The organism is Legionella birminghamensis, assembly GCF_900452515.1.
Lineage (GTDB): Bacteria > Pseudomonadota > Gammaproteobacteria > Legionellales > Legionellaceae > Legionella_C > Legionella_C birminghamensis.
The window spans coordinates 2,825,896-2,883,566 of record NZ_UGNW01000001.1 but is presented as its reverse complement, the minus strand read 5'-3'; the positions used below and the strand labels follow the sequence as shown (position 1 = coordinate 2,883,566).

The following is a 57,671-nucleotide window of genomic DNA, read 5'->3' as shown; positions in this document are numbered from 1 at the left end:
GGCAAGCAGCTGGAAACTAATAAGCAGGACTTAGATGCTGTATTAAAGCAGCTTGATGCGCTGCTGCTATCCATTCCTAACCTGCCTCATGAATCAGTGCCGCTAGGTGAAGATGAAACCCAGAATAAGGAAGTCAGGCGTTGGGGAGAAATTCCGCAGTTTGATTTTGCCGTAAAATCACATGATGAATTGGGTGAGGCAAAAGGCTTGCTCGATTTTGCACTTGCTGGAAAAATTACCGGCAGCCGCTTTGTTGTGATGAAACAGAATCTGGCTCGTATGCATCGCGCCTTGATTCAGTTCATGCTGGATATCCATACGCTTGAACACGGATACAATGAGATCTATGTTCCCTACATTGTCAATGCAGACAGTTTACTGGGAACCGGTCAGCTGCCAAAATTTGAAAATGATTTGTTTAAATTAACCGGCGAGCAAAACTATTATCTCACCTCCACTGCGGAAATTCCCGTTACCAATACTGTGAGAGATTGCATTATTCCCGCTCAGGACTTACCGATTCAGCATGCCTGCCATTCGCCTTGTTTCCGCAGTGAAGCAGGTTCTTACGGTAAAGATACCAAGGGCATGATTAGGCAACATCAGTTTGAGAAAGTTGAACTGGTGTGGATTACCAGGCCGGAAACTTCTTATGAGACTCTGGAAAAGCTGACAAGTCATGCAGAGGTCATTCTGCAGCGCCTCGGCTTAGCCTACCGCGTGGTAAGCTTATGTACGGGGGATTTGGGAGCAGGTTCTGCCAAAACTTACGATTTGGAGGTGTGGCTGCCGAGTCAGAACACTTATCGGGAAATTTCTTCCTGCTCCAACATGGAAGCATTTCAGGCCAGACGAATGAAGGCCCGTTATCGTCATCCCGAGACTCAGGATATCCACTTGGTACATACCCTGAATGGTTCGGGGCTGGCAGTAGGCCGTACTTTGGTAGCTATTATGGAGAATTATCAGGACAAAGAAGGGAATATCCACGTGCCTGAGGCTTTGCAGCCGTATATGGGAGGGTTAAAGCTTATTTAACCCTCTACGGTTCATTAAGACTGCAGTTAACTGCAGTCTTAATTTAGACTGATAAAGGATTCGGCTCTTTCAGCTTCTACCTCCATCGCATCACTCTCCTCTGTCGAGCTGGATTTATTCAACTGGCAAATGAACGATTTCTCTGCTAATCCCTTGTAATTTGTCGTTACTCTGCTGCCATTTACAGGCTGTCTGGCCTCATCTTCAACCACCTCTTTTTCGATGGTTTGTTGAAGTCTGCGGGTATATCTAATCTTAACAGCACCATCCACTTCGGTATTAAAATCATATTTGATTGGATGTACCCCTTCGTTGCCGCCCACATAGCTTCGAATTTCGAATTGATTCATAATAGCCATGAGAAGCTCTGGTGCAACTTTGTGTGTGAAAATTTTTCCTCGGCAGCGGCGCTGTTTTGCACCAAATGTTAAATCTGCTTGTAATTCTGCATGTTTATCCTTATTTGCTTCCGGATTAAATTCACGCGCATGCGGACCCCATTCCTTTTCATCAGTGGTAGCTATCCAGGTGGTATAATGAAGGTGGTCACCCGCCTTGACTTTAAACCTTTCACCTTCATATTCGATAGTAAAGCTTTCTTCGGCTTCACCAGGCTGGGCAAAAATAATAGTATACAGGCGCTCAACTTCTTTCATGTAAGTGAGCAAATCGGAATACGCTACGCCATCTGCAAAATACTTTTTAAAAGTTCCTTGCTGGCCAAACTCCACAAGACAATGCTCAATAAGCCGTCTGATGTTATCGCCGCCCGCAAATAGTAGTGCAATAATGATTTGTTTCTTTATCTCTGTACTGGTATCCCTGACATATTCAGGAGTCAAATAAGCAGGCTTGTTATCTTCCAGAATCTTGTCAATATACTCATCGAGATGCGCTGCGGCAATTTGACGAAGCTTTTCCATATTGCTGTAAGGATCCATAATGTGTTTAAAGGCCTGATGCGACACTTCTTCAATTGCCCTGGCTAATCTGCCAATCCAGGCTTCATCATTCCATTCTGTGTTAGGGTAGAAAGATTTGAGAAGAATCTTTAAAGAAAAGACCAGAAAATCAATCTCTATTGGCTCATTACTGGCAGAGCGCTCTTCAATCTGTTTAATTAAAGCATTTGTTTCATTGGTAATCACTTCGAGCGTATTCGTTTGAAATTCATGATGAATTGCATTGGGATTATTAAGGGAAGCAAATGACAAACTATGCATCTGGTTGAGAAAAGCGTTATGAATCTCTTCATTCGCGGTCAGTACCCCCATTCCAATGGCTTCAAGAATCGAGGAGAAAGCGCGGCCACGCTTAATTTTAGGTTTATCCGGGTGCTGGGTATACCATGTTTGATTAGATTGTGAGCAGGGAATTTGTTCAATTGCCAGCAGGATAGGCGCATTGCCTATCGCTACCACCTCTTGAACAATTTGGGGTGGGTAAAGTTTTGGAGAAATGACCGGTACCTTAAGCACTTTCGTTTTGTTGGGTGGCAGCGCGCGGTATAGATCATTTAAAAGGTGGTGAAAGGCATTGGGATCTTTTCTGGCATTGTACTTCCAGGCCAATATCGCTGTGTTCGCAATCGCACGACCATATACACGCAATTTTTTAATTGCTTTTCCTGTAACAAGGCTAAATCCACTTCTTGAATGCTTCTCTTTTTTTTCGGTATTCTTTTTCTCTATCCTTACTTCTTTCACCATATTCACTGCTCCAAAATTAACAATTTTTTTACTTTATCAAACCGCATGAAATCGATATTATCTGAGTCTAAAACCAGATACTCTGAAAAGCGGCACAAAAAACAGCCCAATCATTGTATAATATTTAATATAAATAATCAAAAAATAGTCAACAAAATACCATATTTCCCTTAAGGACAAGCTGATCATGAGCTACGAAAAAATGGATCATAGTATTATTCCTCCCCGTCTTGACAACCGCCATTATCCAGTGGGTACAGTCCTGGGTGAATTTTTTTATATTGGCGACAAGCCCGGTGGTGTAGAACCTGGATTTTTAGGGGTTAAAATTAATCCCGCATTTCAGCGGCGGTTAAGTGCTGCTATGCCAGGCGTTTTTAAAGAAAATATGTCGATAGAAGAGGTAAGGGGCACGCTTAAAAGTCTGGTTGATGCGCCCTTCAGTGATCGATATAGGGAACTGCAAAAATTTAGCGCCCAGATTGAGAAGGAAGGTAAAACTGGAACCTTGATGGTGCCGGGATCAGAAAAAATAGATTTATGGCTAATCAAACAGGATTATAACGATACGCCCAGCGGCAAAGTGTCTCCACCCAAAGATCGTTTGGAAAAAACCAATGCGATTAAATCATTGCCTTCTTTTGTAAAATCACCTGCTACCGTGGTTTACGAGAAGATCAGGCTCTCCGACCCTGAGGTGGAGAATACCAATGCGGTCCTGGAATATTTTGCCAATTCCGTGGCCAAGGCATATGGCATGAAGGTACAGGAACAGGAGCTTGCATTTGGCCGTTATGCGAATGGTAAACCCAAGATAATGACCGCCTGTAAATGGGAGCCTGGACTTAAAGTCTTTGAAGGCAAGTTACGGGGAAGCGTGAAGAAAGATTTGTATCAGGGCCATTTGGTGCAATTTGAAAACGGTGAGGCAAAAACAATTAATAACCGTTTTATTGCTGACGATGGCATCAAAGATCTAGGTGAATCTTTAGCACTGGTTATTTCACAGGGTGATCGTGATGTGCTGGGGTCGCAGGGACAAAATAAGGGTCAGTTGAACGACCAATTTTTTGGATTTGACTTTGGGCATGCCTATAGAGAAAAAAACCCGATTCTTGACAGTTTAAGAAATGATTTTACCTTTGTTCAACCGGAAGACAGCAACAAGAAATTTAAAAATATCTCGGTGTTTTATGATGCTTTGATGAGTGAAAAAATGATGGGGATGCTCTATCTTTATCGAATGGATCCTGATGCAGCGGGTAAAGTTTTCAGTACTCAGGAACGCAGTACGATTGAAAAAATGATTGAGGTGTATTCAGCTCACAGCCCCGCTTTCGCAGAGCGCATTAATCGAATTCAGCCGATCGATACTGTGTGCGATAAAGTGAAGTCCGAACTTTCAGCAAGAACCAATCAAAACATGCTCTTTGATCAGTATGTTCACGAGGTCGATGAGGCCTATCAACGGGCAACCCATGCCCATCAGACAATGTTTAAAATTTTTAGACAGAAAATGATGCTAGGCCCTCAGGAAATTGATGCGCTGGACAACTTAAATAAACTGAGCAATCCGACTTCAATTTTATCTGGCGACGGCAAGGTGGTTTTAGCGCATTTGCGCATAATGCCGACAGACAAGCCGGCGATTGTCTGGCAGGTCAGCCATCAGGATGGCAACCTGGTGTTCCAATGCGAGCCCCCAGCGCGCAGGGAAGAAGCCTATCATCTATTTCAAAATTATGTTGCCAATTTACGGGATAAAACAGGCGCTGATAGCTTTAAGATAACGCCAGAAGGGATTAAAGTACCCGCTGAGATGTTGCCGCAGTTTTCCAAATTGCTGGATGAGTCTGCTATTCTTACCCATAAAAAACAGGTAGCGCCCGCACACCATCCCAAAGCCGCTTATATGCCGAGGGAGGCGAGCAATTATTTTTCATCCAGCATCAACGTGCTCATAGAATCGGGAGAGGATGTAGCTAAATCCCCAGACTCCCTACAGAATTCCCGGGAATCAATTCCAGATGAATTTGAAGAGGATCTTCTGGAAGACAGTATAGATCTCAACAATAACAACTATTCCAGTAACAATAACAATAATAATCTTGCTGATGATATTTTCTCGTTTACAAGCTCAAGTTCCAGTTCTGCCCACAACATGTCTCATGAGGTCGATCATACGGATTGGCATCATCCAAGCTTTCTGCAAGGCACACACCAATTGCAACCCCATCCTCAGGAGTTGGAGCACGAAGTTTCCTCGAAATTCAAAAAGCAGATTCAAAAAATGGTGGGGGTGGAAAAAAAACCAATTGCCTTATCTGACCTGGAGGAACATGAGGACGAAAGTGAAGGAGAAAGTGAAACTGGTTCTGCTAAAATCAATCATTAATAAGGATATATATTTTAACAGGACTTTCTCCAGTAGATTACAATTAGAATAATGAGGAGATTTTTTCTCTTGTTATTCGATTGAATCAGGGAGAAAACCATGAGAAAGTCAGGATGGCTTTTAAGTCTTTTTTTAAGTGGAGTTGCTTGTCAAGTGCAGGCAACTGTCATTGTTTCCTATAATGAAATCTGGCATTGCCATGCACATGATACCGAGAAACGATATATCGCTTTTGCTAAAAGCGAATGGACTGCCTTAAAGAACGCCAAAACCCTTTGTAAAAGTGAAAGTAAACAACCCAAGACCTGCAGTATTTCGAGAGAGGATTGCGATGCATTGGTAAATGGCATATCCGTTCGTCCCTTATGGCAGTGTACCGCAATGGATAATTTAGCGCATGTCTGGAAAAGCGGCATTTATCGTGTTGCAGATAATGCAATTAATGCGGCGAAAATGAGATGCTATTCACATAGCGCTGTTCCGTCTACCTGCCATGTGAACCATCTAACCTGTAAAAATTTTAATCCATATTAATTTATATTTGGACGAATATTAAAGTCCGGTTTAAGATGAATGTCTCTGGAAAATAAGGAATGAATATGGACTTTCAAATGGATGGCAAAGTGGCTCTGGTTACTGGATCCACTGGCGGTATTGGACTTGCAATTGCAGAAGTACTTGCTGCGGAAGGAGCCTCAGTAATTATCAATGGTCGTTCCCTGCAGCGCGTGCACCAGGCAATGGATCACATCCGTTCCCTGCATCCTGCGGCCAAACTGGTTGCCGGACCTGCTGATCTGAGTACCAAAGAAGGTGTAAACAGCCTGATTCAGGCCATGCCTTCAGTTGATATACTGATTAATAATGTAGGAATTTACGAAATTAAATCCTTTATGGATATTTCGGATGAAGAATGGTTCCATCTGTTCGATGTTAATGTAATGAGCGGGGTACGCTTAAGCCGTCATTATTTACCCCTGATGCTGCAGAAAAATGAAGGGCGTATTATTTTTATCTCCAGCGAGTCAGGTTTACAGATCCCCCCTGAAATGATTCATTATGGAATGACCAAAACGGCACAACTCGCCATTGCACGTGGAATGGCCGAACTCACCGCTGGAACCAATGTCACCGTTAACAGCGTTCTCCCCGGTCCGACACAGAGTGAGGGGGTGAATGATTTTATTAAGAAAATCGGGCAGGAAAGATCACTGACAGCCCAGCAAATCGAACAGGAATTTTTCAATACTATGAGACCCTCATCGCTGCTCAAACGCTTTGCCAGCACCAAGGAAGTCGCATACATGGTCGCTTTCCTCTGCAGTCCGCTGGCTTCAGCGACCAATGGCTCATCGGTGCATGTAGACGGCGGTATTGTGCGTTCCATTGCCTAACCAGGGTACCTTAGAGATCCTCCCAAAATTAATCATCTTAACAGGGGCTTACGTACCGCGCTTTATGCGCGGTAACCATGAATAGGATGGTGGATTGTAATACTTTTTATTCATCAGAAACATTGCATGGATACAGCGCATAAAGAGCGGTTCGTAGCGTTTTTTATATGAGTCATATACTTATCCTCATATTTTGTGAGGATCGCTCAGGCTTCGACCGCGGGGCCCATGGTGCGCCGGACGGCTCTAATGGTAGAGCCATACAGGCAACCGGGTATTTCATTGACTGGTGATTACTGTTAAAAAGTAAGAAGGATAAAATCTAAATAGTACCATTCAGGTAAGAATTTTGATTTGTGCCCTCCCAGGCATTCCATTTAGGTCTATATCTTAATTAAAGGCTCTGTATTAAAACTGAAAAGAGGGCATGGGCGTGGCTATTATTGAGAAGGATAATTGCGGCTGTGGCTTTATTGCCAGCATCAATGGTAAAGCCTCTCATCGCATTATTAAATTGTCGCTGACTGCTTTACAGCGTCTGACCCATCGAGGGGCAGCTGGTGAAGATGGTCTGTCAGCTGATGGCTGCGGTGTAATGATTCAATTGCCTGAACTTTTCTTTCGAAAATATGCAAAAGAGCAGGGATGGCATCTGAACCCGCGCTTCGCCGTTGGAATGTGCTTTCTCAATCCAGCGTATCAGCAGGCTCAGAAAGAAAAGCTGGATGAGGCTTTGAATGCCCAGGGATTTTCCGTTGCAGGCTGGCGGGATCTGCCTGTTGATAGCCATTTTTGCGGAGCACATGCGCTTGGAAATTTACCTCATATTGCTCAGGTGTTAGTCAATATCGATGGTGCTTTGGAGCATAGCAAAGCAGAGGCGAAGCTTATGCTGGCCCGCCATCAGGTTTCAACAGGATTGAATGATGATCCTTTTTTTTATATTTGTTCCCTGTCAGCAAAGGTTCTTGTCTACAAGGCCTTGGTATTACCCCAATATTTACCTGCCTTTTATAAAGATTTGCGCAATACAAACCTGAAATCCGCATTTAGCCTGTTTCATCAACGATTCTCAACGAATACCTTACCCTCCTGGCGTCTTACCCAGCCTTTTCGTTTCCTGGCGCACAATGGTGAGATTAATACGATTCAAGGCAATCGACATGCTGTTTTAGCCCGTAGCAGGCTTTTATTGAATGAACAGCATCCCTGCCTTGATGATATCAGGCCTATTGTGGAGCCTGAGGCTTCTGATTCAGCCAGTCTGGATAATATGCTGGAGTTTCTTGTCCGCGGCGGCATGAGCGCCTTCCAGGCTATTCGTCTTCTTATTCAGCCCGCCTGGCAGAATCATAAAATGTTTGATGCTGCGCAGCAGGCTTTTTTTAACTATTGTGCTTTGCAAATGGAACCCTGGGATGGGCCAGCCAGTGTCGTGTTTACGGATGGTCAGATCGTTTGCTGTGCACTGGATCGCAATGGCTTTCGTCCGGCTCGTTATTTGCAAAGCAGGGATGGCCTGGTGCTTGTCTGCTCTGAAGCGGGTGTCATTGATCTTGCCGAAGAAAATATTCTTTGCAAGGGCAGGATTGGACCTGGTGAGCTTCTTGCTGTTGATATCCAGGCGCAGCAAGTAATGACCTCCGACTTTATTGATTCAATGCTTACGGCAAGTAGTCCTTATGCGGCGTGGTTGCAAGACTACACTTACCGCCCTCCGCTCAGGCTGCATCAGGCTTTAAGTGCCGAGAGTCTGGATAACAGCCAGGCTATCTTCTATCGAAAGTTATACGATATCAGCTATGAAGAGCTGCATGATGTGCTAAAAGTGATGGCAGAGACAGGAAAAGAGGCCACTGCCTCCATGGGAGATGATACACCCATAGCGCTTTTATCCACCCAGAACCGCCCATTATTCGATTATTTCAGGCAGCAGTTTGCCCAGGTTACTAACCCTGCCATGGACTCACTGCGTGAGTCGGTCATTATGTCAACTGAAATCACTTTGGGCCGGCAGCGAAATATTTTCGAAAGGAGTCCCGCGCATGCACAGCGTATTATTTTGCGATCCCCGGTGCTTTCTTCAGCGGAGTGGGAGCATCTTGCGGTTCTCGGCCCCTCAGGCTATCCCTGTGCAAATCTGGAGCTATCTTATACGCCGCAGGAAACCTTGGCAGATGCTATTGAGCGTCTCTGTTCGGAAGCATTACAGGCCGTTAATGAGGGCTTTGTCTTTTTGCGTTTGAGCGATATCGCAATTAATCCCCAGGATATCCCACTGCATCCGCTGCTTGCTGTTGGGGCTATTCATCAAAGCCTGGTTGAAACAGGAAAACGCTATGACTGCAATTTGCTGGTCGCTTCGGGTTGGGTAAGGGATCCGCATCATTTTGCTGCCTTGCTGGCCTACGGCGCTGCTGCCGTCTATCCTTATCTGGCTTATTCGTTAATCCATGATTTCCAAATAGAAAATGGGCTTGCCAATTACGTCAAAGCCATTGAAGGCGGCCTTTTGAAAATAAGCGCCAAAATGGGGATCGCCACGCTCGCCAGTTATTGTGGAACTCAATTGTTCGAAATCATTGGTTTGAGCCGGCAGGTTCTTAATCGTTGTTTTAGCCAAAGCGCTTCAAAACTGGAGGTTTTAGAGTTCGCTGATTTGGATAATCAGACCCGGGCATATTTTGATAATGCCCATAATCCCTACAGTCATCCGCGGCATGGAGGATTGTTAAAATATTTGCCCGATAATGAGTATCATGAATTCAATCCCGATGTGGTCATGGCTTTGCTTGAAGCCGCAAAACAAGGGGATCATCAACTGTATCAGCGTTTTTCAGAACTGATTCAGCAGCGGCCCTTCACTGCCTTGAGGGATCTGCTGCTTCTAAAACCTGCAGAAATAAGACTGCCGCTAGTGAATATAGAGCCTGCAGTGAGCATATTTCCCCGTTTTGAAACAGCGGCCATGTCCTTAGGTGCTCTGTCCCCTGAGGCGCATGAAGCCCTGGCAGTTGCCATGAACACCTTGGGGGGGCGATCCAATTCAGGCGAAGGGGGAGAGGCTGAGTATCGCCATAAAACAATCAAGCGTTCCAAGATAAAGCAAATCGCTTCTGGGCGGTTTGGGGTGACTGCTGATTTTCTCGTCAATGCCGATGTGATTCAGATTAAAATAGCCCAGGGGGCTAAACCGGGCGAAGGCGGGCAACTGCCAGGCAGCAAAGTTAATGAAACGATCGCCAGATTACGTTATTGCGGTGAAGGAGTGACATTAATTTCACCGCCGCCTCATCATGATATTTACTCGATTGAAGATTTGGCACAATTGATTTTTGATCTAAAACAGGTAAATCCAGAGGCCTTAATTGCGGTCAAGCTGGTTTCAGGCCCGGGTGTAGGCACTATTGCCGCCGGGGTAGTCAAGGCTTATGCCGATATTATAACTATTTCGGGTTACGATGGCGGTACCGGAGCGAGTCCGACTTCATCCATTAAATATACCGGCTCGCCCTGGGAGCTTGGTTTGCATGAAACGCATCAGCTGTTATTGGAAAATAATCTGCGGCATCGCGTTATTCTGCAAGTCGACGGCGGCTTGAAAACCGGAATGGATGTTGTGAAGGCTGCTCTTTTGGGAGCCGAAAGTTTTGGCTTTGGCACAGCGCCAATGGTTGCCCTGGGATGCAAATATTTAAGAATTTGCCATCTCAATAATTGTGCTACCGGGATAGCGACTCAGGATGATTTTCTAAGGGAAAATCATTATCAGGGAAGCCCTCAACGGGTTATCCACTATTTCAAATGGCTCGCTGAGGAAGTCAGGGAGATCCTCGCTGACCTGGGTTTTTCCAGCCTGCAGGAGATTATTGGCCGCAGAGATTTACTACAGAAAATAGCAAGCGATGATCCGTTTACCAGGCGCATCGATCTGTCTTTCATGCTTGATAAAACAGAATCGGATTCATCCTGGCAATGGCGGGATTTGCCAAAAACGAACAAACCCAGGGACAAGGCAAAACTGGCGCAAGGCATTCAGGAAGCTGTCGAACCGCTGCTTTCGATGTCTCAACCAGTACGCCTTCATTTCCCTATTCGTAATGACGATCGCTCAATCGGCGCGAGACTGGCAGGATATGTTGCAAAACAGTTTGGATTTAAAAAGCTGGCCGATGAAACCATTCAAATAGCATTTACCGGTAGTGCCGGACAAAGCTTTGGCGCCTGGACCTGCCAGGGAATTTCCCTTTGTCTGACTGGAGAGGCAAATGATTATGTCGCAAAAGGCATTAGCGGCGGAAAAATTGTCATCAAACCGCCAGCAGAGGCAAGCTACCCTTCTAATGAAATGACTATCGCTGGTAATACCTGCCTGTACGGTGCAACTGGAGGCTGCTGCTATATGGCCGGACAGGTAGGAGAACGTTTTGCGGTACGTAATTCAGGGGCGATTGCCGTCATTGAAGGTGCCGGTGCGCACTGCTGTGAATACATGACTGCTGGCGTTGTTCTTGTTTTGGGTGAAACGGGTATTAATTTCGGTGCCGGTATGACCGGCGGCCTGGCTTTTGTTCTGGATTTGAATGACAGCTTTTCGAAACAGTGCAATAGTGAGTTTATCGAATGGCATCGTTTGACAGATGCGGATAAAAGCGGATTTACTGATTTTCTTGAACAATTATTGGAAAATCATACCAGGGAAACCGGTAGTCGTTGGGGGCAACAGATTAAAGACTCTTTTGATGAGTATTTACCGCTGTTCTGGCTGGTTAAACCGAAGTCAACAGGTTGGGATACCTTGCTAATGTATGAAAGAAAGTAAACCTGTAGAATTCAAATTTTTAATCGATAAACGGCAGGAACCTGAAAAGCTGAGTCCTGAGGAGCGCATTCGTCACTCAGCATCTGTTTATTTATCCTATAGTCTGGAACAGGCTCAGAATCAGGCGGGACGCTGCCTTGATTGCGGCAACCCCTATTGTGCATGGCAATGTCCGGTACATAATCATATTCCGGAATGGCTGAAGCTTGTTGCTGAAGGGAGGCTGGATGAGGCAGCAGAACTGGCGCATCAAACCAACCCCTTCCCTGAGGTCTGTGGCCGTATTTGTCCTCAGGAGCGCCTCTGCGAAGGTGCTTGTACTCTGAATGATGGTTTGGGCGCAGTCACTATTGGCGCAATCGAGCAGTTTCTTGCCGACCGGGCATTAGCCAATGGCTGGAAGCCTGACATGAGCGGTGTTGTGCCCAATGGACAACGTGTTGCTATTATTGGCGCAGGCCCGGCAGGTCTGGCCTGTGCCTATGTTTTAGCTAAAAATGGCACGAAAGTCTCTGTTTTTGACAAGTATCCTGAAATTGGCGGTTTGCTCACCTTTGGTATTCCCGAGTTTAAATTAGAAAAAAAAATAGTGAAGCGGCGTCGTCAGATTTTAGAAGCGATGGGGGTTTGTTTTTACCTGAAAACAGAGGTCGGTTTTGATGTAAGTCCCAATGATTTACTGAATGAATACGATGCTGTATTCCTTGGCCTAGGTGCGGATAAAGGAAAAAAAGCAGGGATTTCGGGAGAGGAATTGCAGAACGTTTATCAGGCTTTAAATTTTCTGGTTTGCAATATCTATAATTTCCTTGATTTACCCGGCTATTCGCCACTGAAACTGGAAGGGCAACAAGTGGTGGTATTGGGAGCGGGCGACACGGCAATGGACTGCAACCGCAGCGCCTTGCGCCTTGGCGCTGCTTCCGTCAATTGCATTTATCGGCAGGGCATGCTGGATATGCCCGGAGCAAAAAAAGAAATCAAGAATGCGATTGAGGAAGGGGTGCATTTTATTTGCCATAAGCAGGCAGTTGAGCTTATTGGTGAAAAAAAAGTTGCTGCGGTTAAATTAACCAATACAGTAAAAAATGAGCGGGGCATTTTAGAGTTTCAACCAGGCAGTGAGTATCTTATGCCGGCGGATACAGTGATTATTGCTTATGGTTTTGATGCAAATCCGCCGCAATGGCTTCATCATCTCGATGTTGATTTAACAGAAAAGGGCCTTATTGATACTTCAGACAAAAAACACTACCCCTTTCAGACCTCCAATCCAAAAGTTTTTGCCGGCGGTGATATGGTTTTAGGCGCTGACTTGGTAGTAAGGGCTATTGCCCAGGGCAGTGCAGCGGCGAAAAGCATTTTGCGGTTTATGCAGGACGAAAAATAATGCGATGATGAATCTTTGCGAGTGTGCGGATCTGACTCTTCGGGGCGACAACCATCCGAATCTCTGCGGCTAAAGACCCATAGATATCTACACACATGTTGTACCCGCTCCGAATCCCCGCGGCAGCGACCGCGGGGCCCATACGAAGCCTATTTAGAATATCGGTTTTGCTAATTTAAGGATAATGTTTGAAAAACTTGTTCCAAACTGCTTTTAATTGCTTTTTTCGGCAACACTGCATTCATCGGAAGAGCATGTTCGGCTACCAGATATGGGCCCCGCGGTCGAAGCCGCGGGGATTCGGTGGTCGAAGTCGCGGGGATTCGGTGGTCGAAGCCGCGGGGATTCGGTGGTCGAAGCCGCGGGGATTCGGATGGCCAAAACGCGGGGATTCGAATAGTACAAAGTTGATAATCTTAGGCTAAAAATCTGACATTATCCGATTTCTATGTTAAGGTATTAGATCCCCCATAACAGATTAAGGAAAATCTCTATGAAGAAGTTTATTTTCTCACTCAGCCTATCCTTGCTACCCGTTTGTAATGCTGCTTTTGCCAATATCGATAATCAGGTCAGCACTGATGGGTTAGTTGTTGATAACCCATTCGGTGCTAACGTTATCATTTTTGATCCCAGTATGCAGCCCAGTGACATCAATAACAAAATTTTACAAATTTATAACCAGCAGAATAATCCGGCCAATAATTACTCTGTAGATTTTTCTGATAACCGTTATGCTTTTATATTTATGCCTGGAAAATACGGCAGTGCCTCTTCGCCTGTTGATGTAAGAGTCGGTGTATACACATCCGTGATCGGGGCAGGTCAGAAACCGGATGATGTGGTTATAACCGGTGCTGTTCGTACCCAGGATAGACCAAACCTGGGTGGAGTAACCACCGTTTTTTGGCGTTCGATGGAAAATCTGGCAATTCTGCCCACCCTGGGTTCTCTCACCGATGCCTCTATTCCTAAAAACCAGAACGTATGGGCTGTTTCACAGGCATCGCCTGCAAGGCGTATCCATGTGATGGGGGATTTACGCCTGAATGATGTGAGTTGGTCAAGCGGTGGTTTACTTGCTGATTCCCGGGTAGATGGAACCATTTATTCTGGCACACAGCAGCAATACCTGACTCGAAATACACAGTTTAAAGCCTGGAATGGCAGTAACTGGAATATGGTCTTTGTAGGAGTTACTCCAGGCAGTCAGATCCCTGGTGGTAACTGGCCGAATCCGCCCTACAGCGTCATAGCCAAGACACCTTTAATTAAAGAAAAACCCTATTTGGTATTTGACAAAGTAAGCAATCAATTTGCTCTTAATGTCAGAACGCGGCGCAAAAATGTCTCGGGTACGGATTGGCATATTGCAGGAAAAAATCTGCCGATTTCCTCTTTCTACATGGTAAAACCTGGTGACAGTGCCGCATCAATCAATGCTGCTTTGCGGCAGGGAAGCAATCTGTTTATAACACCTGGCGTTTATCACTTAACCGATACCATCAATATCACCAGAGCGAATACCATTGTATACGGTATGGGTTATCCAACCTTTGTTTCGGATACCGGTAAACCCATTATGGATGTCAGTGATGTTGAGGGTGTGCAACTTGCCGGTTTTATGATTGATGGGGGGCCGGTATCTGCACCCACTTTATTGCAGGTTGGCTCGTCTACCAACAACAAGACGCATATCGATCCTGTTTTCATCGATGATGTTTACTGCCGTGTGGGTGGTCCAAATAACTATAAGAGCAGGGCTGCCAGCTGCATGACTATTAACAGTAATGATGTGGTGATTGATAATACCTGGCTATGGAGGGCAGACCATGGGTCGAATGTGGGCTGGACTGACAATGTCGGCGATTATGGCATTATCATCAATGGGAATAATGTCAAAACCTATAATCTGATGTCCGAACATTTCGAAAAATACAATGTCCTTTGGAATGGAAACGGCGGAATTATGTATGAATTCCAATCCGAACCTGCTTATGATGTACCCAGTCAGCAAGCATGGATGGATGGGAATATTAATGGTTATGCCGTGTATAAAGTCGGAAATAATGTGACCAGTCATACAGCAATTGGCTTGGGTGTTTACACTAATTTTCGGAATGCCATCTGGATGGATAGCGCAATTTTAGCGCCGAAGCTGCCTGGTGTAAGCATATCGCATATCATTGGTTTTTGGCTGGGTGCGAATGGCAACTCAGGATATAGACATTCAGTGAATAATGATGGCTGTGGCGTCAATCAGGGCAGCAGGCTCTGCCAATATTCTGAGTGGAAATAGAGGCTCATCCTGAAGGGTTTGGCTCAATCCGTTCGGCCTGAGGAGCCGCTTTAGCGGCGTCTCGAAGGCTTCGCTTGGTGCCAAGCCTTCGAGACGGAGCGTTGCTCCTCTTCAGGCCGAACGGTGCTCTCATTTCATTCTTAAACGAATTTAAAAGTTAAATCCTCTTCTTCATCTGGTTTTTGATTCGTTACTTTTCCAGAGAAAAAACCAATCCCCGCGCCGACAACTGCGGCTATGAGCCCAATACCAATGAATTCAGGCTGGGCTAATATTATTCCAGCGATAATTAATCCGACACCGGCTGTTGCCATTAAGCCGCCAAATACCTGTAGATAAAATGAATAATTAGTACGTGCGGGAGCTGTCGGTGACGCATGGCTATAGGTATAAGCTTGGTCATGGAAACTATGAGCAGCTGAGGCTGGATTCGGACTGTAAGTGTCTGGGCGAGAGTATGACCTGGCTTGCTGTCTTGTTGGGTGGGAGCTTGTATTTTTAGTTTTCCGGGCCTTAGATATCCTGTCGGCAAGAGAGGAGTTATTGGCTGCCAGCCGCTGCAAGGAATCTTCAGTACTAAATAAAAGGGCGATTTTTTCGGGGGCATGGCGAACCATATCAGAGGCTATAGAGTAGTGCGCTTTTTCCAGGGCAATAAATTGATCCGCCTTGGTGAATAATCCAATAATTCTATCGGGTGCTTTTTTGAATAGATCAGAAGCAAGGGATGAATGTGCCACCTCCAATGCCATAAATTGTTCAAAAGTTGTAAAAAGGGAAGCAATTTTAGCAGGATTATGTCTAAACAAATCATAAGCAAGAGATGAATGGGCTGTTTCTAAAGCCATGAATTGGTCGAAACTAGTAAAAAAGGAAGCAATTTTGGCGGGCGCTTTCCTAAATAAATCATAGGATCGGGATGAGTTTGCTGTTTCTAAAGCCATGAATTGTTCATAGCTCGTAAAAAAATCGGCAACTCTGGCTGTCTGCTTGTTAAGCAGATCAGCCGCAAGCGATGAATGAGCTTTCTCCAAGGCCATAAATTGGTGAAAGTTTTGAAAAAAAGAAGCAACCTTCGGAAAGTTATGGTGAAATAAATCAGAGGCCAATGAAATTGATGCCTCTTCCAGAGCCATAAAATCATTGTAGCTGTTAAATAACACTTCTATTTTAGCAGGTGCAACCTTGAACAACTGACTGGCAAAACCACTACTAATCTTAACCAGCTTCATGAATGCGGACAATGTATTGTATAAATCGGCAATTTGATTACCTGCAGCGTTTACCAGGTAATAAATGGGTTCATAAATTTCTCTTATTATCTCGGTGGATAGGTTATGCGAGGGTAGCATCGCGTAATACATTGCTGCCAGTCGTTCCACTTCGTCTCGGGAGGTAAATAGCCTCGTAAGATCCATCTCTTTGGATTGTAGCCACAGGAGTGCCTTCTTAGGGTTGGATTGATAAAGTGAAATAAACTCGTCTGCGGTTAATATTGCCATTTTGGTTACCGTTTTGCCAAACGAGCAAAGGTAGCAAATTAGCTAAAATATATCAACAAGAGATGGGCTTTAGCCCACCTCTTCAAATTTAATTATTGGAAGCAGGTTTCGAAGTCAAGCCGTCTGTCTTTTTACCGCAGCATTTAATACCGTCAGTCGTGACACAGGAGCATTGGCCTTTGGGTATGCCCGCACAGGAAGACTGGCAACCATTGGCAGCTTGACCTTGTGTACTTAGAGTCTGGCCGGCAAAAGAAACAGGGCTGATAAAAAATAGGCTGCTTAAAAGAATGGAACCAAAAAGTTTAATATTCATTAGTAACTCTCCTTGTTATAAAAATAAATCATTCATGAAAAGTTTAGACAGTTAAATGGAAAATGCAAACCGATTTCCAAGGAAAGAACTATACTGATAATTAACAAAATACCCTTGTTAACCGAGATAGATCATGGTCATAAAAATAATCATTGGGTTTCTTATTATTGTGTTTGGATTAATTGGTTTGCGAAAGCTGACCTGGCCCACTAATCCATATCCCCAACAACAGGCAGCTTCAGATACCATCCCTCAATTTAATACGGTGGATGTGGATTTCGTTCATCAATTTAATAATGAGAAGTCCTTGCCTTTTATGGGCGCGGCCATTTTTAATCTCGAAGGCAATGACGAGCAATATCTATTTGTGGGAGGGGGGTATAATCAAGAGGATAAATTGTTCAAATTTTCAAGTGGGCAATTTATTGATGTTTCTGCCAAGGCCGGCCTGCAAAAACCGGCGAATGACACTACGTATGGGGTGGTTGCAGTGGATGCTAACCGCGATGGCTTACCCGATTTATTTGTCGCTCGCGACAGTGGCATATACTATTACGAAAATCAGCAAGGCAAATTTAAAATCAGCAAGCTGGATATTCCGCTTGATCACCGCTACTCGCCCATCTCCATTGCCACTGCTGATTTACAGAAAAAAGGCCTGGTTGATTTATATGTCGCGGCTTACATTAAGCCGGCGTTTGTTGAGGGGCAAACCATTTTTAACAAGAAAGATTATGGTGCTAAAAGCCTTTTACTAAAGAATAATGGCGACAACACGTTCACAGATGTTACTGATAGTGCCGGGTTAAATTATATCCATAACACTTTCCAGGGCGTCTTTGTGGATTTGGACGGGGATAATGAACTGGACCTGGTTGTTGCCCATGATACAGGCCAGGTGCGGACTTATAAAAATCTGGGCAATATGCGCTTTCAATATATGCCGAACCCCACCTCCGGTTTGTATTCCTATCCCATGGGGATTGCAGTAGGGGATTATAATAATGATGGGCTGCCTGATCTTTTTTTCAGTAACATCGGCCCTTCCTATTGGTGGAACATCGGTTCTACTCCCCCCGGCTTTATAGTCCGAGGCGATTTAAGAAAAGACCAGACCTTGCTGCGCGATAATATATTCCTGGCAAACAAGGGTAATTTCCAGTTTGAGGATGTAGCCAAACAGACTATGACCGCGGACTATGAATTCGGCTGGGGTGTAATATTTCAGGATTTTACCAATGATGGAACCCAGGATTTGGTTATAGCGCAAAATTATATTGGTTATCCCTTACATAAACTGTTCCGTCTGCCTGGGCGGCTTCTGAAAGAGTTACCCGATCAAACCTACGCTAGCATTGAAAAACAAGCCCATGCCGAAGATCCTTATTATGCTATATCTCCGTTGAGTACAGACTTTACCGGAAATGGCTATCCTGATCTGGTTTACACCAATCTCAATGGACCGCTTAAAGTATTTCTGAATACAAAAGGAGGGGGCAACAACTATGTAAAAGTCCAGCTTCCTTACGCACCTGAAGCCTTGGGAGCAGTAATCAAATTAAAATTTAAAAATGGGAAAGTGTTGACCCGATTTTTCGTACCTACCCAGGGCTTATGTGCTTATCAGGGAAATCAGATTACATTGGGCCTGGGTAAGGAAACTGAAGTTGATCAGTTGAGTATTCACTATATGAATGGAACCGATAAAGTAATCGATAATCCTGTCATCAATAGCATTGTGCGCCCTTAATTTCTAAGCCGAAAGGCTAACCAGGTTGAGAGGGCAAAAAAGAGAGTATAGGTTACATTCATGGCGATCGGCATAATGTATTTGCCGATTGCAGGAGTGATAAAATAAATTAAAAAAATACTCACCAAAATGAAAAAAGGATTAAAAACCCACATCCACAGAGGGTAATTGGTTGTGCCTGTCCAAACGAGATAAATGAATCCGGCCGACATAATTAAAGTGGTAATGCGTATAATTTGCAGCAGGGATTCGCTATAAAGTTGATAGGAAGCAATTAATTCCCCATTCGCTGGCGTCTGATTTTGAACAATTGCGGCGATCATTGCCCGGGATCCAATCCATACAATACCCATGATAAAGCCATAGCCCGCAATCAGGGCAACAATAGCAGGTAGTTTTCCGCCTGCCGGGGCCAGCATTTGATAAAGATGCCAAAAACCAACCAGATAAAAAGGAGCGGCTAACACCGCTATAAAATGCCCCCATAACAGGCGCTTGGGGGAAATATCATGAAAAAAATGATAAGGGATTTTTGAGCCGTAGCCCGCAGGAGTATAGTGGAGCAGAAATTCGCCGGTTCCTACTAATATGGCAGCTGCTAATCCGATTAAGCCAGTTACAATTATTTTGTCTATGCTCATAGTAGTGGTTCCTTATGTGGAAACAATAAATGACAGGTAATAGGTATACTATGAAATCAGGCGCTGTAGAACAGCCAAATGATGATTGGTTAAAAAATATTTATGAGCGTTCCCGCAAAGAAACAAAGATGCTTCCCAATCTTTTTAAAGTAATGGCTAATGCCCCAGAGCTTTTACAATCGTATCTTGATACCTATAAGTTATTCAGCCAGCATTCTGGGTTCACGCCAGAAGAGCAACAGATCATCTTTCTGGTAATCAGTTATGAAAATGGTTGTAACTATTGCCTGGCTGCGCACAGCACAGTCGCTAATTTTTCTGCCGGACTTTCATATGAAGTCACTGATGCTATCTGCAATGATACCGCTATACCCGTTTCCAAGTATCAACTTCTTGCCGATTTCACGCGGGAGATGTTGTGGAGCCGGGGCAGGCCTTCGGAGTCAAAAACAACTGAATTTCTCTCTGCCGGTTACACAGAAAAGCAAATACTGGATATTATTCTGGCTATATCATTAAAAACGCTTTCAAATTACACAAATCATTTATATAACACTCCCATAGACAGTGTATTCAAAGCCCAGCAATCCAGAATAGGAAAATTGGCGGCACGGGTGTTTCAGAGCTTTAACCGGAACAAATAGAGCGCTGCAAGCTATTCAGGATAGAATTTTTATTTTATTTCCCAATACATTGAGAAATTCTCTCTGTGTAATATAATCCCTTCTGGAAGCAGGGCCTCGCAGGTTCAGTTAATGTCAGTTTGCCCATTCAAGTGGTACGGAATTTCTGCAGCTATGGAATTTGCACAAGTTTTAAAAGTCGTATTGGCCATGCAGTACTTTAACAATCAGAAGAAATGGAATTATGAATAATCAATCTAAGCTCAAAGTAAAAAAAGGTAAAATCCCTTTGGTCGCCTATTCTTTTTGGCTTTTTATTGCCTTAAGCACTTTAACCCCCCTGATTGGCGCTTATAGTCTTTTTAAATACAATACTGCAATGTATGAGCAAACCGAAGAAGCAAGCAATGCGTTTATGTCTATTGCGCAACAATACGATAATATTTCAGCTTTAATCGGTGTTAGTTTCCTGTTATCCGCTGTTATTTATTCCTTCTGGATTTTCAGAGTTAGCAGCAATTCGCGCTGTTTAAATCCGGATGTTAAAACTAAATTTACTCCCGTATGGAGTGTCCTTAGTTATTTCATACCCTTCCTTAGCTTGTACTGGCCTTACAAATCAATGAAAGAGCTATGGCATCTGAATGTTAAAACCCCTGATAAAGGCATTATATTGGGCTGGTGGATAAGCTTCCTCTTCTTAAACTCTTCCACTATTGCAAGTTCAAAATTAGACGATCCCAGTGTGATCGGTTATCAATGGTATGTCGGACTAATTACGGTTTCAAATATTTTCGGAATCGTCTCAGCATTCCTGGCTCTCAAAATAATCAAACAAATTAATGAAGCCCAATCTTCTGGGTTGAGGTTGTCGCCAGCAATGCCGTGCCCCAACTAATTTGTTAAGGCGAGCTGCATTCGGTTTGATTGTCAGCTCGCCCTTATGAAAAAAAGAGATCATTACAGAAATAAACATACCCGTAGCAGTTTCATTATCCAGTGTCCGAACTCCCGCCTAACTAAAAATTGTATTTATTGGTAAAATTTAATCCTATATTTTTGATGTGTTGTTTGGAGTTAAAATGTTAAAACAATTTAAATTGACTGGAACGGAGATTATTTTATCAAACCACGATGATACCGTATTGCCTACAGCACAAAGGGATGAGAATTCTCAAAATGATAAACTGATTATCAGAGTTGAAGCCGGATGCTCGATTCTTCCTATTAATCAAAAGTTATCGGATTATCAAGAAAAAACAGAGGCATTGAAGTTAATTGATACCGTTTTATTCCAGGATTCAAATTTTAATGGACTGAAAAATAGTCCGGATGAAATAAATAATTTGCTTGAGATACTAAAAAAATTACCTAAACAAACCAGACGAATCAGTTTTTGTTTTTCCAATCTAGGAGAGTTGGGATTTGATAATGTGTTCCGCATTGCAGAGACTGTCGCCCAAACATTAGGGGAAGGCATTAAAGAGTTGGATCTTAGGGCTTGCAAGTTTAATTATCTGCATAATGAGCAACGAAAAAAAATTGAAGATTTGTTTCCAGAAGGTGTTTTAAAACTTACGAAATGGCAAGTGGTTGTTGATAGTCATAGCCCTGATGATGAAAATGAAAACGAAGAAAATTTTTGTAGAATTTATCAGTATGACCATAAGGAGATAGGGCTTGGAAAAACGATAGTTTCTAGTACAACAAAAGATAACTTGTTAATGGTAAGTTATACAAGCTTGGGCTCGAATGAAGGTGATTTAATTATACATCCTCGTCATAAGATGACCAACCAGGAGGTGGAACAGCGGCTGGGTTATAGAAGATCTTGCTCTATGTCGGGTTTTCCGAATCAGCGTTGGGATATTACACTGGACACTAGAAATGAGGGTGATTTAGATTATTTTATCACTATACTCGATGATAATGAACCACTAGAAGAGTTAAGCAATGAAATCTATGATTTCCTTGAGCTAAAACCTTCACCAGAAGACGTTTTCAGTTCATTTGAAAGGGGGGAAACGAAAGCAGCAATCGAACAATTAAAGGTGGCACAAAGAAAGGGACGTTATTTTTTTATTTTGCAAATTGCTGATTATTATTTTGAACAGCTCATCACTTCTGAGAGTGAGACCAGTCCCTCTGGTGATGAGCTTTATGAAATTTATAATCTTATCCCTATGGATAGTCCCTATTATCACGCAGCGCAAATGAGAAAGCTGGAAATATTGGACACACAAGGCAATAGCCGTGAACTGTCTAAAGAAAGATTTACAGTGGCGCTCGGTTATAAACCACAAGCAGTGGTTGACCAGACGAGGGTCGATATGGTTTTTCATGAACTCTCAGGCAAAGATGGAGCCCCTGACATTACTAATATTCCCTCCGTTTCAGCCTTATTGTCCCTGGCTGAGGAAATGAATCAGCTAAGGCAGGAGCTTACAGCGTTACGTGCTTATAAAGCAGAAAACGAAGCGCGTAAGCGAAAGGCAGGAACACAAGAGCGAAGTGAGACCTGCATAGGTACCACAGGAATATTTGGCCCGAGGCCTGGCAAGCGAGGGAAAACTGAATTGAATGCAATAGTATCTCCCGACAACCGCTGTGGATGATATAGTTCGATTGCAAGACAATGAAGCTTAGGCCTTTGAAGAGAAGGATCCATTGCACTATCAATGCTTTGGTATGGTTTCTCCAGCACTTTTTGACAGCTCATTGTCTTGATTTGCTTCTATCACAGGTTTTTCAGCAGGATAAAAACCGGGATAATTTGCAGCACTCCGCAACATTCCATTTTTTATACCCACAAATTTTGCAAATCTGAACAAGGATTCCGGACTAAAATCCTTGGCCTCCTTTGGATTTGTAATATCGGGAAAATCATCAATTGCAATTTCAAAATCCTTGAGCAGTTTTTCAAGCGAACTCTGCCCATAAATAATGGAATAGACTTTAAGCTCCAATAATTGTTCCAACTGTGGCTTTAAATAGCTAAATGCCTGATGGTAACGGTGAATTGATTTTTCAGCATTCTGCATGTTACCAATCAATAAAATGAACTCGTCGTTTGCTTTTTCGTCGATTAACTCATCAGCAGTATTGAGAATGTCATTGAGCAAAATCTGCTTGATTTTTAGTATAATTGACACATTATCTACGTATATGAATTTAACCAATGGTGATAAACCTTGTAATCGCTCACAGAATTTATTTGCTGTGCCGCCAAAACAAATTTCTTTATCTTCATCCGATAAATTATCAGTACCGATTTCATCCAGATTATAACCTCGCTGAATTTCATAAAGAGCGGAAACAAAAGCAACCCAGTAGTCAATCTTTTCATCCTGGGAAATGCTATGAAAAATCAGGCATATAAATTGCTCGATACTAATCATCTGAAGCGTTTCAGCTTCCTCTTCCATAAAAGGCAATAGTGTTGATATTGCCATCTCCTTACCTAGTTCTGTTTCCTTAGCTATTTGTAAAGCGACCTTTTTCTTTTTAGGATCCAGAACAATTTCTGCAGGCAGCGAACTTAAGCGCCACAAACAATCAATCGCCGCACGTTTTTGTTCAGGGTCAAGCGTTTCAGCAGGGCGATTTTCAAGCAAAATAATGATGTCCTGAATACTTTTCAGTGGGACGGGATTTCTTTTATAGTTTAAATCCAATAACCAGGCCGTTAGGTCTGTTGTTGCATGAACGCTGGCAGTATGAGTGCTCTGGGCTCGATTAAGTTGAATATTATTCAATTGAACGGGTTCCACTTCATCCAGAAAGAGCAGATGCTGGTTGACATAATTTCGGATAGTACTTTGTTTTTCTTCAATTGTTCCATCATTGCGGCAAATAGCCATAAAAGAATCGATATTTTCCTGGGTCATCTCTCCAGGCGGAATCGGATTCCAGACGTCTATCATGGGGCTTGAAAACAAAATCTGATCGAATTGTTTTAGCAACTCAAAATTAGCTTTCAGCAATCCTGATGCTCTTAGATGAAATAAGCCATGGCTCAGGCTGTTAGGTTGTGGTAAATGGAGTAGCCAATTGAATACTTTTTCGTCCAATAACTCCTCTTCATGGAGTATTGATATCATATAAGCCAAGGATTTGGCAGGATGATAATCAACGATTCCAGCAAAATAGGTAGCACCATTTTCAGTGTTTAATAAATCGTCGACATAGCTTATTGTGATATCTAAACTCTCCAGGTCTGGGTGATTCTTCAATTTATCCAATTGGTTATTAATAAGATTGCTTAATTGCGAATTATGTTCAATGAATTCATTTAATAGCATGATGATAATTTTTCAGTCATTCAGGATATTTATAGTATAGCTATTTAACTGAATTTCTCTGGTAGAGAGAATGCTTATAAATTAAATGGATTAAATGTGGATTTATTAATTTTCTTTACGTCTCGATGGTGTCACTATAGAGACCCCCATGTCGTCCCATGGTTAATAATTCAGTAATGTAAAACTGCTACAATGGTCGAAGTTAATGATGAAAAAGCAACTAAAATGGCCGACCATACTCGTCAAAAATCCATTAAATTCCTTCGTAGCCAATCCAATGTAATAAGGAATTTAAATAGATATCTAGAAAGCCAGAATCTACCGGTTCGCATGCCTCCTGATGGAATCTGCCGCGGACTAGCTGCCGTTCGTTGTAAATATATTATCGAAAATCGTGAAAGTGAGTATTTTTCCATACTGGATAAAATCGCTCAATTAAATAAACTTGATGGCGAATCAATTAATGCAGTAAATCATTTTGTAGTTGAAACGCTTATCGCTTTTAACCCCCATCTTTTTGATTCGAGGAAAGAGCAGAAAGATTCCCTTGCTAACCTGTCAATCAATGGAGAGCCGTTAAAATCTTCGCTAAAAATGAGCATGATCACCTCGGATGCGATGTGGGCTTCAGTACTCAGAGACATTAATCTGCAGATGCAAGAGGGGATGTTATTGTCCTTGACTAATCATGCATTTAGCGTTTCGCGTCTGGAAAATGGCCAATACCGTCTGGCCGATCCCAATGACCCTGCTGGATTTATGGATTATCCAGATGAGGATTCTCTGATAACAGCTATTCATGAAATTGCAAATAAATGTGATTGGACAGGTGATTTGGGCCTTGATCTCGAAATTGTAAGGCACCCGCAGGCACAAATTCGAATACCTCCACTGCCCTCGCTGAATGAACTGTTTGCCCGCTATATGGAAATCGATGCAGCCTGCCGTCGGAGGGATAAGGGGCTTGAAAAAGATGAACAATTTTCTCAGTTCAATTTTGCATGTCGGGGTAATAGTATCGAAGCGGTCAAATTTCTCTGTCAGACAGCCAATCTCACACCCACTGAATTACTGAAGGGGTTAACCTATGCTGTGCTCAGTAATCATCAGGAGGCTGTTGACTACCTGCTGGCCAGTAATAATGAGGAATTTCTAAAGTTAATTGAATTACCCGAAGTCAGTAGCCATTTATTTGATTTTACCCTGGCCCGTGGAAAATACAGAAGTTTTGAGAGTTTAATCCAGCATGAGACAATCAAGAGCAGATATTATGAGAGCATATTAGCCGAGACGAATGCTTCGCAGTTTATTAATCAGGCGGCACATGGAGGAAGTCCTGAAATTCTCAGAACATTATTAAATGACTATCAACAAAAATCCGGAATGACCAGCGAGCAGATTGCCGAGAGTATTCTGGTCAGGCGCAGGGGTAAAGATGCGATTGAAGCAGCAATAGGCGAAAAGGGAAACTGTGGAATAAGTAATACTCAAACAGTGTCTCTGCTTCTGGAGCAATTAATTAAGGCCAATAAGCTGCCCAGCGACGAAGTTCTTCTTGACTACATATTAAGGGCAGTGCAAACCAATCAACCCCACTTGGTGGCTGTGTTTACAGAGACCATTTCAAAGAAACTTCCCAAAGAAAGGCAGGAGCTACTATTTAAATCCATCTATCTTGGTGTGGAAACAGCCAGGCATACCGATTATTCAGTTTTGAAAACGCTGGAAAAAGCAGGAACCAATTTCTCAATGGGGGTTCGCGCGGTAATGAAAGAAAAATCAGGCCAGCGCCAGGGAATATTGCTCAGCATCGGTTTACAACTGACTAAATTCAGTGATTGGTTAGAGGGAATTACTAAAACAAATAATATCAGTTATTGCAAGGAGCGTCTTAAAGAATTAAAACGAGTTATTGTCAAATCTGGTGTATGCCCATTAGGCGGCCACTCTGTTTGACTGCTCATTAACTTGCACTCCGTTTACAAATTTCACATTATTAACAACTAATGTTAATAGGTTAAACCCTCTAATTTTAATCCATCGTTTTTGAGCCACTTCCATGAGCTTAAAGACCATTGCCAGGGTGGTGTCTCTGGAGCCACAGTTTCTGGACTTATTAGTCCTCAGACGCACTGTAGCGAAGGCAGATTCAATGGGATTGGTTGTCCGTATGTGAATCCAGTGTTCGGCCGGAAAATCGTAGAAGGCCAACAGTTCCTCTTTGTCCTTGGCCAGGCACTCCATCGCTTTTGGGTACTTAGCGCTGTAAAGCTCCACCGTATTATCAAACGCCTTATAGGCCTCTTCTTTGGTCGATGCCATCCAAATCTCATGCAAAGCGGCCTTTACCTTTGGCTGCATCGATTTGGGTAGCTTGTTTAATACATTCGCTGTTTTGTGCACCCAGCACCGCTGTTGCCGTGTTTCAGGGTAAATGGCTCCAAGGGCACTCCAGAATCCCAATGCCCCATCCCCCACGGCTAACTTCGGAGCCGTTGGAAGGCCTCGTTGGCGCAGGTCAGTAAGCACCTCACTCCAGCTCGCTGCGGACTCTCGATACCCATCATTAACCGCTACAAGCTCTTTTACCCCGCTCTCAGTAACACCAATGATGACTAGAAGGCACACCTTGTCATCCATGCGAACCTTGCTGTAAATACCATCAGCCCACCAATAAACATAGCGTTTGTCGCTTAAATCCTGGCGTTGCCACTCTTTGTGTTCATCAAGCCATTTTTCTTTTAATCGCGACACTGTATTGGCTGACAGTCCGCGCGCACTCTCGCCAACTAACGCGGATAAGGCTTCTGTATAATCTCCTGTTGATAACCCTTTTAAATACAGCCAAGGAATGAGTTCTTCCATGCTCTTCGTCCGTCTCAAGTAGGGCGGCAACAACTGACTGCTAAAATGAATACCTGAACCGCTACGATCTCGTACCTTCGGGACTTGAACCTCTACTTCTCCTATCCCCGTCTGAAGCTGTCTCGCGGGGAGATAACCATTCCTGACTACTGCTGGACGACCATCCAGTAAACGCACGTCTGAGTACGCTGAGAGCATCTCTGATAGTTCGGCCTCAACCGCTTTCCTTATCAACTCTTTTGCTCCTTGTCTCAACACCTCCGTTAACGGGTCTTCAAAGCCCTTGGCTACCGCTGGTGTCGATGACTGCTTTAGATTACAATCCTTCATGGCGTATCTCCTTTGTTGATTTGTGTTCCGACAAGAACAAGCAACAGAATACGCCACCTAATTTATTTTGTCATACACCACTTTCGACTATAACTCAATTAAAACGCGATATGCCGGATGAAAATAATGTGAACCCTGTAAGCTGTATCGGAAGATAATTAAAGAGTTGTACCAAACTTTTATGTATTTTTTATATAATAGAATTGGGCATAGTCAAAAGTGATATTTGTGAGAACCGCCAGCTAAAGAATAGATGTTTCTTCTGGTAGAAGTGTCCTTATTGTATTTTTATTAGGAATCCAGCTCCCAGTCCGGCCAGTTGTCTTCAATGATTCTCATTACACGATTGGACAGGTCACCATACGGCGCATAGTTTGAAGAAAATCTAATTAACGCTCTATGAATCCCAAAATATTTAAGCCATTTTCAATGTAACTAACTACATTTGGAACGGAGAGTAAGTATTGTGCAATATGCTTTGTTTGCTGTTCTTGAGCTATGTTAAGAGCATCGCTCCATTCATTTTTCTCAAAATCCCCATGCCCTAAATACATTAATGCGACTAAAGTTGCCTGTTGGGAAGGGGATAAACTATTTATTGTGCCAAGAGTGCTTTGATACCAAGGATCCGAGAGGAAAGAAGGTGTATCCTTTTCAGTAGTCAACTTCGGATATTGGTCTTCTTTTTCTTGGAAGCGTTCGATTTCTTCAAGAATGGCTCTGATTTTTTTAGGGTTTATGTTTAGCATTTATTTTCTCTTCCCATAATAGTTTATTATAGTCTAGCAGTTTGATAAATAACCTGAATGCGGTCGGCGAATCAAGAAGTGCCACGGGTCGCATGTTTTAAAGGGATCTAATTTTATTTTTGATGCTAAGGGTTTCAGTAATATGAAAATCTGCAGAGAGGACCTTAAGCAAGGCAATTTGAGTATTATGCCAGGGCTAAATATCAGGGGAGTACTTTGCTCATAGCCATATATAGCTATGCAATTACAGGTATATTAATTCAATCAATTTGCACCCTGTAAATCTTGGTACTTTGTCGGAAAATAACGTAACCTATTGATTTTATTGGTCGGAGTGACAGGAATTGAACCTGCGACCCCTGCCTGCAGAAGGCAAAATCAATTATTTCTCAGTATATCGCAATATATCTCCGTGCATCAGAACCCCTTATTTATAAAGGGTTTGCAACTTATTGATAATGCATTAGCATTCATTGTTATGCTACACTTTACAATAAAAAAGCACTTTATATGCACTTTACTTTGGTCAGGCACTGCCTGACCAAATGGTGGAACGGGAAATCCAAATGCCAAAGAATTTAAGTAATGCCTCTTCGCTTCAGCTCAATTTATCTTACCAAAATCTATTAACCGATATAAAGGAAAGACTTAAAAAGGCGCAAATACGTGCAGCTATAACAGTCAACCATGAATTAATCAAATTTTACTGGGAAGTTGGTAACTTAATCATTCAAGAACAAAAGAATGCACGGTGGGGGGTGAATATCATAGAATGAATATGCCATTTGAATTAGGGATTGATTACGCCTGTCAACATATATATAACAATGAATTCCCTGACAAAAAAATTCTTATACTCGACACCGAGGAATTTAGATTTAAAAAAGGGATTTCCGACCTATCTGGATGCGATATCAAAAAACACAATAATGACGTAGGTAAAGCTATTAAGAGTGTTCGCGATTGGCTATTCCATGTTGATTTGAAAATTATGGATAGTGGGAATATTATATGGCAACGATATAATGAATTTTCATCTCATGTGTATGAGCATGATCTATATGGTCATTCATCAATCGATGAAATTGAAATTTGCGAGCTAAAGTTCTTTATGGAAAATTATTTACAAAACTTACATAGTAATTAATTTGTAGTTAGCTTAATCTTAATCCCATATCAAATTAACTAGATTAAAAAACTTTTAGTTTCTACAAGGAAAGTATGTAATTAAAGCTTCCAACAATGTGATTTTTGAATTTTGATGAAGTTTTTCAGGGTGTTCCTGTATATATTTAGAATAAACTTTAGCAATTTGATAAGTATCCATTGGATAAGGAGGACAATATTTTTTTGCTTGCATAGATGATTGAGCGTCAAGAAACCCATGTATATACCCCACACAAAAATTACCATCTAAAGACAGTCTAATTTTTGGATCTTCTAGACTGGTTACATTGCCGTTGCTTTTTATTAATTCTGTAGAGTTAATATACCCTTCACATTTTTTCCAAAGAATAAATGAGTCCGATGAATATGTATATAAAGGTATCATCAAAAAAATTGCAAAAAGGGGTAACTTAATTTTGAAATATTTCAATTGGTAATCCTCTATGCTATCTCTTGAAAGCAATTTGTCAAGATTATAGATGAGAAATGAGACTCATGCTTGCGAATTACAAGGATAGTCCTTGAGGTTATCTGCGGGAATTTATCGGCTGAATATATAGATTTTCAATTGTTATATTCCATGGAAAGGGAGTTAGATTGGTTAGGATGCCCATTTTAATTAACGCCGGTCTGCTATATTTGTAGTAATCAAATAGGCACAATCGCATCAACGGTAAAATGAATAATCAAATAAATTCAGATGTTTTTTTTAATGACGTTAGAAGAAATTTTGATAAATACCAAGTTCAACGGCTTTGCGAAACGCACTTCTATTCATTCGTAGATCACCCAGATAACAATAGATATCTGCAATTCGCTATTTAAAAGAAGATTTGGATTCTTGGTTAGATCTACATAAAAAGCCATAAACCTCATTAATGTGTCACTCATTCCTTATAATGAGTGATACATTTCATGAGCGACCAAAATAATTAAAGCGTAATTCCGCAGCTTTTTGTTCTATCTGTGTGACAGAACTTTTAAGATCCTGAGTTGAGAGTGCCTCGAGTAATTGTTGGAATAATGGCTGTAACTCCTCAATTATAATGGTCTTGTCCTTTTTGACTTGTTGAAGTTCTCTCTCATTTTCTTGGTAATTAGTAAAGACTTTTTTGTGTCGCTCAAGTGATCTACTTAATTCATCAGGGCTACAGCTTGTACTGATACAATTCAATAATTGATGCAGTGCAATGATAAGGGTTTTAGAAGAACTGTCTGGTATTTGATTTGCCATTAATGGTTTTAATTTGTATTTAAATATACTTTTATCGACTCTTTGTAGTAAATTTATTTTTTGTTTCAAATTCGCTTGTAAAGAAAAGTTACTATTGGGAATTAAAAATAAATTACCTTGATGAATCGACTGAGCCACTAAAATTATATCCCTCAGTCTAAGAATACTTTTTTGATATTCATTTGAAGGATATAGGAGAGAAGTCTCTAACTTCCTCAGAGTACTTTGCCGACTTACTATATAATTGTTAATCTCCTCTAGAAGTAATTTCTCATTTCCATTGTCTACTCCAGTGAAAACAAAAAGAATAGATGGGTTGCCTTTAATTTTAGAAGCATCTAAAAATTTAGTTAGTTGTCCCAGTAATGTATCGAACGGTGCTGCTCTATCAACACCTAAGGCATTGACGTCAACTGTAATTACAATACCTGAGATTCGTTGAGGCATCTTAGCTGCTAAAATCGTATTGAGTAAGGACAAAAATCGCTCTGGCGTATTATTTTTTTCTTCCATCCCACTGATCTCGCAAGCCCATCGGCTTTCTTCCATAAGTTTAGTCAACCTAGGCAAATAAATATCAAGAGTTAATTTCTCTTCTAAGACCTCGTCAATATCTGATTGAGTACTTGTATTGGGGAAGGAGGTTGTTATTACTGGCAGATGTTGAATAAACTTCGTTTTTCCTGAACCGCTGCTGCCTAAGATTAATAATGTTTCTTTCGGGGACAATGATTCAGCAAAGGCAATTGATTTCACTAATTTATCAACAAAAACATCTATATCAATTTGTGGAGTTGATGAAAGAGACTGTTTCTTAATCCATTTATGGCTAAACATGAAAACTCTAAGATGGGAAATTATATAATTCTAATTGATTTCATTTTATACAGCAACCGGTAAGCTTAAATTTGTTTTTGCATACGTTAACATGGTTATGCAACTGCAATTTACATTTATCAATTAAATTGCACCCTATATGCACCCTGTAAAAGTTAGTGGTTGGTCGGGAAAAACGTAACCCTATTGATTTTATTGGTCGGAGTGACAGGAATTGAACCTGCGACCCCTGCCTCCCGAAGGCAGTGCTCTACCAGGCTGAGCTACACTCCGCTATTTTTAGTGGTTACGGCTTATTGCAAATTCTGCCAATTCGACCATTGCTGACTTGTATATGGATGCGGGTAAAATATCGAGGGCAGAAAGGGCATGATTTACTTCCATTGTCGCACATTCTTTGGTGTAGGCAATGGATTGGGTTTCTTCGATTATTTCTAAAATAGTCTCCAGTTGGTCGCGGTTACCTGTTTGCAGGCTTTCCCGAATGATTTGCTGCTGCTTCGGACTGGAATGTTCCAGTGCATGTAATAATGGCATGGTTGCCTTTCCGTCGGCAAGATCATCGCCAATGTTTTTGCCGATTGTTTTACTGTCTGCACAGTAATCTAATGCATCGTCGATCAACTGGAAGGCATTGCCTAAATGCAGGCCATAGGCATATAAAGCTTTTTCCAGGGGCTCCCCGGCATTGCTAAGAATTGCACCAATCGATGCGGCTGCAGCGAATAGCAGGGCTGTTTTAGCCTGGATGACATCATAGTAATCCTTTACCGTCAGCGATGAATTGTGCTTGTTAACCAACTGTTTGACTTCCCCGCAGCTGATTTGATGCGATGTATCCGCTAACAAATGCAGTACAGACCAGTTGTGTACATTCACCATTAATTGAACCGATTGGGTAAACAAATAATCACCGACCAGAATACTGGCCTTGCTGCCCCAGATTTCATTGGCCGTTTCTCTGCCGCGTCTTAATGTGGATTCATCGACTACATCGTCATGGAGTAAGGTAGCGGTGTGGAAATACTCAATCATCGCAGCCAGAGGTATATGATCCCGGCCTTCGTATCCGCAGGCACGACTGGCTAATAGTAATAAGAGGGGACGCAGGCGCTTGCCGCCACTTTGCACTATATAATGTGACAAGTCTTCAATTAATCCTACTTGAGACTGGATTTTATCAATAATTAATGCATTAACGGCTTCAAAGTCTTCGCTGACTAATGCCCTCAAACGATTAACCGTCATAGATTGCCCCTGCGCTAGTTATGCTCGCATGCTAAGGCGGGTAAGCGATAATGTCAAGTTGTGCGTGCCGCATGGACTGTATGGTCTATAAATGGTCTAAACTCAAAGTAATAATATTGACTTAGGGTAGATTAATGACAATTAATAATCCGCAATCAATCTGGATGATTAGCAATATTAGCGATGATAAATTTTTACCGTTTAAAGTAGAAATAGTTGGGCAAATTAATGAACTGCCAAAACAATCGCCTTATGCCATTGTCATGTCCAAAAAAGAGCAGCAGGAATGGATTAGCCTGTTACGTGAATTGCGTTCGATTCATACCTATCGCTATACGCCGATTTTTTATCATGGGGATATCGATGAATCAATACGTGATTTATTTGACGGATCTGCGGATGATGAGTTGCTGGCAAAAGCACATGCGATTCATGCACGCCTGAAAAAAATTCCATCCAATATCCTTTTATCGGATGACAGGGAGGTCATGATCAGCACTTATCTTTATACTCGCCCTGACTTAAAATTAAGAGGTCAGTTGAATTATAACAATCCATATGTTTATGATTTTCCCCTTGTTAGTTTATTTTCTGAGCCTGATGAAAAAAGGGATGATTGGAGTTTTCTCGAGGATTTGGTGCTAAGGGATTTGCTGGTTCAGAATCATCTAATCGATGAAATTAAAATCTGTAGCTTTTGCCATTCTGGCTTATTGAATTTGAAAAGCTCCTGCCCAAGCTGTCATTCCATTCGCATCAAGCTCCAGAACTTTGTTCATTGTTATACCTGCGGCAAAATAGGCCCGGTTCCCGAGTTCCTTCGTAAGGAGCGTTTAATCTGCAGCCGCTGCAATACCAAACTGGAAGAAATTGGGGTTGATTATGACAAGCCGGTTGAAGACAAGGTATGCATGGACTGCGGGCATTTTTTTGCCGAGGCAGAAGTCAATATGATGTGTCTGGTTTGCCAGCGTCTGTTTTTTCCTGACGATTTGAAAACGCGGTATTTATATGATTATGCACTTACTCGTCGGGCCGAATATTTGGTGCAGGGGATAGAAAAGGAAATCTATCATAATTTTCATCAGTTTTTTAATGTTATCGATTACATGGTTTTTATGGCCATCATATCCTGGCAGGCAAAACTGGCTGAGCGCTATAACACCTGGTATTTCAGCATTATGACATTGCGCATTTTAAATGAAGATCAATTGCTGCACGAAAGGGGAATTGTCAATACCGAGCGCGCCATGGGACATTTCTTTAAAAAACTGCGGCAGATATTTCGCGAAAGTGATTTGTCTTCGCGAATGGAAGGAACCATGTTTTTTCTGTTACCGATGACTGACCGGGAGGGCTGCCTGACACTCATTAATCGGATTCGCCAGTATCTTGCACAGGAAATGGGAGATGAAATGAAGGACCTGGCGCTGGGATTAAGTTATTTGACTTCATCGGAAATGATTAATGGACAGATGGAAGGCGAGTTAATTACTAACGAATTACAGGCACGCATGAATGACACGGGCTCCTATTTGCTGGGGACTGGTAAATGATGCCTGGCTTCCGAAGCTGTCGGGATCCGGTGGTAAAACAGCGAAATGCTCTCGAATCCCCGCGGCGCAGCCCCTTCGCTTCTGCCGCGGGGATTCGGATTAGGCTTTATTTTTTCTGTAACTGGGAACGTCTGTAATTATCCACCAACGATAGTTGCCGTATATCCAGCAAGTGGATAATGCCGATCATTGTGGAATTATTAATTCTTCCCTTTTTCCGAAGCTGGCGTAACTCTTTTCTAGCGCCCTCCAGTGCGGCAAGGCGTAATGATTCTTCAAAATCCAGGGCTTTGAGGCTGGCCATTTTTTCATTTTCTCCGCCTACACTGGAGGATACGAATTGGCTAAGGGAGGCGGTGAGTGTTTTTCCTACCTGGGTGCATAAGTTAAACTCTTCTTCATTTAAATTTTCGGCCAGCTGCTGCAATTCTTGTTCAATAGCCTGAATGCCGGCCTGCGCTGCAGCAATTCTTGCCTGGAACTCTTCATCGTCCGGTGATTCAATAATCAGGGAGCGCAGCGTTGGCACAATCAAAGGCAATACAATCGCGCTCAATAATAAAGAGCAGAGAACCACGCCGACAACGACGCTAATTAATAAATCCCTCATGGGGAAGGGGGAGCCGTCAGGCATCCAGGTGGGTAATGATAGAATGGCTGCCAGGGCAATCGCGCCGCGGATTCCGCCAAAGGCTATCGCTGTTACGATTTTGAGATTTGGGATTTTCCATTCGGATTGTCTACGCCTGGCAATCATCGCCTCAAATGGAAGCGTCAGATAAATCCATAGGGCTCTGAGCGCAATCAGCGATAGGGTGATAATGCCGATTATCAGAAAGCAATTTGATAAGCTGGTTCCGGTATAGGCGATAATTTTAAAGGAGTTAGGCAGATATAATCCTAATAAAATAAAGATAATGCCGTTCAATGTCGTTTCCAGCATGCCCCAGACGAAGCGTCCCTCAATCCGCATAATCGCCATGGTTTTATCAAGAAAACCGGCATGATCCAGGGTAAATCCGGCTGCAACCGCAGCAATAATGCCCGAACAACCCAAATGTTCGGCAGCCAGATAAGCGGCATAAGGCAGAAGTAAAAGTAAGAGGTTTTCAGTCGCTGTTTCATTGGCGCTTCTGCGGCTTAATTGTCCCAATGCGGCAATGAATATATAGGTCAGCAGGATTCCGATAATAATCCCTCCCAAGCCTACCAGCAAAAGACTGGCAGTAGCATTAGTAAAGGAAAAGAAACCGGTAAGCATTGCCGTTACAGAAAATTTGAATGAAACCAGGCCGGAAGCGTCATTCAGCAGGGCTTCGCCTTGCAGAATATGACGAAGACGCTCTGGCATGCCCGTTTTGCTTGTCATTGATTTTAGTGAAACCGCATCTGTTGGCGATAATGCCGCAGCCAGTGCAAAGCAGGCGGCTAAAGGAATGGAAGGCTCAAGCCAATGGAGCAGATAGCCCATTCCCGCAACAGTGAAGAACACCAGGCCAATAGAGAGCATAATGATGGGGCGGGTGTTGGACAAAAATTCTCGCTTCGGGAAATGCCAGCTATCACTGAATAAGAGAGGTGGAATAAATAAAAGCATGAATAATTCGGGATTGAAGCCAATATAAAAATTGGGGGAGAGGCAGCTGGCGATGGCGCCAAGGGCAATTTGAACCAAAGGGGAGGGCAGTGAGGGTAGCAGCCTGGAAACAACTCCGGAAATAACCAGGATAAACAAGAGAACAAGACAAGTTAACATGCTTTCCATTCTTACTCCTGGCAATAAGTTAGTTGGCTCCAGTTTATCATAAAGTAGTTTATTAGTGGGAAATAGAATCGCTAAATGCTGTTAGTTCTGGTAATTTTGTACTAAACTGAGAAATGTTACATCGTTCGGGGAAGACAGCTCGCCCTGAGACACTCGTTATTTTCACTACTCATTAGATATCAGGTTACTTTTAAAGTTTTCATAAGGAGATAAACTATGAAAAGGACAATCGCTTTTTTACTCGCTACTATGGCATTTTCTTTACAGGCCAATACAACGGGTGGTACCGATTCCACAACGTCCACCGGAACGGATACTAATGCAACGAGCACGACCAACACTGACACTGGAACAGGTACCAGCGGCAGCAGCATGGACTCAACGAATACGGGGACTAGCGGCACTGGCTCAACTGGTACAGGCACTAATGGCACGGACTCAACCAATACTGGAACAGGTACTGGTACCGATTCAACTGGCACAGGCACAGGAACTACCAATCCTGGCACCAATACTGATACCAACACCAACACTAACACTAACAGTACTGGCACAGGAAGTGGCAGCTCCACTGGCACAAGCTATTAATAAATGCTGGTATTCCCCGCGCCTGCGGGGAGTACTCAATGTTGGTGATTATCTGGGGTGTCGAACAAGGGTCTATTTAATTGGCAGCTTGATTGTTCAGCGGTTCAACGTTCAGTGCTTGAGGACCTTTATCGCTTTCCTGCGCTATAAATGTAACTTCGGAACCTTCCAGTAACGTCCGAAAACCACTGCATTGGATTTCGCGGAAATGAACAAAATAATCCTCGTTATTGGCAATGATAAATCCATAGCCTTTTTTCGCATTAAACCATTTAACCGTCCCTTTAATTTTATCTGTCATATTAAAATTCCTTATTTTAGACCATTAATTATCATCTCCTGTTTATTTCGCTTGATAAATAGTGGACTTTACAGAATTGATTAAGGGTTAGCCCTAGTATTCAATCTTTATGAATAAAAATTGTCTATAATGTTTTATAAAGCTTCTCAAACAAGGATGGATGATGAAAGAAAAAGGACATGAAACCATTCCCTATAATCTTCAGGAAATAAGAGCCGACGCAAAAAATAGCCTCCAGGATGGGGCAGTGACCTGTGATTACCCGCTGGATTTAACACAGGCCTGCAAGTTGTTGAATGATGCTCTGGCGACCGAGATTTTATGCGTTCTGCGTTATCGTCATCATCAGATAATTGCAAAAGGCATTGATTATATTCAAGTGGCTGCGGAGTTCGAAGAGCATGCCCAGCAGGAAGAGCAGCATATGCTGATGATTGCAGAGCGTATTAATCAGCTGGGTGGTGATCCTGATTTTCACCCGGCTAATATCATTGCGCGCTCAGCAACAGAGTTTGGTACCAGCAACGATTTGCGCGGGATGATTGAAGAGGATCTGGTTGCGGAACGCATTGCAATTATGGTTTATCGCAAGTTGATTGCTTGGTTTGGACAGGCAGATCCCACCACTCGCCGAATGCTGGAAGTCATTCTGGAGGAAGAGGAAGATCATGCGAATGATTTGGCGGATTTACTGGCGCTGACCCATTAACCACCTTGATGCGCGTAGCGCATCAAGGGTCATGCGACTTCCAGTGTTGAAGAACGCTTCTGCATTACTTCCAGTATTTTAGCGACCTTCTCGCCAATATAATCCAAATCCAATCCACAGCATGCACAAGCAAGAATTGCGGCCAGCAGGTTCTGCACCATGCTGGACTGTATCTCCATCATAGCTGACAACCCGGCCAACGCTATACGGCAATATATTTTTTCTCCCTTGCAGACTAGTAAATGCTGATGATCAACAAAAGCTGCCAGGCCATTTTTTTGGCAATGTTCGATGATTCTGGGGTTATTGGCACGCAGGCTGAATAATGCCAGATTGCAATTGGCCACCGTACGCATGCCATATACCAGATCCACATCGGCATTTAATATACAGTACCCTTGCTGCGTCACACTGCGGAGTATCACTTCCTTGACATGCACTAAATCCTTTGAATAAAGGGGATCACTTGTTTCAGGAGCCACCTCGTTAACATTCATTACAATGCCGATATTGCAGTGATCAAAAGCTAATCCATGCTCAAGGATATCTTCCGCACTACACTCAAAGACGCCAAAATCGACAATGGGATCTCTTAACACCATATTAATCTGCCTAAATGCACTATCCTGTTTATGTGGGATTTTGTGCCGCCCAATATAAGTGCCTTCTGCAGAGGTTGAACCTGCTGAATAACCGTATTCGCAAGCGAGCGCAGATATCAGCCTGATTAGAGCTCGGTTGAATTTCAAACCCGTCGCGGCAATTATCGGAATGCGAGATGGTTGATTATTGGGATAGAGCATATCAATAATAGGGGCAGCCACATTTCTGGCGATGCCTTTATCCGGACAAAGATGCATGCGCAGCCCGGGGGCGGCATTCACCTCGAGTACAGCGCCCTTGGTTTCATTAAGCGGTAAACGAATATCCTCAGCAATGACATCAATTCCACAAATATCGAGATGCATGAGGCGGGCAATCCGCTCTGCCAGAAAAACATTATAGGGGTGGATCTGGGCTGTCACGTCAATCGAAGTGCCGCCAGTGCTGATATTTGCAGTCTGTTTTAAATACAGTATTTGCCCTGAAGGAACAATGCAGTTCAGGGAAAATCCCTGCTCAGTCAGAAGAGATAGCGTATGCTGATCAATTTTAATAGTAGTAAGGTAGTTTTCGTGGTGTTCACCGCGATGAGGATCTTGATTTACCTTGGCAATAAGTTCCTCTACCGTATGATTGCCAGTTCCCACAATCATTGCCGGGACGCGCTTGGCAACCGCTATTAACTTATAATTAATGACCAGAAACCGGAAGTCCTGCCCTGTAATATATTTTTCGACTATGACTGAGCTTGACAATTTTTTCGCGGAATCAAAGGCCTCGTACGCTTTTTCCAGGCTGTTGATATTAGTGGTTATGCCGCGGCCATGGTTGCCATCGATTGGTTTAATGACACAGGGAAAACCAATTCTGTCAATCGCTTTATCCAATGCCTGCTGGTTTCTGACAATGCATCCTTGAGGCACTGGAATCAATTGTGAGGCGAGAATCTCTTTGGTTCTTTCCTTATCACAGGCATTGTCTACGCCAATACTACTGGTTTGTGAGGTAATTGTCGCAGAAAGAAGCCTTTGGTTAGCGCCTTGCCCCAGTCTGATAAGCGATTCCTCATTAAGATGGTAATAAGGAATATTTCTTTTCTCGGCTTCTTTCAGGATTGACAGGGTGCTTGGTCCTGGTTGCTCAGCAGCTATAATTTCTTTCAGGTGTTGTAAGTCTTTTTCCAAAGAAAGATATGGTTTTCCCAAGGCTAGGCATTCAACAATTGATATTGCAGTTTTCGCCGCATAGTAACCCGCTTGTTCAATCTCATAACTAAAAACAATTTGATAGATGCCTTTTTTTCCTAAGGCGCGAGTTCTGCCGAAACTACATTTCATCCCAACCAGACATTGCAATTCCTGGGCAAGATGCTCAATGACATAACTTAAAGGGGCTCCCTCCTGGAGCCGTTTCAGAAATCCCCCTGCGCCATTATCGGTACAAGGGTGTGTGGCGAGAGAGGGAAGCAGCCTTTCCAATGCCTGAGTAAATCCCTGAATCGAATTACTCTGATGAGTTTCATAGTGGAGCAAGTCCAGCTTGATCACCATCAGCCGAGTGTGCGTATTTGACCAATAATTAGGGCCGCGCAAAATTTGTAAGTTCAGAATTTCCATTTTACCAGAGCTCTCCTTGTCTCTAACAAATGTCTAAGTTCTTAACTGCAATTTTAAATAGGTGTACTGTTTATTATTTCAACTTCACAGGCTTTCAATCCTTTCGCTTCTTTACAGGGAGAAAAACTCACTTCCGCACCTTCTGAAAGTGTTCTGAATCCAGTTGCCTGAATATTGCGAAAATGAACAAAATAATCCTGTCCTTCAGCCTGGATAAATCCAAAGCCTTTTTTTGGATCAAACCATTTTACTTTACCTGTTAATCGTTCAGTCATTCTACTCTCCAAAAATACTTTGAGTTAAAGAAGAACTGAAAACGATAACCTGTTCTTATTCTTCTAAAAATAGAGGTTTTAATCTTTAGGCTAATGGTTAACCACTATAAACATTAAACCAGGGGAAGCATAACCTGAAAAATTGCGCCTTTATTTTCACCTTTGCTATGGGCTTCCATAAATCCGCTATGCAATTTGACCAGATAAGCGGAAAGTGCAAGGCCAATTCCCATACCTTCTTTCGCTTTGATACTGTCTTTTTCATTGAATAGTGAAAGAATTTTGGCAAGCTGTTCCTTCTTCATCCCAATGCCTTCATCTTCAAAAATAATTTGTGCATAGCTTTTTTTATTTAAAACCAGATGATGGGTTTTAATCAACAGTTTTCCCTCTTCCATGCTGAATTTAATCGCATTGGCAAGTAGATTGCTAAAGACCTGCTTAATTCGAAAAGAGTCTGCCCGAATGATGAGCGGGTGAGGGTGCAGGGATTTGTTCGTCACTATATTTTTGTTTTTTGCAAGGGGGTTCAGTGACTGTAGTGACTTATTTAGAATGGAGTTCACATCGGTAAATTCAAACTCCATCGGTGTTTTATTTAATAGCACTTCAGAAATATGAATCAAATAATCAATAATTTTATTCTGCCGCAGTGCACTTTCCTCAATGAGATTAAGGCCGGTCAATAATTTATCGGAAGAGAATGATGTGGTTTTTAATAATTGCGCCCAAGTTAAAATTGCAGTAAGCGGTGAGCGAAGATCATGGGAAAGAACTGCCATAAATAATTTCCTGGCATAGTTCTCCTCCGTTGAAGTGGTTTTATAAAGGCTTGAGAGGCATTTAATTTCGCATTGCTGCAATACATTACCAATATGTGAGGCAATCAATTCCAGGCCGTAAATTGTTATTTCGCCGGGTTTATCAGGATGGGGCCAATCGATGAGGAGGTTGCCTGCTGCAGTTTTGGTGGAGGTAGAAACAGGAATCATAAGAAAGTGTTTGACCTCGGCATGCCGGGTGCTTGAGTCAATAATATAAAAGCAGTTGCTTAATTTCTCAGCTGTTTGGCATTGTTGAAAAATGAGGGCGGAATTGGCGTTAATTCTGGTTCCCTGTTCAATGATAACCGGAGAAGTATCTGTATTTTCCAAATAAATCTGGGCATATGACAGCCTGAACACATGGATGATCATGCGAAGATTTTCTTTCAGTAAATCATACAGATTTTCCTTATCGGCATTCTGAGTAGTCAACTGATGCAGACAGTGCATCAGTTGATGCACATTGGGTAACGATTCAAGGGTTTCGCTGTTCATTAATAGTCTTCAATAATAAACCAGTTTGCAGATTTGATAAACGATGTGGACCGTATACTGAACTGCTTTGCCGCAATTGCTATCTAGCTGTCCTGGTGCAAGGGTAAAAATGAATTGTCAAGCAGTTCTATTCTATTTAAGATACGCAATAATTGATTATTCAGGAAGTTAAATCAATGCATAATTCAAATTTCTGTGTTTATCTGGTGGAAGATGATCTTTCAATCAGCCGGGCGCTAATGGCATTGTTTGAGTCAGTTCAGATCGAGGTGATTTGCTATAACGATCCCCATTTCTTTCTGGAGGCATTTAAACGCGGTGAGGTCCGAAATGGCTGTATCATCCTGGATGTAAGACTTCCCAATATAGGTGGGCTGGAATTGCAGGAAAGCCTTACCCAAAATAACAATTTATTACCGGTTATTTTCATTACCGCCCACGGCGATATTGAAATGGCCGTCAGAGCAATGAAAATCGGTGCCTTTGATTTTATTCCCAAGCCTTTCAACAATCAGCAGTTATTGGCGGCTGTGCAGAAATCATTTGCTGCCATTCCTTTATGTAATAATGTTACCCAATTTAAAGACAATATGATGAAACTAACCCCACGTGAAAAAGAAGTCCTGGGGTATGTAATTAATGGGAAAATGAATAAGGAAATTGGTTATACCCTTAATATTGCGCTATCAACAGTGGAAATACACCGTGCGAATATCATGCGAAAACTGGGAATGAAAAACCTTGCTGAATTAATAAATTATTATTTGCTGACGCGTCAGGTTAGCAACAACAATCTGGTGGGCTCCTGTAATTAAGTTACGCCGTTACAGCGGCTCCTCAGGCCGAACCGATTGAGATAAAAGCTGAGGATTGGCTGTTCGCACTTTTGAGAGTTTCTCAGCAATAAGAGGCACTGGAATGATTAAATATGAAATCTGTGTTGAAGTTCATCCTGATATTTTTGAGCAATACATGAAATGGCTGGATGGCCATGCAGGCAAATTGCTGGGCATTGAAGGCTTTCTGAGGGCGGAGGTGCTGACTTTAATACAAAGCGGACCGGCTCAATGGAAAAGGATTAAAGTCGATTACTACCTGAAGAACTATTTAGCTTATCAGTCCTATCTAGAGCATCACGCAGTGCTTATGCGAAGCGAAGTGCCTGATGATTTTAAGGGATTTTACAGTATTGAGCGGAATGTTTATGAGATAAGTGAGATAATCAGGAAGTAGTTATTAGAATTGTCTTAGCAAACTACTTTTGGAATATTATCGATAAGAGATCTAATACTTTATTTTGAGCTTCTATCTCAATAATGCCTAATTTTTTCAAAATACGAATACGATCCCGCCTAAGCGGGAGGATCACTGGCGCTCGTAGATGGATAACAAATTGGGTGAATAGGCGGGTGAGACTTATACATTAAATCTGAAATGCATCACATCACCGTCACGAACAATATATTCTTTGCCTTCCAATCTCAATTTACCTGCTTCCTTGGAACCTTGCTCACCGCGGTATTGAAGAAAATCCTCATAAGCGATGACTTCGGCACGTATAAAGCCTTTCTCAAAATCTGTATGGATGACACCGGCTGCCTGTGGGGCAGTGGCGCCTTTTGCGACAGTCCAGGCACGAACTTCCTTAACGCCGGCGGTAAAATAGGTTTGTAAGCCCAGTAAATCATGCCCCGCACGAATAACACGGTCAAGGCCGGGCTCGGAAATACCGAGTTCCTTCATGTATTCCTGGCGTTCTTCATCGTCCAAATCGACCAGGTCGGATTCTGTGGAAGCACATAAAGCCACAACTTTGGCATTTTCCTGAGCTGCCAAATCCTGGACCTGCTTAAGATAAGGATTATTCTCGTAACCTTCATCACTGACATTGGCAATATATAGAACAGGTTTAGCGGTCAGCAGAAATAATCGTTTAATGACCTGTTCTTCTTCTGCACTTAAAGTAAGGGTTCTTACGGGCAATCCTTGATCAAGATGGGCTTTTACTTTTTCAAGTGTCTGCTTTTCAAATAGCGCTTCTTTATTACCGCTTTTACTGCCTTTTGCCGCCTTCATCAGAGCCTTGTCGACTGACTCCATATCTGCAAGGGCCAGTTCAGTATTAATGATTTCAATATCAGACAGAGGATCCACCCGGCCATCGACATGAATCACGTCAGAATTATCAAAGCAGCGTACGACATGGGCAATAGCGTCTGTTTCGCGAATGTTTGCCAGAAACTGGTTTCCAAGGCCTTCGCCTTTGGCAGCCCCTTTTACAAGGCCCGCTATATCTACAAATTGCATGGTTGTTGGAACTGTTTGCTGCGGCTTCACTATTTCGCTCAAAGCATCAAGACGTGGATCGGGGACTGTAACAATTCCCACATTCGGTTCTATAGTACAAAAAGGGTAGTTGGCCGCTTCAATTCCCGCTCTCGTCAGGGCATTGAATAATGTTGATTTACCCACATTCGGCAAGCCGACAATACCGCATTTGAATCCCATAGTAACCTCACATTAGATCAGGCTAGGTTGCCTGATGAGTAAAAAAAAATGATTTAGCCATTGATAACATTCATTGCCGCAGCAAGATTGCCATCGATGATAGTTGGTACGACTGTAACCGCACGTTCAATCGCATCCAGGATGGATTGCCGATCCTCCTGAACCGGTTTTCCCAGCACATAGCTAAGCACCAGATCCTTATGTCCGGGATGGCCTATCCCTACGCGTAAACGGTGGAATGACTGGCTGCCCAATTGGGTAATAATATCGCGCAGGCCATTGTGTCCGCCATGTCCGCCGCCTGATTTTAACTTGATTCGGCCCGCTGGCAAATCAAGCTCATCGTGAACGACAAGCATTTCTTCCGGTTTTATACGATAAAACTGGCTGACTTCCCGCACAGGAAGACCGCTGTTGTTCATGAAGGTCAAAGGAAGGAGCAGCCTGCAACGCTGACCCTCCAGTGCGGCTAGCTCGGCATGTAATTTCTTTTCAGGTTTAAACGTTAGATTCGAATGTTCCGCCAGGGCTTCCACGAACCATGCACCCGCATTATGCCGGGTAAGAGCATAGGCAGATCCGGGGTTTCGCAGACCGATTATTAATTTAATAGTCATAGAAATCAGGAATGAGTGGGGGAGGCGGACGGCCTCCCCCATAAAAACTATTCAGCTGCTTCTTCAGATTCACCTTCCTCTTCACCAGCAGCACCTCTTGGGGCATGAATGCTGACTACAGGATGGTTATGGCTGCCGTCTGTGAGATCCACTGTGAGCTGAACGCCTTTAGGCAATTTCAGATCAGACAAGTGAATAACCTGGTCCATTACCATGTTTGATAAATCGATTTCGATAAATTCAGGTAAATCTTTAGCCTGGCAACGAACTTCCACTTGCGTCATCGTATGGTTGACGATACCGCCTGCTTTAACAGCTTTGGATTGCTGTTCATTGGTGAAATGGACAGGAACGTGTTTAATTAAAACGTCTTTGGCAGAAACACGTTGCAGATCCATGTGTAAAACGATCGGCTTGTAGGGATGACGTTGTAAGTCTTTCAGAATGACATGCTCAACTTTGCCATCTACTTTCAGGTCAAAAATACTAGAGTAAATGCTTTCCTGCTCAAGTGCTTTGATAACCTTGTTATGTAATAAATGAAGGCTTTGAGGCTTTTTGTCACCGCCGTAAAGAATGGCAGGTACTTTGTTCTCAAGGCGACGCAGGCGGCGGCTCGCACCTTTTCCTATATCAGCTCTTGATTCAGCTTCTAATAAAATAGACATTAAAAAATCTCCAAAATGTAAAAAAATTACTGTATTTACCCGGCATTTTGCCCGCGACCAGGGAAAATGCTAAAATTGCTGGGCAAGGAAGTATACAATAATTTAAATACAACTTGAAGTCAGAGCAGTAATTTCATAGAATATGCCACTTTGTTGAACTTGTGTAAGCCAATGTGGCGAGTGGGAGAATAGCTATGTATGCGGTAATTAAGAGCGGCGGTAAGCAGTACCGTGTCAAAGAAGGCGATGTGTTAAAATTAGAATTGCTGGCCGCAGATGTTGGCAAAGAAATTAACTTTAGCGAAGTATTAATGCTGACAGACGGCGATAAGGTCACTTGTGGTGCTCCTTTAGTGGCTAATGCCTCTGTAACTGCAGAAGTGCTTGATCATGGCCGACATAAGAAAGTTAGAATCATTAAATTCAGACGTCGTAAGCACCATATGAAAAAAATGGGGCACCGACAATATTATACGCAGGTTAAAATTACTGCGATTAGCAAGTAGAGGGGAGAGAAATGGCTCATAAGAAAGCGGGTGGTAGTACGCGTAACGGACGCGACTCGAATCCCAAGTATCTTGGTGTAAAACGTTTCGGCGGTCAGCTTGTGAATGCGGGCGAGATTCTTGTTCGTCAACGCGGTACACGTTTCCATGCTGGTGTTGGTGTTGGCTGTGGTCGTGATCATACACTGTATGCTCTGGTTACTGGTTATGTTGTATTCAATGTTAAAGGCGACAAAAACCGTAAGTTTGTAAATATCAAAGCAATTGAAGAGCAGGCATAATCTGTTCTTACAGATGACAGCTTTTATAAGCCCCGCTACAGGGGCTTTTTTTTTCGGGTAAGAAAGCATGAAATTTGTTGATGAAGCCCTCATTAAAGTTGACGCGGGTAATGGCGGTCACGGCTGTCTAAGCTTTAGACGTGAGAAATTTGTCCCTCGCGGCGGCCCTGATGGCGGAGATGGCGGAGATGGCGGCAGTGTTTTTCTGGAAGGCAGTTCCAGTCTGAATACCCTGGTAGATTTTCGCTATCAGAGGCATTTTAAAGCAGAGAACGGCCAGCCAGGGATGGGCGGAAACTGTACCGGCAAGAAAGGCGAGGACTTAATTATTCCTGTTCCGGTTGGAACCTTGATTTACGACGTCGATACGCATGAATTGCTGGGTGATGTAAGTGTTGAAGGCCAACGCCTGCTGGTTGCGCAAGGCGGCTTTCATGGATTGGGAAACACGCGTTATAAAAGCAGCGTTAATCGTGCCCCGCGCCAGACAACTCCAGGCACCCCGGGTGAGTCTCGTCATTTGCGGCTTGAGTTAAGAGTACTGGCAGATGTGGGGCTATTGGGTCTTCCCAATGCCGGGAAATCAACCTTAATCCGCGCTGTATCAGCAGCAAGGCCCAAAGTTGCTGATTATCCGTTTACTACTCTGCATCCCAGTCTGGCGGTAGTGAGCGTATCTTCGCATAAAAGCTTTGTAATGGCTGATATCCCCGGCTTAATTGAAGGTGCTGCAGAGGGTGCTGGCCTTGGTCATCGTTTTTTAAGGCATTTATCGCGTACCTGCATCTTATTGCATGTCATCGATATGGCTCCTGTTGATAACAGCGACCCGGTTGAAGCGGCAAAAACAATAATCAATGAGTTAAAGGAATATGATCCTGCCTTGCTGCAGAAACCTCGCTGGTTAGTGCTTAATAAAATTGACATGCTGCCCGATCCGGTGGAAAGGGAGGCTGCGATCAATGCAGTGATTGACGGTTTGAATTGGACCGATAAGGTATTTTGCATATCGGCCATGACTGGCGAAGGCACGCAGCAGCTTTGCTATTCACTCATGCAATTGATTGATGAGATGAAGCAGACGGAAGCATAGCCACTCTGCGGCCAGGTGCACCACCAGGGGGCTGCGATAGGGCAGTGAATGGGTTTCGCTGCCTCGTTCTTCCCCTTTGCGCCAGTGAATGGTCAGTATGGAAGTAGCGGTGCCTGGGATTTCCTGCCAATATTCGTTTAAACCCTCAATTTGAAATTGTAATTCTGCCTGAGGATTTTCCGTAAATTGTAATCGCTGCCAGTTTTCCGGTTTTTGGATTAATGTTTGCAGATGCCCCCCGGTGGCCTGATCGCTAATGACGATGCCAGCCCCTGGAACAGCAAGTGCTTTAATAAACTCTTCAGATGCTTTTTTATCGCTCTGGGTAATCAGGTGCGGGCGGAGGATTGGCTCCACGATCGCATTGATTTGCATGATTAGTTCCGGTTTACAACGCACCTTGCATTCTACATAAGGCGTATCAAGACGATAGCCGGTAATACAGTCGATACCTTGCAGGGCATCGTCCATCTGCTGGGCAATCTGACCTTCCGCTACTCCAAAAGCGCGCCATTTTAAAAGCCGTGTGTTTTCATGCTCCGTCGATTGCAGTCTGGGTAGCACATAGTCGTTAAACATAGGATAGCATTCACGGGGCGGGCCAGGCAGCAGGAAAAACAGTTGTCCTTCCCATTCGCAAACACAGCCCATGGCAGTGCCCTGTGGGTTGGGCAAAAGGATAGCATTGGGAGGGAACTGAGCCTGCTGCCGATTCCCTCCGGTTAAGGCAAGATTACTTTTGAGAAGACGGTTCCGAACATGTTCAAAAGCCTCGGGAAACTCAACCAGTGTGGTTCTCATAAATTGGCCAAGCGCAAAGCGTGTCCTATCATCTGAGGTCGGCCCAAGTCCGCCAGTTATTATAAGAATGGAATGATCTTTTGCTAAAAACTGAATGCACTCCTGTATATCTTCCTGCTTATCGCTGCAAGCCATGTGCCGGCCAACAGTGAGGCCTTCGGAGCTAAGTGAGCGGGCAAGATAATGCGCATTACTGTTCAGTGTATCTCCATTGATTATCTCATCGCCGGTAGCAAGCAGGGCAATAGTCATTTTTGAGTTCCCAGTTTAAACACGATGAATGGTTACCTGCGGGAATGGCATTTCGATTCCCTCAAGTTCAAATTTTTCTTTGATAATTTCCTGTAACTGGTTTTTCACCAGGGAGTGGTTCTCTGTATCAACCCATACCATGAATTTTAGCTGAATCGCTGAATCGGCAAAATTGTTAATATTGACATTAGGTGCCGGATCTTTAAGGACCAGAGGGCAATGGTTAGCAATATCCAGCAACGTTGTTTTGACTTGATTAATATTGCTTTGATAAGCCACCCCAATGATTAAATCAATGCGGCGGGTATCAAAATAATTAAGATTGGCAAGTTCAGATTTAATGAGTACTTCATTAGGAATGCGGATGAGTTTGTTGTCTGAGGTACGCAATTTGGTAGAGAGTAAATCAATGGATTCAACCACGCCATTAATCCCTTTTAATTCAATGGTGTCGCCAACTTTAAAAGGATGTTCGAATAATAGAAAAATTCCACTAATTAAATTGGATGCTGCTGTCTGGGAGGCGAAACTGATTGCGACGGTAAAAATACCGGCAGCACCCAGCAGTACGCCTAATTTGAAGCCCAAATGCTGTAAGCTGGACACAGTGAAGAGCCCGAGAATGACATAGAAGACAATACGGCTTATCAATAAGGCATGGTGTCTGGAAAAACGTTTAATGATAGAACGGTTGGTCAGGCTGCTAATACGCTGGGCAACAATATAGCCGGTTATGATCAAGCCGGCAGCATAAAGAAAACTGAGCAATTTGGTACTGTTAATAAAACTAATGGTGGTATTGAGTAATTCAGTCATATTGAAGTCAAAACAAAGAAAACGGCTAGTATAATACGATAACTCTTTTAAAAACAAAATTCTGTCACGCCGCGCAGCCTTCGAATCCCCGCGGCATCGACCCATAGCTATCTACACAAATATTTTCCCCGTCCGAATCCCCGCGGCAGCGACCGCGGGGCCCATGTCTGGTGGCCGAAAATACTCTTTGAGTTTGCAATGTTGCCAATAAATAGAGAGTGAAAAGGCACAAGACTGATGCCCTGAGTAGGCATCATGTGGGCCCCACGGTCGCTGCCGTGGGGATTCGGAGCGGGAAAAAAATATTTGTGTAGATAGCTATGGGCAATAAACGAGGGGATTCGACTTATTTGGATAGCGATGAGTGAGCCATTTTATGGTATCCTAGTTTAAAAAGTAATCATATGAACTGAGGGTGAGAATGTTATTCTTTTTCAAGGGCTTGCCGGTAGAAGTTACAACTCTGATTTTAGAAAAGTTGACTGATCCAAAGGATCGGATGGCTTTTTCCCAAATAGATCAATATACCAAACAATTCCGCGATAAGTTGACGATTGAAACATTGTTGAAAAAAGTAGCAAATGGGGAGAAAGATGAGGTTATCAAGATTATAAAGGCTCATCCTGAATCGCTAGGCTTTTATGGTTGCATTACAGATCGCGCCGGGAGAGAGTTTGGTTTAACGAGCGCTTTTCGCCTGGCATTATGGTGTCTGGATATCGAGCTTTGCATAATGATTGTGAATCATGTGAAATCGCTTGCCCCAGAATTGCGCGCAAAATATCTCGACCTCCTGGAAAAGCAGCTTGATGTTCATCTAAAAGAGGGGCTCACGTATACTTTTCAATCACAAATCTATACTTCTTTTTTTTATGATTTGAATGAAATAATAAACGAATTGAAAAAGCCCCTCCAGCAACTTGACTTCCAAAAAATAAATAATTTGCAATTCGCGTACCCTGTTTTTCTTGTCCAAGTCTATTGCCATCATGACAGGCCTTTTGCCAAAGTCCTGGAAACAGGAGACTTTATCCCCACTGTACGGGCGATAAAATATAAAGACGGTATAAAGTATAAAAGCTGGTACGACGAAGAAAACCAGAAAACCCAATGTGTAAGGCTTCGGGAAAATGCTGGATTATCGGTTGGCGATGAAGGGACCTATGCTGATTTATATGTACTTACAAAAGAAAAGATTAGTTTTATGGATGTTCCCGAAAAAATTAATATTGATTGGAACGCTTTAACGTTAATTCAGGCAAAATTTTTAGAATTCTATAACAATCTCCCAGCACTTTTATCAAGTGAAGCGAAGGCAGCGGACGCTTTAAATGCGCCTGAAAAAGACGAGGATTATACTGAAAATTATACTCGTTCTCCCTGCAGGAACTAAAAGCGATTGCCAAGCATAGTACTGCTGATTTAATTATTCAGGGCAATAACCAGGTTCAAATTGGACGCAAAAAGCAGCCACAGTATGTAGGGAAGCAATAACCAGGCAATCGTTTTCTGCGATTTATTCGCTTCAATGAATAAAATTACATTCAAACAGGTTAAGGCAATAAGCCAGATTGCACTCGGTATTAACCAGTGCAATCCAAAAAAGAGTGGTGTCCAGGCCCAATTCATCAGCATTTGTAAAGCAAAAAGCATAGCCACTCTTTTAGAAGACAACTTACTATGATTTGATAGCCTCCAGGCAACAACAGCAAGAAGGGCATATAAAAGGGTCCACACAAGCGAAAAGACGAACCCGGGCGGGGTGAGGGACGATTTATGAAGATTATTATACCAAGGCTCAAGATTTGCCTGAGTGAGTAAACCCAGCGCCAAGCCGATGACTTCGAAAAGCACAATCCAAAACACTAACTTCATCGTATTCAAGCGCAAGATTATTTCTCCAAAAAATTAATTTTTGATTTTTACAACATTCATTTTTAAAGTATAAGGCAGGAATATTCTTGTGGTTAATCAGCAAAAATTATTTCAGTAAGTAAAAGTAGATGTTTTAGCACTTGCCAATTACAATGGTTTTTTTTTCTGAAGCTGATCATTATGACTGAGCCTACTATTAGCTGCCCTTCCTGTAAAAGCGAGATCAAGTTAACCGAATCGCTGGCGGCCCCGCTGATCGAAACAACCAAAAAACAGTTCCACCAGCAGCTGCTGGAAAAAGATCAGGAAATATTTATCAAGGAAGAAGCGGTCAGGCAAAAAGAAAAACTGCTGTTACAGGAAAAACAGCAAATGGAAAAACAGATCGCTGAAGAGCTGGAAACGCAATTGAAAAAAGAGCGCGCCCGGATTATTGAAGAAGAAGCCCAGAAAGCCAGATTGCTGGTGGGTTCCGATTTGGAGAACAGGCAAAAGGAAATCGCAGAATTACAGACAATTCTTAAATCCCGTGATGAGAAGCTTGCCGAAGCGCAGAAAATGCAGGCTGAATGGATTAAAAAACAGCGTCAATTGGAAGATGATCGGCGTGAGATGGAGTTAACCATTGAAAAGCGGATTAACGAAGGATTAGAGTCAGTCAGATCCAAAGCGCGTCAGGAAGCCGAGGATGGACTGGTGTTAAAGATCAGGGAAAAAGAACAGACCATTTCCAGTATGCAAAAGCAGATTGAAGACTTGAAGAGAAAAGCCGAACAGGGCTCGCAGCAATTGCAGGGTGAGGTACAGGAATTGATTCTGGAATCCATGCTGCAAACCAAATTCCCTTTTGATTTAATAGAGCCAGTCCCTAAAGGGGAGTTTGGCGGCGATGTTTTGCAGCGTGTGTTTGGCGGTAACCAACAGGCTTGCGGCAGTATTTTATGGGAGTCCAAGCGCACCAAAAACTGGAGCGATGGCTGGTTGAGTAAACTGCGCGAAGATCAACGCAGCGCCAAGGCTGAAATTTCGGTTTTAGTCAGCCAGGCTTTACCCGATGGAGTTGAAACCTTTGATCTGATTGATGGTGTTTGGGTAACCCACCCTAAAGCCGCTTTTCCAGTCGCAACGGTTCTCCGCCAGACTCTTTTAGAGTTGTCTCTGGCGAGAAAATCGTCCGAAGGCCAGCTAAGCAAAATGGAAATGATCTACCAGTATCTGACAGGTTCCCGCTTTCGCCAGCGGGTAGAGGCGATCGTAGAAGCCTTTTCATCCATGCAGACTGATCTTGAAAAAGAGCGTAAAGCCATCATGAAGCAATGGGCAAAGCGCAGTGAACAAATTGAGCGGGTCATGAATGCAACGGTTGGCATGTATGGCGATCTACAGGGCATTGCCGGTAAATCCCTGCAGGAAATTGAAGGCCTGGAGTTCAAAATGCTGGAATCTGATAGTTCAGAATAGGTATTTTTTAATCCAAAATTCTATCCCCTCAACCCACTACGTACCGCGACATGTTCGCGGTTTCCAAATTCATACTGGCTGACCAAGCCAAAGCGGTTAACGACATTCCTGGAGTGTACTAAAAACTTCAGGGGCCAGGCCTGTTTTCCTTAGCGCCGAATTCCAGTATTATCGTTCGAGAACAAGGATGTTTAATGGAGCTTTAATTGAGCTACTCACCCCCCAAAAGAAAATTCTGCTATTTATTTTCGTGTAAACAAGTCATTCCTTTATTAACAGCTCTCTGCATCAGCAATGCTTCCTGGGCGGTGGATTGGACTGGTTCAGTATCCAATGACTGGTTTGACCCCCTTAACTGGATACCGGGCGTGCCCGCTGCAGGGGATTCGGCGATTATCGACACTATTATTCCCAACCCGACTGAAGTTAACAGCAGCTCAACCGCCTTTCTGACTTCATTACTCATCGGCGATCTTAATGAAGGAACGTTTAATATCGTTAACGGCGGAATAGTAAGCAATTTTCTTGGCAGCATCGGAACGAATGCCGGCTCAACTGGAACAGTCACTGTAAGTGGTGCCGGCTCGCAGTGGAATAATGCTGCAGTTTTGGAAATAGGCGGTTTTGGTACAGGCACATTAACGATTCAGGACGGTGCCGCAGTGACTGCCGGGAATGCAACAATAGGTCTGCTAGCCGGCTCTCTTGGCATCTTATCGATGGATAAGGGTTCGCTGACTATCAACGGCCAATGGCTGATTGGTTATGATGGAACAGCTGATGTCACCATGAGTAATGGCAGTCAGGTCAATACGAATAGCACTGTTGTTGCTAATACGGCCAATTCAGTAGGCATTATTGATGTACAGGGACAGGGCACGCAGTGGAATAACAGCGGTAACCTGGTCATTGGAAACCAGGGATTCGGCGATTTGTGCATCTGCGATGGTGGTGTCGTTAACAACTGGGCGGCAGTTCTCGGTGCACAGCTTGGTTCAACGGGTGTGGTGGGGGTTGAAGGTCAGGGCTCACAGTGGAATAACAAGGGTAGTTTAATCATTGGATTATTGTCCGATGGCAGTTTATCGATTGTTGATGGGGGGCTGGTCACTTCCCAATCAGCCGTAATTGCAAGCGGGGCCAATTCGGTTAGTACAGCAGATATTTTCGGCCAGAACTCTCATTGGTTCAACCGCGGCAATTTAATTGTCGGGGATAGTGGAAATGGCAGCCTGTTCATAACGGATGGCGGCACCGTCAGCAACCAGCAGGCTGTCATTGCCGCCAATGCAGGTTCTACTGGCGCGGCACTTGTGCAGGGTGAGGGTTCGCGCTGGAATAATTTATCCCTGGTGATTGGGCAACACTCAGCCGGAGCGCTTAGCATCCAGAGTGGCGCTCTGGTCAATGTAATGCAGCAAACTATTTTGGGTGGCGGCCCTGCCTTGTTGGAAATTGTGGCGAATGGGGTGTTGCAGACTAATCAGCTAATCGGTAACAGTGTTTTTATTGGAACTCATCTTGATGGTGGCATCCTGAGAGCCAATGGGAATAACAATGCATTTATCAGCGGATTTCTTCCTGGGCAGCTGTTCTTAAGTTGCCAGGGCCTGGCGATTGACTCCAATGGTTTTAATATTGCTACTGACAATGTCTTTGATGGATGCGGGGGCTTAACCAAGACTGGTCCTGGCCAGCTAACACTGGGCGGCCAGCAGGCCTATACTGGATCTACAACCGTTAATCAGGGTGTATTACGGATTGATGGCAGCCTGCCCGGAGAGGTTGAGGTGCTGGCTGGCGCTCGTTTGCAGGGCACAGGCTCTATGGGTACTGCGGTAGTTGCCGGAAATATTGCGCCGGGCAATTCAATAGGGACTTTGTCTGTCCTTGGAAATTACCTGCAGTTGCCGGGGTCTGTCTATGAATTGGAAATTAATACATCCGGCCAGTCGGATTTAATTAATGTGGGCGGCACGGCTACTATTGCAGGAGAGGTAGTATTGCTGCGTGCTCCTGGAATTTACACCCCCGGCACACGTTATACGATTTTAACCGCTCAGGGCGGTGTAATCGGGACTTATAGCAATCTGAACGAGAGCTTGCCTTTTCTTAATATTTTCCTGGCTTATGATCCTCAGCATGTCTATCTCGATATTGAGCGGAATGGACTTCGATTTTCAACTGCGGCATTGACAGTTAATCAATTCAATACGGCGGAAGGCATTGAGAGCCTGGGTGCTGGAAATGCCGTATATGATGCCATCAGTAATCTGGGGAGCTTGTATTTGGCTCCGCAAGCCTTAGACAGCCTTTCCGGTGAAATTCATGTGTCAACGCTCGGTGCGTTTATGGAAGAAAGCCGCTATCTCCGCTATGCAGCCATGAATCGGCTGCAGCAGGCCTCCTCCGCGCGGGAGGGTTTGCAGGTGGATGCCAAACAACGCCATCAATCCTTATCCGGTGTGACCTGGTGGGGACAGGGCTTCGGGGCTTGGGGTGAGCTTGAGGGTAATGGCAATGCCGCGCAAACCGATCGTTCCACCCGAGGATTTTTTCTGGGAGCCGATACCGCTTCGGGATTGCCGATGCGTATGGGTGTAATTGGCGGCATCAGCCATTCGGATATAAAGGTTTATGCTCGCAACTCCTGGGTATCCAGTGATAACTACCATCTGGGACTTTATGCGGGCAGCCGTCTGGCGAGTTTGAGTCTGCGTGGCGGCGCGGCCTATAGCTGGCATGATATTCACAGCCATCGCAATATTGTTTTTCCCGGGTTTTCCAATGCAGTCAAAGCCAATTCGAATGGAGATACTGCGCAGTTGTTCGCAGAGCTCGGTTATCCTTTAATTCTTAATCGAGTTGAACTGGAACCTTTTGCTGGTGGCAGTTATGTCAATGTGGAATCAAGGCGATTTTTTGAAACAGGCAGTGCTGCGGCACTGAATGGCCGCGGCCAGGAGAATCTTTTTTATTCGACGCTGGGCTTGCGCGAAACATCCAATGTGATGATGAATAATAAACTAATTATCGCACAGCGTTTAATGCTGGGATGGCAGCATGCCAATCATCATCTGGATCCGCAAACATTAATGGCGTTTAATAGCGGCAGTAGCGGATTTACTATTTACGGCAGCCCGCTTGCGCGCGACTCTATTCTTCTCGATGCCGGCTTATTATTGCAGCGTCCGGAAACTGACAATCTGCAGTTAAAACTTTCTTATATTGCCCAATGGGCATCGAATGTTCAGGATAATGGTATTATGGGCACGCTGATCTATCGAATGTCATAGAGAGGACTCTCAGCCCCAATCACGGGGCTTGCGGTCGGTGCTGCGGGGATTGGATTCAAGATTTATGCATAATTTGCAAATAGCAAGGGAACCGCCAACAGCAAACATAACGGGCATGATGAAGCTGAAATCCAGTTGCGTAAACTCAAAAATAAGAATGATGGCAGTCAAGGGCATTTTCTGACTGGCCGACAAAAAGGCGGTGGCACCAATCGCTGCGAACGAGGCGGGAATAATACCCGGAAAAAAAAGAGTCCAGAGGCCGCCTAAAAATCCACCTAAAAGGGCGCCTGCCGCCATAGACGGGGTGAGCAAACCACCCTCTGCACCCGCACGCAAACTGGACCAGGTAGTCAGCACTCGCAATACAAACAGAAGCGCTGAGGCCGACATCAGTGTAGCTGCACTGAATTCAACATGAATTGCACTTTTTCCATTTCCTAATAATGCCGGGAAGAAAATGGCCAGCACACCAATCAGGCTAAAATTTAAAATACAAAGGACAGGCAGTTGCCAATTGTGTTTGGCTGCTTTTCGGCATTGATTCGCAATTTTGCTAAACCAGTAACCGCATAACCCATAGACAGGGCCTGTTAAAATGGACCATGCCATCAACCCCGGACTAATGACCAATCCTGTAAGATCATACTGGGGTGCATTGCCCAAGCCAATCCAGGACACCGCCACGGCAATGATACAGCTGACCAGTGCCGGCAGTATGACCGACCAGTCGAGACTGTATAATAAGACTTCCGCAATAAACAGGGTCCCGCCCAGGGGAACATTATAAACTGCAGCCAAGCCCGCGCCTGCCCCGCAGGCAATCATGATTCGGGTTTGTTCGCTGCCAAGCCCGGATTTGATTGAAATCCATCCGGCAAACAAGGCGCCTACCTCACGAGGGGCAACTTCCCTGCCAAGGGGTGAGCCGAGCGCGACAGTAATGACCTGCAAAAGCGAATGGATAGCGGTTGAAACGACCGGCATCGGTTGTACTTTCTTAATGGAGTTGGCAATGCCAACCAGCGGTTTTCCAAAGCGGTAGAGAAGACCCCAGCCGATCCCGGCAACCAGGCCGCAAATGATTAGAATAATCAATCGCCGTTCGCCCGATGCAGCCTCCACACCTTGTAAAAAGCTCTCGGGGCTGATGATATGCTGCAGGCTATACCCATAGGCGATATGCTGTATCCAGTGTAAAAGCAAGGCAATACTCATCCCGCCCAAGCCTGAAAGAACGCCGATAATCAGAGTAATAACAGCAAGATAGCAAGTTTGTTTTTTCACAGAGGATACCCAGAAATCCAAATAATTTGAGTATCTCATTGTCGCTTGCTTGCTTGCAACTGAGAGCAGAGATCCTGTATAAACTGCGCTTTTGATAATCATTGGAGGTGTAACATGTATCAATTTAAATTTGGTGCAAATAAAGCGGAAGAACAACAATCTATTCTAGCCAGAACAACTCTCAGCGGCGATAAAAAAGCCTACGTTGAACGCGATGCCAGCAGCAGATTGTTTCGGGCTGTTGTTGAGGATGTTCCACTTTATACTGAAAAAAGACATGATCCGGCTATTACAGTCAAATTTGCCAATGGAAGCCTGCAAATTGAATTAAAAGCTTCAGAAGATCCAGTAAAGGCAGAGAGCGAGTTCAAAGAGTTTAGAAATTTTATTGCCAGTCTGAGCAATGATTCTCACAATAATAAATTTTACTTAGGTCGTGCTGATTTTTTTGTCAGACAGTGCAAAGACTTTGAAAAATCCCTATTAAACCGTGCCGAGCGAAAGGCGGACAGAGACGTTCAAAGCAGTCATTACCAAGAGCCGGGAAGTTATTCCTGCTAGGCGGCTCCACGGCTGGGCTTTACAGCCCAGCCTACGATTTTCAAATCAAAAACCCATCAGGTAATTAACAAAACTTAAGGATCAGCTCATTAACCGTCTGCGCTTGTTCAACTGGGCTAGAATGCCCACCCAGCACTCGCATTAACATGGCATTGGGCAGTGTTTTAGCCAATGTTTCACTTTCTTCCGGCAGGGTTATAATATCTTCCTCGGCTGCTATAACCAGACTGGGTAGGGCAAGCTCCCCTAACCAGGAAGTTGAGTCAAAGGTGGATAAAGCCCTTAATTGACGTTGCTGATCATCAAT

At 43.4% G+C, this 57,671-nt stretch carries 49 protein-coding genes and 1 tRNA gene (2 of these 50 only partly in view); 26 read left to right on the top strand and 24 right to left on the bottom strand.

What is annotated here, in order from left to right:
- On the top strand, positions 1 to 1,038 hold the 3' portion of the coding sequence (serS, locus tag DYH42_RS12245) for a serine--tRNA ligase (RefSeq protein WP_058522490.1). The gene continues 234 nt to the left of window position 1, outside the view; the window shows 1,038 of its 1,272 coding nt (coding positions 235–1,272); its start codon lies off the left edge, out of view; the stop codon is at positions 1,036 to 1,038.
- A 38-nt stretch (positions 1,039 to 1,076) separates the two neighbouring features.
- On the opposite strand, the gene DYH42_RS12240 is transcribed toward serS, so the two are convergent.
- Positions 1,077 to 2,747 (bottom strand): cytochrome P450 family protein, encoded by a 1,671-nt coding sequence (locus DYH42_RS12240; RefSeq protein ID WP_058522489.1) that lies wholly within the window; start codon positions 2,745 to 2,747, stop codon positions 1,077 to 1,079.
- A 187-nt stretch (positions 2,748 to 2,934) separates the two neighbouring features.
- Here DYH42_RS12240 and DYH42_RS12235 point away from each other — a divergent pair, with 187 nt between their 5' ends.
- The 6 genes from DYH42_RS12235 (at position 2,935) to DYH42_RS12210 (ending at position 15,047) form a co-directional block, all read left to right on the top strand.
- Positions 2,935 to 5,142, top strand: a complete 2,208-nt coding sequence (locus DYH42_RS12235; RefSeq protein ID WP_058522488.1) for a hypothetical protein — start codon at positions 2,935 to 2,937, stop codon at positions 5,140 to 5,142.
- Between the two features lie 99 nt (positions 5,143 to 5,241).
- Complete coding sequence (locus tag DYH42_RS12230; protein ID WP_058522487.1) at positions 5,242 to 5,676, top strand: hypothetical protein; 435 nt, start codon at positions 5,242 to 5,244, stop codon at positions 5,674 to 5,676.
- 65 nt (positions 5,677 to 5,741) lie between these two features.
- Entirely contained in the window at positions 5,742 to 6,536 is a 795-nt protein-coding gene (locus DYH42_RS12225; protein WP_058522486.1) for an SDR family NAD(P)-dependent oxidoreductase, read from the top strand.
- Positions 6,537 to 6,969: 433 nt separating this feature from the next.
- Complete coding sequence (gltB, locus tag DYH42_RS12220) at positions 6,970 to 11,358, top strand: glutamate synthase large subunit (protein ID WP_202814578.1); 4,389 nt, start codon at positions 6,970 to 6,972, stop codon at positions 11,356 to 11,358.
- Positions 11,345 to 12,748, top strand: a complete 1,404-nt coding sequence (locus tag DYH42_RS12215) for an FAD-dependent oxidoreductase (protein ID WP_058522484.1) — start codon at positions 11,345 to 11,347, stop codon at positions 12,746 to 12,748. Before gltB ends, DYH42_RS12215 begins: the two co-directional genes overlap by 14 nt.
- A gap of 493 nt (positions 12,749 to 13,241) precedes the next feature.
- Positions 13,242 to 15,047 (top strand): hypothetical protein, encoded by a 1,806-nt coding sequence (locus DYH42_RS12210; RefSeq protein WP_058522483.1) that lies wholly within the window; start codon positions 13,242 to 13,244, stop codon positions 15,045 to 15,047.
- Between the two features lie 140 nt (positions 15,048 to 15,187).
- On the opposite strand, the gene DYH42_RS12205 is transcribed toward DYH42_RS12210, so the two are convergent.
- Together DYH42_RS12205 and DYH42_RS12200 are read right to left on the bottom strand one after the other, a co-directional pair.
- Positions 15,188 to 16,549: a hypothetical protein gene (locus tag DYH42_RS12205; RefSeq protein ID WP_058522482.1), complete on the bottom strand. Its 1,362-nt coding sequence runs from the start codon at positions 16,547 to 16,549 to the stop codon at positions 15,188 to 15,190.
- Between the two features lie 88 nt (positions 16,550 to 16,637).
- Entirely contained in the window at positions 16,638 to 16,865 is a 228-nt protein-coding gene (locus tag DYH42_RS12200) for a hypothetical protein (protein WP_058522481.1), read from the bottom strand.
- Positions 16,866 to 16,998: 133 nt separating this feature from the next.
- Between DYH42_RS12200 and DYH42_RS12195 the strand changes: the two genes are divergently transcribed.
- Positions 16,999 to 18,615: an FG-GAP repeat domain-containing protein gene (locus tag DYH42_RS12195; protein ID WP_058522480.1), complete on the top strand. Its 1,617-nt coding sequence runs from the start codon at positions 16,999 to 17,001 to the stop codon at positions 18,613 to 18,615.
- On the opposite strand, the gene DYH42_RS12190 is transcribed toward DYH42_RS12195, so the two are convergent.
- Positions 18,612 to 19,256: a DUF6796 family protein gene (locus DYH42_RS12190; protein WP_058522479.1), complete on the bottom strand. Its 645-nt coding sequence runs from the start codon at positions 19,254 to 19,256 to the stop codon at positions 18,612 to 18,614. The two genes, DYH42_RS12195 and DYH42_RS12190, sit on opposite strands and share 4 nt — an antisense overlap.
- Positions 19,257 to 19,285: 29 nt before the next feature.
- Between DYH42_RS12190 and DYH42_RS12185 the strand changes: the two genes are divergently transcribed.
- The 3 genes from DYH42_RS12185 (at position 19,286) to DYH42_RS12175 (ending at position 22,494) form a co-directional block, all read left to right on the top strand.
- Complete coding sequence (locus tag DYH42_RS12185; protein WP_058522478.1) at positions 19,286 to 19,900, top strand: carboxymuconolactone decarboxylase family protein; 615 nt, start codon at positions 19,286 to 19,288, stop codon at positions 19,898 to 19,900.
- Positions 19,901 to 20,123: 223 nt separating this feature from the next.
- Complete coding sequence (locus DYH42_RS12180) at positions 20,124 to 20,777, top strand: DUF4328 domain-containing protein (protein ID WP_058522477.1); 654 nt, start codon at positions 20,124 to 20,126, stop codon at positions 20,775 to 20,777.
- 184 nt (positions 20,778 to 20,961) lie between these two features.
- Positions 20,962 to 22,494, top strand: coding sequence for a hypothetical protein (locus DYH42_RS12175; RefSeq protein WP_058522476.1), 1,533 nt, complete (start codon positions 20,962 to 20,964; stop codon positions 22,492 to 22,494).
- Positions 22,495 to 22,554: 60 nt separating this feature from the next.
- On the opposite strand, the gene DYH42_RS12170 is transcribed toward DYH42_RS12175, so the two are convergent.
- A complete protein-coding gene (locus DYH42_RS12170; RefSeq protein WP_058522475.1) occupies positions 22,555 to 24,180 on the bottom strand; it encodes a hypothetical protein in 1,626 nt (541 codons plus the stop codon).
- Between the two features lie 192 nt (positions 24,181 to 24,372).
- Here DYH42_RS12170 and DYH42_RS12165 point away from each other — a divergent pair, with 192 nt between their 5' ends.
- A complete protein-coding gene (locus DYH42_RS12165) occupies positions 24,373 to 26,136 on the top strand; it encodes an ankyrin repeat domain-containing protein (protein WP_058522474.1) in 1,764 nt (587 codons plus the stop codon).
- Here the strand turns inward: DYH42_RS12165 and DYH42_RS12160 are convergent.
- Positions 26,116 to 27,375 (bottom strand): IS256 family transposase, encoded by a 1,260-nt coding sequence (locus DYH42_RS12160; protein ID WP_115316897.1) that lies wholly within the window; start codon positions 27,373 to 27,375, stop codon positions 26,116 to 26,118. The two genes, DYH42_RS12165 and DYH42_RS12160, sit on opposite strands and share 21 nt — an antisense overlap.
- A 389-nt stretch (positions 27,376 to 27,764) precedes the next feature.
- Positions 27,765 to 28,124, bottom strand: a complete 360-nt coding sequence (locus tag DYH42_RS12155) for a DUF3775 domain-containing protein (RefSeq protein WP_058522917.1) — start codon at positions 28,122 to 28,124, stop codon at positions 27,765 to 27,767.
- Positions 28,125 to 28,690: 566 nt separating this feature from the next.
- Here DYH42_RS12155 and DYH42_RS12150 point away from each other — a divergent pair.
- Both DYH42_RS12150 and DYH42_RS12145 read left to right on the top strand, forming a co-directional pair.
- Positions 28,691 to 28,900: a DUF1016 N-terminal domain-containing protein gene (locus tag DYH42_RS12150; RefSeq protein ID WP_162263084.1), complete on the top strand. Its 210-nt coding sequence runs from the start codon at positions 28,691 to 28,693 to the stop codon at positions 28,898 to 28,900.
- Positions 28,901 to 28,902: 2 nt separating this feature from the next.
- Positions 28,903 to 29,271 carry a hypothetical protein gene (locus DYH42_RS12145; protein ID WP_058522915.1) on the top strand — a complete coding sequence of 123 codons (369 nt, stop codon included), beginning with the start codon at positions 28,903 to 28,905 and terminating at the stop codon, positions 29,269 to 29,271.
- A 54-nt stretch (positions 29,272 to 29,325) separates the two neighbouring features.
- On the opposite strand, the gene DYH42_RS12140 is transcribed toward DYH42_RS12145, so the two are convergent.
- The 4 genes from DYH42_RS12140 to DYH42_RS12125 form a co-directional block, all read right to left on the bottom strand.
- Positions 29,326 to 29,721 (bottom strand): Rap1a/Tai family immunity protein, encoded by a 396-nt coding sequence (locus tag DYH42_RS12140; RefSeq protein ID WP_058522914.1) that lies wholly within the window; start codon positions 29,719 to 29,721, stop codon positions 29,326 to 29,328.
- Between the two features lie 483 nt (positions 29,722 to 30,204).
- Positions 30,205 to 31,362, bottom strand: a complete 1,158-nt coding sequence (locus tag DYH42_RS12135; RefSeq protein ID WP_058522913.1) for a hypothetical protein — start codon at positions 31,360 to 31,362, stop codon at positions 30,205 to 30,207.
- A 196-nt stretch (positions 31,363 to 31,558) separates the two neighbouring features.
- Positions 31,559 to 31,635 (bottom strand) — tRNA-Pro (locus DYH42_RS12130).
- A gap of 6 nt (positions 31,636 to 31,641) precedes the next feature.
- Positions 31,642 to 32,610 carry a polyprenyl synthetase family protein gene (locus DYH42_RS12125; RefSeq protein ID WP_058522912.1) on the bottom strand — a complete coding sequence of 323 codons (969 nt, stop codon included), beginning with the start codon at positions 32,608 to 32,610 and terminating at the stop codon, positions 31,642 to 31,644.
- A 134-nt stretch (positions 32,611 to 32,744) separates the two neighbouring features.
- Between DYH42_RS12125 and DYH42_RS12120 the strand changes: the two genes are divergently transcribed.
- Positions 32,745 to 34,166: a TackOD1 domain-containing metal-binding protein gene (locus tag DYH42_RS12120; RefSeq protein ID WP_058522911.1), complete on the top strand. Its 1,422-nt coding sequence runs from the start codon at positions 32,745 to 32,747 to the stop codon at positions 34,164 to 34,166.
- A gap of 106 nt (positions 34,167 to 34,272) precedes the next feature.
- Here the strand turns inward: DYH42_RS12120 and DYH42_RS12115 are convergent, their stop codons facing one another.
- Complete coding sequence (locus DYH42_RS12115) at positions 34,273 to 35,931, bottom strand: Na+/H+ antiporter (RefSeq protein ID WP_058522910.1); 1,659 nt, start codon at positions 35,929 to 35,931, stop codon at positions 34,273 to 34,275.
- A 216-nt stretch (positions 35,932 to 36,147) separates the two neighbouring features.
- On the opposite strand from DYH42_RS12115, the gene DYH42_RS16625 reads away from it, so the two are divergent.
- The gene (locus DYH42_RS16625; RefSeq protein ID WP_058522909.1) at positions 36,148 to 36,519 is read left to right on the top strand and encodes a hypothetical protein; all 372 of its coding nucleotides are present in this window, start codon (positions 36,148 to 36,150) and stop codon (positions 36,517 to 36,519) included.
- A gap of 76 nt (positions 36,520 to 36,595) precedes the next feature.
- Here DYH42_RS16625 and DYH42_RS12105 read toward each other — a convergent pair whose 3' ends face one another.
- On the bottom strand, positions 36,596 to 36,820 hold the full coding sequence (locus DYH42_RS12105; RefSeq protein WP_058522908.1) for a cold-shock protein: 225 nt from the start codon (positions 36,818 to 36,820) through the stop codon (positions 36,596 to 36,598).
- A gap of 160 nt (positions 36,821 to 36,980) precedes the next feature.
- On the opposite strand from DYH42_RS12105, the gene DYH42_RS12100 reads away from it, so the two are divergent.
- Positions 36,981 to 37,529, top strand: a complete 549-nt coding sequence (locus DYH42_RS12100; protein ID WP_083503071.1) for a ferritin-like domain-containing protein — start codon at positions 36,981 to 36,983, stop codon at positions 37,527 to 37,529.
- A gap of 29 nt (positions 37,530 to 37,558) precedes the next feature.
- On the opposite strand, the gene DYH42_RS12095 is transcribed toward DYH42_RS12100, so the two are convergent.
- The 3 genes from DYH42_RS12095 to DYH42_RS12085 all read right to left on the bottom strand — a co-directional run bounded on the left by DYH42_RS12095 (position 37,559) and on the right by DYH42_RS12085 (position 41,342).
- A complete protein-coding gene (locus DYH42_RS12095) occupies positions 37,559 to 39,748 on the bottom strand; it encodes a cyanophycin synthetase family protein (RefSeq protein ID WP_058522906.1) in 2,190 nt (729 codons plus the stop codon).
- 53 nt (positions 39,749 to 39,801) lie between these two features.
- On the bottom strand, positions 39,802 to 40,023 hold the full coding sequence (locus tag DYH42_RS12090) for a cold-shock protein (protein ID WP_058522905.1): 222 nt from the start codon (positions 40,021 to 40,023) through the stop codon (positions 39,802 to 39,804).
- A gap of 113 nt (positions 40,024 to 40,136) precedes the next feature.
- Positions 40,137 to 41,342: a sensor histidine kinase gene (locus DYH42_RS12085; RefSeq protein WP_058522904.1), complete on the bottom strand. Its 1,206-nt coding sequence runs from the start codon at positions 41,340 to 41,342 to the stop codon at positions 40,137 to 40,139.
- A 176-nt stretch (positions 41,343 to 41,518) separates the two neighbouring features.
- Between DYH42_RS12085 and DYH42_RS12080 the strand changes: the two genes are divergently transcribed.
- Positions 41,519 to 42,157, top strand: a complete 639-nt coding sequence (locus tag DYH42_RS12080) for a response regulator transcription factor (protein WP_058522903.1) — start codon at positions 41,519 to 41,521, stop codon at positions 42,155 to 42,157.
- Between the two features lie 103 nt (positions 42,158 to 42,260).
- A complete protein-coding gene (locus tag DYH42_RS12075) occupies positions 42,261 to 42,575 on the top strand; it encodes a DUF4286 family protein (RefSeq protein WP_058522902.1) in 315 nt (104 codons plus the stop codon).
- A 183-nt stretch (positions 42,576 to 42,758) separates the two neighbouring features.
- On the opposite strand, the gene ychF is transcribed toward DYH42_RS12075, so the two are convergent.
- From ychF to DYH42_RS12055, 3 genes are read right to left on the bottom strand one after another with little or no spacing between them, the layout of a single operon-like run.
- A complete protein-coding gene (ychF, locus tag DYH42_RS12065; protein WP_058522901.1) occupies positions 42,759 to 43,850 on the bottom strand; it encodes a redox-regulated ATPase YchF in 1,092 nt (363 codons plus the stop codon).
- A gap of 53 nt (positions 43,851 to 43,903) precedes the next feature.
- Complete coding sequence (gene pth, locus DYH42_RS12060; protein WP_058522920.1) at positions 43,904 to 44,467, bottom strand: aminoacyl-tRNA hydrolase; 564 nt, start codon at positions 44,465 to 44,467, stop codon at positions 43,904 to 43,906.
- Between the two features lie 47 nt (positions 44,468 to 44,514).
- Positions 44,515 to 45,135, bottom strand: coding sequence for a 50S ribosomal protein L25/general stress protein Ctc (locus DYH42_RS12055; RefSeq protein ID WP_058522900.1), 621 nt, complete (start codon positions 45,133 to 45,135; stop codon positions 44,515 to 44,517).
- Positions 45,136 to 45,329: 194 nt separating this feature from the next.
- On the opposite strand from DYH42_RS12055, the gene rplU reads away from it, so the two are divergent.
- The 3 genes from rplU (at position 45,330) to cgtA (ending at position 47,015) form a co-directional block, all read left to right on the top strand.
- A complete protein-coding gene (rplU, locus tag DYH42_RS12050) occupies positions 45,330 to 45,641 on the top strand; it encodes a 50S ribosomal protein L21 (RefSeq protein WP_058522899.1) in 312 nt (103 codons plus the stop codon).
- Positions 45,642 to 45,652: 11 nt separating this feature from the next.
- On the top strand, positions 45,653 to 45,922 hold the full coding sequence (gene rpmA / locus DYH42_RS12045; protein ID WP_058522898.1) for a 50S ribosomal protein L27: 270 nt from the start codon (positions 45,653 to 45,655) through the stop codon (positions 45,920 to 45,922).
- Between the two features lie 67 nt (positions 45,923 to 45,989).
- Positions 45,990 to 47,015 (top strand): Obg family GTPase CgtA, encoded by a 1,026-nt coding sequence (gene cgtA / locus DYH42_RS12040; RefSeq protein WP_058522897.1) that lies wholly within the window; start codon positions 45,990 to 45,992, stop codon positions 47,013 to 47,015.
- Here cgtA and DYH42_RS12035 read toward each other — a convergent pair.
- Together DYH42_RS12035 and DYH42_RS12030 are read right to left on the bottom strand one after the other, a co-directional pair.
- A complete protein-coding gene (locus tag DYH42_RS12035) occupies positions 46,971 to 48,068 on the bottom strand; it encodes a competence/damage-inducible protein A (RefSeq protein ID WP_058522896.1) in 1,098 nt (365 codons plus the stop codon). The genes cgtA and DYH42_RS12035 overlap by 45 nt on opposite strands.
- 15 nt (positions 48,069 to 48,083) lie before the next feature.
- Positions 48,084 to 48,884 (bottom strand): mechanosensitive ion channel family protein, encoded by an 801-nt coding sequence (locus DYH42_RS12030; protein WP_058522919.1) that lies wholly within the window; start codon positions 48,882 to 48,884, stop codon positions 48,084 to 48,086.
- Positions 48,885 to 49,299: 415 nt separating this feature from the next.
- Between DYH42_RS12030 and DYH42_RS12025 the strand changes: the two genes are divergently transcribed.
- On the top strand, positions 49,300 to 50,277 hold the full coding sequence (locus tag DYH42_RS12025; RefSeq protein WP_131793047.1) for a hypothetical protein: 978 nt from the start codon (positions 49,300 to 49,302) through the stop codon (positions 50,275 to 50,277).
- A 29-nt stretch (positions 50,278 to 50,306) separates the two neighbouring features.
- Here the strand turns inward: DYH42_RS12025 and DYH42_RS12020 are convergent, their stop codons facing one another.
- Positions 50,307 to 50,759 (bottom strand): TspO/MBR family protein, encoded by a 453-nt coding sequence (locus DYH42_RS12020; RefSeq protein WP_172464995.1) that lies wholly within the window; start codon positions 50,757 to 50,759, stop codon positions 50,307 to 50,309.
- 180 nt (positions 50,760 to 50,939) lie between these two features.
- Here DYH42_RS12020 and DYH42_RS12015 point away from each other — a divergent pair, with 180 nt between their 5' ends.
- Together DYH42_RS12015 and DYH42_RS12010 are read left to right on the top strand one after the other, a co-directional pair.
- Positions 50,940 to 52,220: a DUF2130 domain-containing protein gene (locus tag DYH42_RS12015; RefSeq protein WP_058522893.1), complete on the top strand. Its 1,281-nt coding sequence runs from the start codon at positions 50,940 to 50,942 to the stop codon at positions 52,218 to 52,220.
- Positions 52,221 to 52,426: 206 nt separating this feature from the next.
- The gene (locus DYH42_RS12010) at positions 52,427 to 55,516 is read left to right on the top strand and encodes an autotransporter outer membrane beta-barrel domain-containing protein (protein ID WP_058522892.1); all 3,090 of its coding nucleotides are present in this window, start codon (positions 52,427 to 52,429) and stop codon (positions 55,514 to 55,516) included.
- A gap of 9 nt (positions 55,517 to 55,525) precedes the next feature.
- Here DYH42_RS12010 and DYH42_RS12005 read toward each other — a convergent pair whose 3' ends face one another.
- Positions 55,526 to 56,842 (bottom strand): chloride channel protein, encoded by a 1,317-nt coding sequence (locus DYH42_RS12005; protein ID WP_058522891.1) that lies wholly within the window; start codon positions 56,840 to 56,842, stop codon positions 55,526 to 55,528.
- A gap of 75 nt (positions 56,843 to 56,917) precedes the next feature.
- Between DYH42_RS12005 and DYH42_RS12000 the strand changes: the two genes are divergently transcribed.
- Positions 56,918 to 57,364 (top strand): hypothetical protein, encoded by a 447-nt coding sequence (locus DYH42_RS12000; RefSeq protein ID WP_058522890.1) that lies wholly within the window; start codon positions 56,918 to 56,920, stop codon positions 57,362 to 57,364.
- 64 nt (positions 57,365 to 57,428) lie between these two features.
- On the opposite strand, the gene DYH42_RS11995 is transcribed toward DYH42_RS12000, so the two are convergent.
- Positions 57,429 to 57,671, bottom strand: the 3' portion of a protein-coding gene (locus DYH42_RS11995; RefSeq protein ID WP_058522889.1) for an alpha/beta fold hydrolase. It continues 543 nt past the right edge of the window; the window shows 243 of its 786 coding nt (coding positions 544–786); the start codon falls outside the window, past its right edge — the gene reads right to left on this strand; its stop codon occupies positions 57,429 to 57,431.

Bases quoted from the DNA above. Each gene is read 5' to 3' on its own strand.
- rplU (WP_058522899.1), top strand. From the start codon at position 45,330: ATGTATGCGGTAATTAAGAGCGGCGGTAAGCAGTACCGTGTCAAAGAA.
- DYH42_RS12015 (WP_058522893.1), top strand. From the start codon at position 50,940: ATGACTGAGCCTACTATTAGCTGCCCTTCCTGTAAAAGCGAGATCAAG.
- DYH42_RS12055 (WP_058522900.1), bottom strand. From the start codon at position 45,135: ATGTCTATTTTATTAGAAGCTGAATCAAGAGCTGATATAGGAAAAGGT.
- DYH42_RS12155 (WP_058522917.1), bottom strand. From the start codon at position 28,124: ATGCTAAACATAAACCCTAAAAAAATCAGAGCCATTCTTGAAGAAATC.
- DYH42_RS12090 (WP_058522905.1), bottom strand. From the start codon at position 40,023: ATGACTGAACGATTAACAGGTAAAGTAAAATGGTTTGATCCAAAAAAA.
- DYH42_RS12165 (WP_058522474.1), top strand. From the start codon at position 24,373: ATGGTCGAAGTTAATGATGAAAAAGCAACTAAAATGGCCGACCATACT.
- DYH42_RS12145 (WP_058522915.1), top strand. From the start codon at position 28,903: ATGCCATTTGAATTAGGGATTGATTACGCCTGTCAACATATATATAAC.
- DYH42_RS12185 (WP_058522478.1), top strand. From the start codon at position 19,286: ATGACAGGTAATAGGTATACTATGAAATCAGGCGCTGTAGAACAGCCA.
- ychF (WP_058522901.1), bottom strand. From the start codon at position 43,850: ATGGGATTCAAATGCGGTATTGTCGGCTTGCCGAATGTGGGTAAATCA.
- DYH42_RS12195 (WP_058522480.1), top strand. From the start codon at position 16,999: ATGGTCATAAAAATAATCATTGGGTTTCTTATTATTGTGTTTGGATTA.
- DYH42_RS12000 (WP_058522890.1), top strand. From the start codon at position 56,918: ATGTATCAATTTAAATTTGGTGCAAATAAAGCGGAAGAACAACAATCT.
- cgtA (WP_058522897.1), top strand. From the start codon at position 45,990: ATGAAATTTGTTGATGAAGCCCTCATTAAAGTTGACGCGGGTAATGGC.
- DYH42_RS12180 (WP_058522477.1), top strand. From the start codon at position 20,124: ATGAATAATCAATCTAAGCTCAAAGTAAAAAAAGGTAAAATCCCTTTG.
- DYH42_RS12225 (WP_058522486.1), top strand. From the start codon at position 5,742: ATGGACTTTCAAATGGATGGCAAAGTGGCTCTGGTTACTGGATCCACT.
- DYH42_RS12200 (WP_058522481.1), bottom strand. From the start codon at position 16,865: ATGAATATTAAACTTTTTGGTTCCATTCTTTTAAGCAGCCTATTTTTT.
- pth (WP_058522920.1), bottom strand. From the start codon at position 44,467: ATGACTATTAAATTAATAATCGGTCTGCGAAACCCCGGATCTGCCTAT.
- DYH42_RS12230 (WP_058522487.1), top strand. From the start codon at position 5,242: ATGAGAAAGTCAGGATGGCTTTTAAGTCTTTTTTTAAGTGGAGTTGCT.
- DYH42_RS12160 (WP_115316897.1), bottom strand. From the start codon at position 27,375: ATGAAGGATTGTAATCTAAAGCAGTCATCGACACCAGCGGTAGCCAAG.
- DYH42_RS12115 (WP_058522910.1), bottom strand. From the start codon at position 35,931: ATGGAAAGCATGTTAACTTGTCTTGTTCTCTTGTTTATCCTGGTTATT.
- DYH42_RS12120 (WP_058522911.1), top strand. From the start codon at position 32,745: ATGACAATTAATAATCCGCAATCAATCTGGATGATTAGCAATATTAGC.
- DYH42_RS12170 (WP_058522475.1), bottom strand. From the start codon at position 24,180: ATGCTATTAAATGAATTCATTGAACATAATTCGCAATTAAGCAATCTT.
- DYH42_RS12215 (WP_058522484.1), top strand. From the start codon at position 11,345: ATGAAAGAAAGTAAACCTGTAGAATTCAAATTTTTAATCGATAAACGG.
- DYH42_RS12035 (WP_058522896.1), bottom strand. From the start codon at position 48,068: ATGACTATTGCCCTGCTTGCTACCGGCGATGAGATAATCAATGGAGAT.
- rpmA (WP_058522898.1), top strand. From the start codon at position 45,653: ATGGCTCATAAGAAAGCGGGTGGTAGTACGCGTAACGGACGCGACTCG.
- DYH42_RS12235 (WP_058522488.1), top strand. From the start codon at position 2,935: ATGAGCTACGAAAAAATGGATCATAGTATTATTCCTCCCCGTCTTGAC.
- DYH42_RS12085 (WP_058522904.1), bottom strand. From the start codon at position 41,342: ATGAACAGCGAAACCCTTGAATCGTTACCCAATGTGCATCAACTGATG.
- DYH42_RS12105 (WP_058522908.1), bottom strand. From the start codon at position 36,820: ATGACAGATAAAATTAAAGGGACGGTTAAATGGTTTAATGCGAAAAAA.
- DYH42_RS12020 (WP_172464995.1), bottom strand. From the start codon at position 50,759: ATGAAGTTAGTGTTTTGGATTGTGCTTTTCGAAGTCATCGGCTTGGCG.
- DYH42_RS12150 (WP_162263084.1), top strand. From the start codon at position 28,691: ATGCCAAAGAATTTAAGTAATGCCTCTTCGCTTCAGCTCAATTTATCT.
- DYH42_RS12095 (WP_058522906.1), bottom strand. From the start codon at position 39,748: ATGGAAATTCTGAACTTACAAATTTTGCGCGGCCCTAATTATTGGTCA.
- DYH42_RS12075 (WP_058522902.1), top strand. From the start codon at position 42,261: ATGATTAAATATGAAATCTGTGTTGAAGTTCATCCTGATATTTTTGAG.
- DYH42_RS12005 (WP_058522891.1), bottom strand. From the start codon at position 56,842: ATGAGATACTCAAATTATTTGGATTTCTGGGTATCCTCTGTGAAAAAA.
- DYH42_RS12125 (WP_058522912.1), bottom strand. From the start codon at position 32,610: ATGACGGTTAATCGTTTGAGGGCATTAGTCAGCGAAGACTTTGAAGCC.
- DYH42_RS12100 (WP_083503071.1), top strand. From the start codon at position 36,981: ATGATGAAAGAAAAAGGACATGAAACCATTCCCTATAATCTTCAGGAA.
- DYH42_RS12205 (WP_058522482.1), bottom strand. From the start codon at position 16,549: ATGGCAATATTAACCGCAGACGAGTTTATTTCACTTTATCAATCCAAC.
- DYH42_RS12080 (WP_058522903.1), top strand. From the start codon at position 41,519: ATGCATAATTCAAATTTCTGTGTTTATCTGGTGGAAGATGATCTTTCA.
- DYH42_RS12030 (WP_058522919.1), bottom strand. From the start codon at position 48,884: ATGACTGAATTACTCAATACCACCATTAGTTTTATTAACAGTACCAAA.
- DYH42_RS12135 (WP_058522913.1), bottom strand. From the start codon at position 31,362: ATGTTTAGCCATAAATGGATTAAGAAACAGTCTCTTTCATCAACTCCA.
- DYH42_RS12210 (WP_058522483.1), top strand. From the start codon at position 13,242: ATGAAGAAGTTTATTTTCTCACTCAGCCTATCCTTGCTACCCGTTTGT.
- DYH42_RS12190 (WP_058522479.1), bottom strand. From the start codon at position 19,256: ATGAGCATAGACAAAATAATTGTAACTGGCTTAATCGGATTAGCAGCT.
- DYH42_RS16625 (WP_058522909.1), top strand. From the start codon at position 36,148: ATGAAAAGGACAATCGCTTTTTTACTCGCTACTATGGCATTTTCTTTA.
- DYH42_RS12240 (WP_058522489.1), bottom strand. From the start codon at position 2,747: ATGGTGAAAGAAGTAAGGATAGAGAAAAAGAATACCGAAAAAAAAGAG.
- DYH42_RS12175 (WP_058522476.1), top strand. From the start codon at position 20,962: ATGTTAAAACAATTTAAATTGACTGGAACGGAGATTATTTTATCAAAC.